The following is a 57,089-nucleotide window of genomic DNA, read 5'->3' as shown; positions in this document are numbered from 1 at the left end:
TGACTCGCAGCCCGGAGAAAGCCCGACAGCACTTCGGGACGCGCGTCGAGATCTGGAAGGGTCTTGAGGAGCGACGCTCCCTGGAAGGTATCGACGCGGTGATTAACCTGGCGGGCGAACCGATTGCAGACAAACGCTGGACTGATGCCCAAAAGCAACGATTGTGTGAAAGTCGGTGGCGCATCACGGAGAAACTGAGCGCGCTGATTCAGGCCAGTGAAACGCCGCCTGACGTATTGATTTCAGGCTCTGCGGCGGGTTATTACGGCGATCTCGGCGAAGTGGTCGTCACGGAAGAGGAGCCGCCACATAACGAATTTACCCACAAACTTTGCGCAAAGTGGGAACAGTTAGCCTGCACAGCGCAGAGCGATCGCACCCGCGTCTGCCTCCTGCGCACCGGTGTGGTACTGGCGCCTCAAGGCGGTATCCTGGGGAAAATGATCCCGCCGTTTAAACTGGGCCTCGGTGGGCCAATTGGCAACGGCAGGCAATATCTGGCCTGGATCCATATCGACGATATGGTTAACGGTATTCTCTGGTTGCTGGAAAAACCCCTGCGGGGGCCTTTTAATATGGTTTCCCCCTACCCCGTTCATAATGAGCAGTTTGCGCACGCGCTTGGCCATGCGCTGAAACGGCCGGCCATTCTTCGCGTACCCGCCACGGCCATCCGTCTGCTGATGGGTGAATCGTCGGTACTGGTTCTGGGTGGCCAACGCGCCCTGCCAAAGCGGCTGGAAGAGAGCGGCTTTGTCTTCCGCTGGTACGATCTCGATGGAGCGCTAGAGGATCTTTTAGCCTGAAGGAAGTGAGAGTGATGACATTGCCTGATGCGCGCAAGAGCCTGTAATCCCACACATTGAGGTGTTAAGGTAATCGCCTCTTTACCCGTTATGGCATTGAATATGATTACCCTCACCACGCCGCGTCTGCTGCTCTCATCCTTCAACGAATCTGACTGGCCCTTTTTCCTGCGACTCCGCCAGGATCCTCAGGTGATGCGTTACATGGGTGATGTTTTGAGTGAAGCGGCGCTGCGAACAGTTTTCGAGACACGCTGCACCGATAGTGGCGTTTTCGTTCTGCGTGACCTCAGCGGTGAGCCAATCGGTGATATTGGCCTGCGCATCAGCAGTAAAAACCCACACGAAGCAGACGTCGGCTACGCGCTGTTACCGGGGGCACAGGGGAAAGGCTATGCCCGCGAAGCCCTGAGCGCCATCTGCCAGTACGGGTTTACTGAACTCGGTGTGAATGCCATTAATGCCTGGGTGCTGGGCGATAATCACGGCTCTTCACGCCTGCTTGAGAAACAGGGCTTTGTCCGCATTCAGGTGCTGGAAAAGGCTTACCATCTTAATGGTGTCGACTATGACGACTGGGTCTATCGGCTGGAACGCCCACATGAATAGCCCGGCGGAGAGCCGGGCTGAAAAGATTACTTCAGAGAACCTTTAAGGAACTGCTGCAAGCGCGGGCTTTGCGGGTTATCAAAGATTTGCGCCGGGTGGCCCTCCTCCTCGATTTTCCCCTGATGCAGGAAAATGACGTGTGACGAGACGTGACGGGCAAAGCCCATTTCGTGCGTCACCACCACCATGGTTTTCCCCTCTTCTGCCAGTTGTTGCATGATGCGCAAGACTTCGCCCACCAGCTCAGGATCCAGTGCGGACGTTGGTTCATCAAACAGCAAAACTTCCGGCTCCATCGCCAGCGCACGGGCGATGGACACGCGCTGCTGCTGACCGCCGGAAAGATGTACCGGATATTTCGCCTGCTGGCGCGCGTCAATCCCCACCTTCGCCAGATATTTTTCCGCACGTTCGCGCGCTTCCTGCTTACTCAGGCCCAGCACCTGAATCGGTGCTTCCATCACGTTCTCCAGCACCGTCATATGGCTCCAGAGGTTAAAGTGCTGGAAGACCATCGTCAGGCGGGTACGCAGTAGCCGTAACTGGTTTTTATCAGCGACTTTAAGTTGGCCGTCTTTATCGCGCACCAGCCCAATATTCTGACCGCTGACGACAATCGTGCCCTCACTCGGTTTTTCCAGGAAGTTAATGCAACGCAAAAAAGTACTCTTCCCCGACCCGGACGAGCCAATAATGCTGATCACATCCCCGGCGTCAGCCTTCAGTGACACGCCTTTCAGCACCTCGTGTTCGCCGTAGTGCTTATGCAGATCGATTACGTTTAATTTATTCTCAGGCATCGTGTTCTCAGTGCGAAGAAGAAGGTTTTACATGCTGCAGCCAGCGTTTTTCCGCCTTGCGGAACAAAGAGATCAGCACATACGAGATAATCAAATACAGCACCGCCGCAATCCCGAACGCCGTGAAAGGCTGATAGGTGGCAGAGTTGATATCCCGGGCAATCTTCAATAGATCAGGCACGGTGGCAGTAAACGCCAGTGCCGTTGAGTGCAGCATCAGAATGACTTCATTGCTATAGGCAGGCAACGCAATGCGCAGCGCCGACGGCAAAATAATGCAGCGGTAAAGCTTAAAGGAGGAGAAACCGTAGGCGCGAGCAGCTTCAATCTCGCCTGCCGGCACCGCGCGGATCGCGCCCGCGAAAATCTCGGTAGTATAAGCGCAGGTGTTGAGCGTTAGCGCCAGCACCGTACAGTTCAGGCCGCTGCGGAAAAAGGCGTTCAGCAGTTCCGTTCCTTTCACAATTTCCAGCGTGTACATCCCGGAATAAAACACCAGCAATTGCACATACAGCGGTGTGCCACGAAAAATATAGGTAAACAGCCAGACCGGAAACTTAATGTATTTATTGCTGGAGACGCGCGCAATCGCCAAAAACAGCGCCAGTATGCCGCCCATCACCACAGAAGAGATCAGCAGCCAGAGCGTAATGGCGACGCCGGTAAAACGATAGCCATCCGTCCACAGCAAGGATTTCCAGTATTCCTGAATAATCTCGATCACAGGTCAGCCCTCTTCACACCCACGGAGTAGCGACGTTCGAGCAGGAACAGCACACCATTGGAAACGGTTGTAAAAACAAGATAAATCAGGCCACAAACGATGGCGAAGTAGAATGGCTCCCAGGTGCTTTTACCCGCGAGTTGCGTGGCTTTCACCACATCTTCCAGCCCAAGCAATGACACCAGCGCCGTTGATTTCAAAATGACCTGCCAGTTGTTGCCAATCCCCGGCAGCGCGTAGCGCATCATCGCCGGGAACAGAATGCGACGGAACGTCTGCCCGCCGGTAAAGCCAAAGGCCGTCGCCGCCTCAATATGCCCCTTCGGCACCGCCATAAATGCGCCGCGGAAGGTCTCGGTAAAATAGGCACCGTAGATAAACCCAAGCGTAATAATACCGGCGATCATCGGGTCGATGTCGAACTGGCTCAAACCGAGCGAATCGGTCAGCACGTTCAGCGCCATCTGCAACCCATAGAAAATCAACAGCATCAGCACGAGATCCGGCACCCCACGGATAAGCGTGGTGTAGCCTTCGAAAATCAGCGCCATTAAACGATTATTGGAGAGCTTTGCGCCAGCCCCAACCAGGCCGATAAGCACCGCCAGCACCACTGAGCTTAATGCCAGCTCAAGCGTCACCAGCGCGCCCTGAAAAATGACTTGTGAAAACCCGTAAAGCATTCAGCCTGTCCTGTCTTATTATCACCGTCGCCCCTACCGAGGCGGGGCGACGGGTGGTCAGCGAAGGTTATTCGCCGTATACGTTAAAATCGAAGTACTTTTTCGCCAGCTTGTCATACGTGCCGTCAGCACGCATTTCAGCAAACGCTTTATTCAGCGCTTCACGCAGTTCGTTGTCTTCTTTGCGCAGGCCCATACCGGTACCCACGCCAAACAGTTTTTCATCTTTGATGGACGGGCCACCAAATGCGTAATCTTTACCAATCGGCTGTTTCAGAAAACCTTCGCTTGCCGCAACTTCATCCTGGAAAGCAGCGTCAATGCGGCCTGCGGTCAGGTCGGAGTAGATGTTGTCCTGGCCCTGATAAGAGACAATCTCAACGCCTTTTGCCGCCCAGTGTTCATTGCCGTAGGTTTCCTGAGTGGTGCCCTGCAGCACGCCGACACGCTTGCCTTTCAGCGTGGCGAGTTCCGGCGTCACCGGAGAACCTTTTTTCACGACCAGACGAGAATCAGCCGCATACAGTTTGTCGGTAAACGCGATCTCCTGCTGACGTTTTTCAGTGATCGACAGGGACGACATAATGGCATCGATTTTCTTCGCTTTCAGCGACGGGATCAGTGCGTCCAGCGGGTTCTCAACGAAGGTACATTGTGTTTGAATGCGTTTACACAACTCTTTTGCCAGATCGATATCAAAACCAATCAATTCACCCTTCGCATTTTTCGATTCAAATGGTGCATAGGTTGGGTCAGTGCCAATTCGTACTTTTTGCGGAATTGCTGCGAAAACGGTTGAAGCGCCAGAAAGCGCCAATACCAGAGAAAAAGATAACGCCAGCTTTTTCATAATTATCCTCGACTGCCTTTGATTTCTGCGGTTTGTCCAAAAATTCCTGAGCAGTTATCGTGCCATTTTTCAGCCCGGAATGGCAAAGCATTCTGCCCTGTCTGCTGGCTTTTTTCTCACTTATAATGCGTATTTATGCATGATTGCACTTCTTTTGTGCACTCCGCGCACAGAAACATAGCATTGACAGCATCAATGCACCAGCCTGGTGCATTGATGCTTATCCGGGAAATTAGTCCCCGTAGACGTTAAAGTTAAAATACTTTTTCGCCATTTTATCGTAAGTACCATCCGCGCGGAGTTCCGCCAGCGCTTTATCAAACGCTTCTTTCAGCTCTGTATCATCTTTACGCAGGCCCACACCGGTACCGTCGCCAAAGAACTTTTTGTCCTTCACGGATGGCCCGGCGAAGTCAAAATCTTTCCCTGCCGGCTGCTTCAGGAAACCTTCGCTTGCTGCAACTTCATCCTGCAATGCAGCGTCCAGACGCCCTGCCGCCAAATCGGAGTAGATCAGATCCTGGTTCTGATAAGCCACGACATCAACGCCTTTGCTGCGCCAGTTTTGATTGGCATAAGCTTCCTGCGTAGATCCCTGTAGAACACCAACATGTTTGCCCTTCAGAGAGTCCAGAGTGGGCTGGATCGGCGAACCTTTCGCCGCGATCAGACGGGAATCAGCCGCATAGAGTTTGTTGGAAAACGCAATCTCCTGCTGACGTTTTTCGGTGATAGAGAGAGAAGAGATAATCGCATCGATTTTCTTCGCTTTCAGAGAGGGGATCAGGGCATCAAAATCACTGCCGACCCAGGAACACTTCACCTGCATGCGTTTGCACATTTCATTACCCAAATCGATATCAAAGCCGATGAAATCGCCTTTGGCATCTTTCGAGGAGAACGGTGCATAGGTGGTGTCGGTGCCGATGCGGATACTTTGCGGCAGCGCGGCAAACGCGCTGGAAACGCTGCCAAGACCGAGCAGTAAAGAGAGAGCCAGAACCGTCTTCTTCATACATACCCCTTTAAAAATCGTGATGCAGTGAGCTGCTATTTAATAGGTTGTGTTGTGTGTTGCAGACCAGTAGTGCAGCTTTTATGCCATCTTTATCGTCAACGCTAACTTTGACGTTAAATTTGTTAATAAAAAGATGCAATATGGTAACAGAATAGGAAGATAGCAGTTCAGACACATAATCCGCAGCAGTAAAACGCAAAATGCGTGATTAAATATCGAGGATTTGATCGGTGTTACAAAATCGCCCTGCAACAGGGCGAACAGAACAAACTGGCACCCTATTGGTGCGGCTCAGGAACCTTGCCAGCGAGTGAAGAGATCCTGTGGCAGGTCGATATTGAAGAGATCAAGAACGCGGTTAACCGTTTGATTTATAATATCGTCAATGGTCTGTGGGCGATGATAAAATGCCGGGACAGGCGGCATAATCACCGCACCAATCTCAGCCGCCTGGGTCATTAACCGCAGATGGCCAAGGTGCAACGGCGTTTCCCGTACACAGAGTACCAGCGGGCGACGCTCCTTCAGCACCACATCCGCCGCGCGGGTCAGCAGGCCATCGGTGTAGCTATTCACAATGCCGGAGAGGGTTTTCATCGAACACGGCAAAATCACCATGCCCATGGTTTTGAAAGAGCCCGATGAGATGCTGGCAGCAATATCGCGCGCATCATGAACGACATCCGCCAGTGCCTGAACATCACGCAGAGAGAGGGAGGTCTCCAGCGCCAGCGTTTGCCGCGCAGCCTGGCTCATCACCAGATGCGTTTCAATATCAGGCACTTCGCGTAAAACCTGAAGCAGGCGCACACCGTAAATTGCGCCGCTGGCACCGGATATTCCAATAATAAGTCGTTTCACTGTGACTGCCCTTTTTGCGGAATGCTACAACTTAGCAGGATTATAGCGTCCAGAGCCCGTTCAACGAAATTAAACCATTCCTCACACCGCTGTTTCGTCATACTCCATCTGCCGTAGAGCGGCCAGCGTCGCCTGCGCTTCGGCTTCATCAATAATGCTCATGGCAAACCCCACGTGCACCAGCACCCACTGCCCAACGAGGTCGGCGGTGTCGCCTTCGCAGATAAGCGCAATATTCACATCCCGCTTCACGCCGCACACTTCCACCTGCGCAAGCTGGTGAATATCCTCACCCACGGCCAGCACCTGGCCTGGTACGCCAATACACATAATTAACTCCGGTTATTCCACTTCAATACTTTTTACCCGCAATGAATCGCCCGTATCGACGCGCAAATTCGCCCCCTCGCACTGCGGGCAACGCGCGTCATGCTGGGTGATTGCAACCGCCTGGCTGCAATCCCAGCACCAGGCCTGCGCGGGGCGATAATCAATATGCAATTCGCAGCCCTGTGCGACGGTATTCTGACAGACGATATCAAAGCTGAAACGCACGGCGCTCTCTTCCACGCAGGAGAGCGCGCCGATCTCCAGCCATACGCCCGTCACGCGGTTGACACCGTGCTGCCGGGCCTGCTGCTGGATGATATCCACCGCGCTCTGACACAGCGAAAGCTCATGCATCCGCGACGCTCCGGCGACCAAACAGCAACGCGCGGCGGCTTGCCATATCCGGCGCATCCGGATTACTCACTGGCAGCGAAAGCAGCATTCGCGCACAGTCTTCCATCAGGCGAAGCCCCTCTTCCACCGAAAGCGCTTTAGGCAGCGGCGACAGCAGCGAGCATGACAGATATTGCGAAACCCCTTCCAGCTCGCCCACGGTGAAGGTCATGGTGCCGTAAGGCAATTGCAGCCCCAGTTTTTCACTGACGGTGCGATGCGGCCAGCGCTGATCCGGGCCGGGGAAAATAACCGCGCTCAGCATCCACGGGGTGATGACACAGCCCGTCCACTGCCCCTCAAATAGCGTGAAGCCCGATACGGAGACCGGCATTGTTGGGTGGAGAAACGCCAAATCATGCATCGAACGGCAAGCCACCTCTTCAAAAGCCGCCTGCACCAATAACTGCGGCGACGTTGAAAAACCGCTGATCTCTTCAGGCATGCGTTTCCTCCTGGGCAACCACTTCAACGCCCGATTCGCGCAGCGCCAGCAGCACCTGCTCCAGCGCTGGCGTAATCATCGCCTCTACGGTTGGCGTTAAACCGATATGGGGTTCCAGCGATTCAGGAATGACGCCTACCAGGGTGAGTTTTTTCGGAAACTCCCCCGTGAAGCGCAGGGCCGACAGAACGTCGGCCAGCCCAAGCTGATGCGGAGAGATTTTGTTGGTAAACAGCGCCGGAACTTCATCATCTCGCAGCACCATAATGGTGCCCGGCGCGTTTTTGCGCGAGACGATAGCGTCAGCGATAATCAGGTGATCGCGGTCAGCCATATCGCCCAGTAATTCCATGCCTGCCGTCCCACCGTCGAGTACCTCGACGTAATCAGGCAGGATATAGCGCTGCTCCAGGGCTTCCACAATACGCACACCGATAGCTTCATCGGTGAGCAAAATATTGCCGACGCCTAAGACTAAAATCCGCATCACAGCACCTTCACCGCGACAACATCGTTGCCGTCGGCGTCCACCACATGCACCGCGCAGGACATGCACGGGTCGAAGGAGTGAATAGTGCGCACCACTTCCAGCGGTTTTTCCGGATCGGCGACCGGTGTCCCCACCAGCGAACGCTCATACGGGCCGACTTCGTCATTGAAATTCCGCGGGCCTGAGTTCCAGGTGGAAGGCACAACCGCCTGATAGTTGCTGATAATCCCGTCTTTGATCACCATCCAGTGCGACAGCATACCGCGCGGCGCTTCGAGGAATCCGACGCCTTTAAACTCACCGGTTGCCGGGATATTCGGTTTCACAAAGGTGGTGTGATCGCCCTTGCCAATATTGGCGATCAGCGCGCTGTATTGATGCTGCAAAATAGTCTGTAATTCACAGCAATGGACGGTGCGCCCGATGATACGCCCGAGCGTGGAGTGCAGTTGCTCAACGCCCAGCGTTTTGCCCGTCAATTTGGTATAAATGGCGATGATTTCATTGAGCTTCGCGTGGGTTGCTTCGCGTTTTGCCGCCAGTTTGCACAGCATATTCGCCAGCGGCCCCACTTCAACGGTTTTGCCGTAGAAGGTCGGCGCTTTCACCCAGGAGTATTTACCGTCTTCTGACCAGCCGGTGTAGTTCGGCACGGTGGTGCCTTCCCACGGCGCCTGTGGCGATTCGTCTTTATACCAGGCGTGTTTTGCGCTCTCCTGAATCCCTTTGATCAGAAACTCATCAGACTGAGAACTGATTGGACGGTACGTCGACAGATCGCTGTTGGTGATATAGCCGCCCGGGAAGAGGAAACTGCCGTTTTTGCCATCGGTCGGAAATTCCGGCGTCGCCAGGTAGTTCACCGCCCCGCGACCACGCTCCAGCCACTCCGGATAAAACGCCGCAATGACCGCAGTATCGACTTTATAAACCTGCTCAACGAAATCGCTCAGTTTGTCGATAAAGGATTTGATATACATCAGGCGTTCAAGGTTCAGCACGCCCAGGCCATCAAGGTTGATAGGGTTCGCTACCCCGCCAACAGCAAGGTTCTGAATGTGCGGTGATTTACCGCCCAGCAGTGCCACCACGCGGTTCGCGTCGCGCTGGCACTCCAGCGCCTGTAAATAGTGCGCCACCGCAATCAGGTTCACTTCCGGCGGCAGTTTCATCGCCGGGTGCCCCCAGTAGCCGTTGGCAAAAATCCCCAACTGACCGCTGGCAACCAGATCTTTGATTTTATTCTGAACCCTGGTGAACTCTTCCGCGCTGTTCAGAGGCCAGCTTGACACGCCCGTCAGCATCGCCGAGGCTTTTGCCGGGTCGGCCTTCAGGGCGGAGGTAATATCCACCCAGTCGAGCGCGGAAAGCTGATAAAAATGAACGATGTGGTCATGGGTCGTATGCGCCGCCAGGATGATATTGCGGATGTATTGCGCATTCACCGGCACATCAATCTTCAGTGCGCTTTCTGCGGCACGCACGGATGCGATGGCATGCGTGGTGGTGCAAACACCGCAGATACGCTGCACAATCATCCACGCATCGCGCGGGTCGCGATTTTTAACAATCTCTTCCATCCCACGCCACATGGTGCCAGAGGCCCACGCTTTAGATACCACGCCATTTTCAATTTCGCAGTCGATGCGCAGGTGCCCTTCAATTCGGGTTACCGGGTCAATCGTAATTCTCTGGCTCATGCTTTGCTCGCCTCATGACGCTTGTTGTCGTTTTGTTTTAAAGGGGGAAGTATCGGCAACAGACGAATGAGCAGGATGTATGCACAAATCTCAATTGCCACAAAACCTATAGAAATCAGCAGCTCTTCCCAGGCCGGGAAGTAGTGGTAGCCGCCACCGGGGTTGAACGCCACCAGCGAGTAGGCGATACGCCAGGTCGCACAGCCCAACAGCGCGCTCAGTGCGGACAGGTAAAGCATGCGCGAATCATTGCGTAACGTTCCGACACGCAGTACCACCAGCGGGAAGATCATCAGCAGCGCTTCCAGCCAGAACAGGAAGGAGTAGAAATCCCCCGCAAAGGCATACGACAGTTTGTGGCGATAAACCAGCTCACCGACGCGCAGCACCAGGAACAGCGCAAGCAACACGCTGGCGGTATTCATCAGCTTCACAAACAGCGATTTCTCATCCGGCCCTCTTCCCCGTAGCCCGGTCTGCACCAGCGAACCTTCAAACACCACAATGGCGAAGCCCATGATGAAAGCGGTCAGAACCGAGAAGAGCGGCAGCATCTCGTAGCTTTGCCACAGCGGATGCACTTTATAGCCCGCCGAGATCATCAATGACCCCATGGAAGACTGGTGCATCGTCGGCAGCAATGCGCCGAGCGCAATGATGAAGAACATCAGTTTATTGAGGAACTTAAGCGGCACCTTCCAGCCCATCCGTTCCAGCAGCGCGGGGGCAAACTCCAGCGCCATTACGCCGATATAGATGGTCATACAGACGGCGGTTTCAAACAGCACCGAGTTAACGTTAAAGTGCCCCGGAATGTAAAAATACGGCAGGTTCCAGTAACGCCCAACGTCGATAGTGATCGACAGGCCGCCGAGCGAATAGCCAAAGAGGCTGGCCAGCAGCGCCGGGCGCACCAGCGGGTGATAGCGCCCTTTGTTGAAGACATACACCGCCCAGGCCAGCGCCCAACCGCCGCAGGCAAAGCCGGTGCCGATCAACAAATCGAAGGCGATCCAGATCCCCCACGGGTATCCACCGTTAAGATCGGAAACGGAGCCCAACCCCCAGATCAGACGTTTGACGATCATGATCAGACACAGCACAGCCAGCGGAGCAAAAATGATGATCGGCTTGCTGATGATTTTCCCGCCCAGCGGTTTAGGATCATGACTCATGATCGTCTCCTCCATCGTGAAGTTTGCCTTTTGTATTACGGCGAACCAGCACGGTTAATCCCGCGAGCAAAGCAAGCGGCAGCATCATGCCCTTATAAACGGTGTGTTGGACGTGTTCAGAACGCGCCCCGGTAGAGAGCTCATCCAGCTTCGGCAAGCCCAGATTCTCATAAGGCACACCGGTCAACACCAGCACCTGCGTTCCGCCGCCCTCTTTCTCACCGTATAGGTGTGGATGATAGTGCGGCACCGTATGCAGGTAGGTATCCCCTGTTTTCAGGGTCTGACGTGGGTAGAGGTATTCGCTTCCCGGTTTCAGAGCCAGACGTTTTTTCGCCTCAGCCATCAGATCTTCGCGGGTGCCAAAAATCACCGCACCTGCCGGACAAACGGAGACGCAGCCCGGCAACCCGCCTTTATCTAAACGTTCAACGCCCTTTTGGTTACAGAGTTCACATTTGTGAATGGCACCAAATGGGTTGTTGTAATCGTATTTCGGCACGTTATAGGGACAGGCGACCATGCAGTAACGGCAGCCGGTGCAGACATCTTTGTTGTAATGCACAATGCCGGTTTTCGGGTCTTTTCTCAGCGCCTGAACCGGGCACACGGAGACACAGTTCGGGTCTACACAGTGCATACACTGCTTTTTGATGTAGGCGTAACCGTTCTCTTCTTTATCTTTGTTAACGCCCGTTCCGCTACGCCACACCTGAATGATGTTATTGGTATAGGGCGACAGTTTGTCGTTGTTGGACCAGGTTTGTTCGCCCTGCGGGTTGCGCGCCGGGAAGTTGATATTCTGGCACTCGGTCACGCAGGCCTGGCAGCCGACGCAAAGTGTTGAGTCGTATAACATCCCCAACGAACCAGGAATCGGCGGACGGTTTTCCGCCGCATGAGCCACGGAAGGCGCAGCCCCCAGCAGCAGTGCGCCGCCCGAGGCGGCTTTGATAAAGTTTCTTCTGTTCACGGTTATTCTCCCCGTGAGTCAGTGTTATCTTTCTTCTGCTGACGCCCCAGCTCACGAACGGCCATCACGCTGACGCCCGCGACCAGGCCAACCACACCGCCCAGTAAACCCACGGCTCCAGTTGAAATCTCGCCGCCTTCTTTCAGGTTTACATCCGGTTTTTCCGCGCGCGGCGTCTGGTTTTCAACCGTCGCCAGTTGATGAATGCCTTTGTGAAAACCGACGCCCTCTTCGTTACAGCCATAGCACGGATGACCGATAGCAACCGGCCAGACGCCGCCGACTTCGCAGAATTGCAGCGTCGAACAGTTACCGTAAGTTTCCGGCCCTTTGCAGCCCAGGTGATACAGACACCACCCCTGACGATGGCCTTCATCACCGAACTCTTTCGCAAAGCGCCCGGCATCAAAGTGCGGACGACGTTCGCAGTGCTCGTGAATCAGACGACCATAGGCAAACGTCGGGCGGTTCTTAGCATCCAGCTTCGGCGGTTTACCAAAGGTGATGATATGAGCGACGGTCGCAAGGAAGTTGTGCGGGTTGGGCGGACAGCCAGGAATGTTGATGATCGTTTTGCCCGGCAAGGCTTCCTGAAGCCCTACCGCGCCGGTCGGGTTAACGCCCGCCGCCGCCACGCCGCCCCAGGCAGCGCAGGAGCCGATAGCAATAATCGCCGCAGCCCCTTCTGCCGCTTTGCGAATATGGTCGATAATCGGTTCACCGGCGACCATGCAGTAAATCCCATTATCTTTCAATGGGATTGAGCCATCGACCACCAGCACATACTGACCTTTGTATTTTTCCAGCGCGTTGTGCTTGTTCTCTTCAACCTGATGGCCAAAGGCGGCGGAAAGGACTTCGTGATACTCCAGAGAGATAGTCTCCAGCACGAGGTTTTCCACAGTGGGATGCGTTGCACGGAGCAGAGATTCCGTGCAGCCGGTACACTCCTGCGCGCCAATCCAGATAACCGGTGGACGCTGTGGGCGAGTGATAGATTCGGCCATCTCGGCGGCCGCTTTACTACTGAGCCCCATGGTGGCGGCCAGTGCTGCACAAAGCTTCATAAAATCACGGCGATTAACGCCATGAGAAGTGTTGAGGCTATTATTTCCAGTCATCTTATTGTTATTCCGTAGCGAAGACCTGGCTTTCCCTGCACCTTTCGCAACAATTATTCACGCCGCGACAGGCGCACCATATACCACACTTTTTACATGGTTATTGCGGCATGATACTCCGATGAACACTGAAGCAAAGCAGAGAAAAGGGTTTTGTAACCAATAAAAGCAAGATAATACTGTGCTGAGGCCGGTTACTGTCAGCAAGAAATAGAGCCATGTTTTTGCCCAAATATTCGTGCTGACAACGGATAGAAGCCATACCATCCATTACCCCTTCTCCCTGTATGGATTAGGGTGCTAGTGTAAGATTATTGCGCGATTAATTTGACCAGCTTGCTCACATTATTGAAAAGTGACCGGAGAAAAATCTGCGCCTAATCATTAACCAAAACGATACTCTACTCCCATCGAGCCCACCGGATATTCCCACTTTGAAAGAATCGATTCACCACACAAAACCCGGCAGGTTCCACATTCAAGGCAGCCTGCATAATCGAATAAAAACTGGCCTTTATCATCACGGCGATATAGCCCGGCCGGACACGCCATCATCAGTTGTTTAAAAAGATCGGGGTTGATCTTTTCGTTGAGAATAATATGCGGGTTGCCTTCATCGATATAAAATTTGTTCACCCCAAGTTTGATATCCACGTTCACATTATTCATAGCGATCGCGCTCCTTTAAGACCGTCTTTCAATAAGTTAAGCAACCCCGGTTTTTTAATATGTGGGAACAGTTTCTTACGCAGCGGCTGTTGGCTACCGGAAACGGTAAACACCGATTTCATCATATTGGCCATCATGTCGGGATATTCAGTAAAAAGTCGCGGATTATCCATTAAGTCCGGCATATTCCGGTAGAGTTTGAGATCGTTCATAACAAAACTACGATTCAGCAGATCGCTGTATAGCGCCAGCCCCTGACGGCTATAATTCCCCCGCTCTTTCGCGGCAATCACCGCCTTTGCCGCCGCTTCGCCTGACGCAATGGCCAGATCCATCCCGCGAACGGTGTAGCCAATATTCAGGCATAGCCCTGCCGCATCGCCGGTAATGAGCACGCCCTCACCCACCAGCTCAGAAACCATATTCAGCCCGCCTTCAGGCACCATATGCGCGGAATACTCCCGCAATTTTCCCCCCGCGACCAAAGGCGCGACAACCGGGTGATGTTTAAAATTCTCCAGCATTTGCGGCACGCTGTGGGTGAATTTACCCGCATTATGCAGCCCCATCACCAGGCCTAATGACACCGTGGTTTTGTTGGTGTAAAGGAAACCACCGCCCATATGGCCACAGGACGGCGCCCCCGCGAAGAGCCATGCGGTGCCCTGCGTTCCGACACAGCCGAAGCGGTCTTCCATCTGCGCGGGCGTTAATTCAATCAGTTCCTTTACCCCGACAGCCACCGTATGCGGGCTGATGTGCTGTTTGATCCCCGCTTTTTTCGCCAGCAATGAGTTCACGCCGTCGGCAAGGATCACCACCCGGGCTTCAATCTCATCGTCTCCCGCCTTCACGCCGCAAATTTTTCCCTCTTTTACGATAAGTTCGTCCACTCGGACGCCGGTGATAACCTGCGCGCCGACCTCTTCCGCTTTGCCCATCAGCCAGGGATCGAACGTCGCACGCAGCACCGTCCAGGAAGCCTCTTCCGCCAGAGAGTGCCCCGGATGCTGGTAATCCAGCGTGACGCCAGAATCCTCCGTCAGCATAGTGATTTTTTCCCTGACAACCTGCCGTTCAACCGGGGCTTCGCAGGCAAAGCCCGGCATGATGGCTTCAAGGCTGTGGGCGTATAAACGCCCACCGGTCATATTTTTGCTCCCCGCGAAGTTGCCTTTTTCAATTACCAGCACTTCACATCCCGCCTTTGCCAGCACGTAGGCGGCGGTGCCTCCTGCCACGCCGCCGCCGACAATAATGGCGTCAAACACATCGTCTGCCATGTTTTTACTCCGCCATTTTCTTGCTTAGTTCGGGAAGGATCTTGTACAGGTCGCCCACGATGCCATAATCGGCCACGCTGAATATCGGCGCGTTTTTATCTTTGTTGACGGCCACAATGGTCTTCACGCGATTGACGCCAACCATGTGCTGGATCTGCCCGGAGATCCCGGCGGCAATATAAACATCGGCACCCAACGCCACGCCGGAAACCCCAACGTAGCGCTCCTGCTCCATCCACCCCTCACCTTCGGCAATGGGTCGCGAACAGCCCACTTCTGCATGTAATACCGCGGCAAGCTGCTGAGCCAGCGCAAGATCCTCTTCTTTGGCAAAGCCTCGGCCAACCCCCACCACGCACTTCGCTTTGCCGAGATCAACCTGGCTTGCCGGTTTAAGCTTGCGTGACAGGAATTTAATCGCATGCGGCGGCGCGATAAAGGCGGCTGGTTCGACCGTTGCGGTGACACTGGCTGCCGCGCCGTCTGCCGTCTGCCCGGCCCCCAGCGTGATGACATTCCAGGCGGAACGAAGCTGAACCCGACCATGAGCGAGGCCACCGTACAGCGGGTGCGAAACCATCATCGCGCCCTCGGCGATTTCTACACTGGATGCATCATTGATTGCAGCGCACTCAAGACGCGCGGCGACACGAGCCGCGATGGCTTTACCGCGTTTGGACGCGGAGAAAACAACCAGGCCCTGGGAATTAGCGTCGCGAATCACCTGGCTGAAAGAGAGCGCGTAATCTTCAACGATAACGCCCTCTTGCGCGGAAAAATGGTGGATTACATCCGCCCCCAGGGACAGGCACTCCTGCGCCTGCGCGTCACTGCCGATGAAAAGCAAATGAACTCGCTGGCCCCATTGGCGGCCAAGCGCCACCAGTTCAGCCATCCGCTGGGTATTATCGGCATAGACAAATACAGAAGGTAATAGCGTTGCCATAGTAAACTTCCTTGCTCAAATGAATTAGTTAAGGGCCTGACGTAAGTATCCCGCCAGCGTCGCAATAGCCTCATCGGAATCGCCTTCGACGATAATGCCCAATCGCTCTGCCTGCTCTGGCGCCTGCGCCGAGACGCGCACAGCGGTGGTCTGCGCCAGAGCGCCGTCAACATCACTGAGCCCCCATTGAGTTACCGGTTTTTTATTCGCCGCCAGAATGGCTTTCATCGAGGGAAGTTTTGGAACGTTGATATCTGAGCTGACTGAAATGACGGCAGGCAACGATAGCTCAAGCTCCTCCACCGAATCCTCCAGGGTACGTTCAATAATTACGCTGGAACCATTAACGGTAATCTTGCTGACTGCGTTAATGCAGGGCAGATTTAAACGCTCGCCAATCTGCATGCCGGTTTGCTGGGCATATAAGTCCCCGGAACCCTCGCCGCAAATCAGCAGGTCAAAGCCTATTTTTTCCGCCGCGTTCGCCAGCAATGCCGCGGATTCCGTTGGATAAAGGACATCACAACCGTCATCCGCAATGACGGTCAGCGCATCGGCGCCACGGGATAAAATATCTTTGCGGATCTTCGAGTTTTCGAGCATGGCCTTGTTACCCAGGCTCAACACGGTAATCTGTGAGTCCGGATGCCCCTGCGCGATCTCGACGGCAGCTTCCAGGGCGTTCAGGTCGTAGAGGCTGATCTTCAAGCCTGCGTTTTCCGTTATCAGTTCGCGGCCAGGCCCCGTGGTAATATCCAGTTCATCGCGAACCACTTTGCAGCATGTGATTAATTTCATACGTTGATATCTCTTCCGTTATCTATCAAACCATCAGGCCAAAATATGCTTTGCAATCACCATGCGTTGGATCTCGCTGGTGCCTTCAAAGATTTCCGTTAGCTTGGCTTCACGCATCAGGCGCTCGACCGGATACGATTTGGTGTAGCCCATGCCGCCATGAAGCTGTACCGCTTTTTGCGTCACGTAGGTGGCGGTTTCGGCGGCGTAGAGCTTCGCCTGCGCTGACTCGAGGGTGTACGCTTCCCCGGCCATTTTTGCCGCCGCTGCACGATAGACCAGCATGCGGGCGCAATCGACACGCGTCGCCATCTCCACCAGCATCCACTGCACGCCCTGGTTGGCGGCAATCGGTTTACCAAACTGAATACGCTCTTTGGTGTAGGCGATGGTGGCGTCCAGCGCGCTTTGGGCAATGCCCAGCGCAATCGCCGAACAGCTCAGGCGGCCACCATCCAGCGTTGACATGGCAATATGGAACCCTTGCCCCTCTTCGCCCAGACGCGCGCTCACCGGAACCACGCAATCGCTAAAGCTGACGGAGCAGGTATCCGATCCGTTCATGCCCATTTTCTCTTCCGGGATGCCAATGCTGATGCCAGGATTGTCGCGTTCAACCAGAAACGCGGTGATGCCTTTGACGCCGCGACTTTTATCGGTCATGGCAAAGACGATATAAAACGCCCCCTGAGGCGCGGCGGTGATCCACAGCTTGGAACCGTTAATCACATACTCATCGCCACGGCGAACGGCAACCGTCTGCTGAGCCGCCGCGTCACATCCGGCACCGGGCTCAGAAAGGCAGAAGCAACCAATCTTTTCACCGCTCACCACGCCAGGCAGCAACCGCTGTTTGGTCTCTTCGTCGGCATATTCCTGAATAATTGGCCCGGTCAAAGAACACTGCGAGCCCATGATCATGGCGTGTGCGGCGCTTACCTTTGACATCTCCTCGGTGGCGAGGACATAGCTGATAATATCCGCCCCTGTCCCGCCGAACGCTTCATCGATGTTGAAACCAAACAGCCCGGTTTCCGCCATCGGCGCAACGCTTTCAGCCGGGAAACGGTGTTCACGATCGATTTCCGCCGCGATGGGTTTAACTTCCGTTTCGACAAACTCGCGCACCATGTCGCGAATTAAGATTTGCTCTTCCGTTAACTGGAAATTCATTGTTTATGTCTCCCTTAATCCATGTAAAAGATAAATGCTTAACCTAACGCCAGCAGCGAGGCGGGCAGGAACGCATACAGCAGCAGCATGAAGCACATCGCGACCAGGGGGATCGCCAGCGTCAGAACGCCAACCGGCCCGTAGCCCTCTTTATGGGTCACGCCGCAGACGCTCAGTACCGTCACAATCAGCCCGTTAAACGGCGGAGTAGTACTCATGCAGGACATTGTCGCCACACGGTGCAGCGCCCCCTGGTCAACCACGCTCGCCGGGAACATGCTGGCGATAAGCGGCATCGCGACGCTGAGCGCCCCGGAGCCTGAGCCGCTGATAAACACCAGCGCGCCGACGGAAATCGCCGTCACCATTAAGGGATTCAGCCCGGAATGGACAATCGCCTGGAAGGATTGCTGGAACGCAGGCAGCGTCATAACCAGCGCGCCGAAACCGACGATCACTGCCGTGTTGAACAACGACATCACCCCTTCCATCGTGCCGGCGGCCAGGTTGCTGATGATCTCTTTCCAGTTCAGATAGCGCAGGTAGACCACCAGCGCCGCGACGATCGCGGCGAACAGCGCGATGGCCGGATCCCACTTCAGTACGTTCAGCACAACCAACAGCACCAGCATCGGCAGCAGCGCCACCACCACATGCGGCAGCGTGCGCGCAGGCGCGCTGTTTCCGGCTTTGGCGCTCTTTTCATCTTCCTGCCAGCCCTCGCCATTTGCCCGCACACGCTTAAACAGCCAGCTCAGGTAGACGATAACCAGCGTCACCTGGAACAGTGCGGTGATCATGCCGGGTACCAGCCCCGCGGTGGCGGAGGTGCCGAGAAATTTCATCGGGATCAGGTTTTGAATTTGCGGTGAGCCGGGCATGATCATGACGAACGTGCCTGCCCCGGCAAAATAGACCGCCGGAATTAAGCGGCGCGGCAAATTCGCTTTCCGAAAGAGGCTGACCATCATGGAGTAGACGGTGAACAGCGCAACGAAAACGGAGACGCCGCCATAAGCCAGAATTGCGCAGGCAGCCACCAGTGAAGGGATAACCGCTTTTTCACCAAATTTGCCGATAATAAACGACGCCACGCTATCCGCCGCGCCGCTAATTGCCGTTAACTTGCCGAAAATAGCCCCGAGGACGAAGATAAAGAAAAAGTTACCAAAATAACTGCCTACGCCTCCGGTATATATTTTTAATATAATATCCAGCGGGTTTATTGTTCCTGCTGAGGTCATCCATGCTGTCACTGCCAGAAAAAGGCTGGTGACAAAAACGGAAATGAAAACGTGTATGCCTTTCATACACATCGCCATCAAAATAACGAGACCGATTACCAGACATAGTATGCCCATAAATCCTCGATAATATTTTATACAGAGCGTCAACCCTGGCGACAGATTCCGTCGCCAGGCTTAATCAAACAAAATGCAATGCCATTACTTCACTGACAAAACATCAGCGAATGTCTGCAATGCCGTTCTGGCCTGCTCATATGTTTTAGTTTGTTGGTCAATCTCGATAATGATTGAAGGGATCCCTTCTCTATCGAGATATTTTTTAATTACCGGCGCATCAAACTCTTCCGGGTCGCAGAATTTGGTCAGTAAATACACCACGCCGTCGGCATGATGCTCGCGCACCATCTCCGCCAGCACACTGCCACGGGTTTTCTTCACATCGAAAAGCAGGGAGCAACCTTTCAGTTCTGCAATCTGTCGCGCCATCGCTCGCCATGGGCAGCTATCCTCCGGCACATCCTGACGGAAGCGGCGGGATTCATGGGCCACTTCATCGGCAACAATCGCCATCTGGTTATCGGCAAAAATCTGCAGCAGCGCCGGGCTGTCGGCGATAATGCCGGTAATGACAACTTTATGCCCGTGCCAGGCTTCTAAAGGTTGCTGATTGGCGAGCGTCACAATATCCCAGACACGGCGAGTGTGTTCGACGACATCCATAAAGTAGCCGCTCTTAATTACCGCATTACGCAGCGCGGGGGTAAAAATATGGGGATATTTCGCCGCCGCCAGCGAAAAGGCACGTAGTGCCGCCCGATGCTGGTTGTAGCGTTCTATTGCCTCAGCGAGCCCTTCATCAGTAACGGGAATACCTGAAATGGCGGTCAACTGTTCGGCAATTTTTTTATACTGTGCGGTCAGGAAATCAATCCCGGCGGCGGTTTCGCGATTCTGCGGATGCACGAGCTGAATAAAGGGAACCTGAGGTACACCCGTTTTCCAGTTCTGCCCCAGACATTTCAACGTATCGCACAGCGAGGGGATAATGACCGCCGATAATTTATTGAGCACCGTATCAAGCCCCATCTCCAGTGAGGAAAGCGCCAGCGCACAATAAAAGGGCGGGAAATATTTCTTCGCTTCGGTGATTTCTCGCCCTTCCTGCCCCCAGATACCAAACGGCACGAGCCCGGCGGCATACACAATTTCATCCGGCGTATATTCCGGAAAACAGCCAACCACTTTCTTACCGCTTTTCACCAGATGATCGAGTTGTTGAGCGGGCGTATTTGCCACCGTCTGCAACTGATCCAGCATTTGCTTTAATGTGTCCATTAGCGATCGCCTCCCTGAGCCGCAGCTTTGTTCGCCGCCATAATTTCCGCCAGCGCTTCGATACGCGTCACATATTGCGCTTCAGAGAAGCCACGCGGATCGGCCTGATCGCCGTCAAAGGTGACGGTCGGGATCTGTAATTCACGGCGAAGCTTACGCTCGATCTCGGGCATAATGCCGCTCCACATCTTGCAGCTACGGTTAATATGAATAACCGCACCGTCGACGTTATTCTGCCGGCAAACATCAATACGCATATCCGCCGCACGCTCTACCGATACGCAGTTGGGAACGTATGAGTAGGCGCGCATCATCTCTGCGCTATTCTGGTAAATCACACCAAATGCCGTGGCATAGACCGTGGCGGTAACATTTATTCCCTGCTCCTTCAGCGGCGTGGAAGTAGCGCGCAAATAGGGCCAGCAGGCAATGCCTTCAAACAGAACCCGGAATTTCTCTTCGCCTTTATAGGTCGATTTATTTTCACGGATATTTTGTTCCATCTCTTCACACAGTAATTCAAAGGCTTCGGCTGCTTCCTGTTTTCCTCGGGCGCAGACCGCCACCGCCATATGGTTAAACAGATCAAAACCGTTCATTGGCGACGGCTGATACTGGCAATACTCAGCGGCTTTCAGCCATGCTCTGCCGGTGCGCTGTGATATTTCGCAAACCTCTTTAAATTTTTCCTGCGAGAAAGTTTTGCCGGTAATATTCTCCAGTTGGCGAATAGCATCATCGAATTGCCCCTGGATATAACGCACGGAAACATCATCAGTGTCATATTCATTCTTATAGGGGATATCGATGAGGATCATCGGGATCTGCAACTCATAGGCGATATTTTCATACCACTTAATCATGCAGTTACAGATATTATTACTGCACAGCACGAAGTCCGGCTGCGGCATATCCATCTCATCGCAGTGCTTCACATCCATAAATGAGAGGCTGATACGGGCATAAGCGCAGATATCGTTGGAATAGCCCAGGCTCTCGGCATGCTCGCACATTCGCAGGCCGCCGCCTTTGGCCGCAATCGCTGCCGCCTGGTTTTCCGGGTAGACGACGCATAGCCCCAGCGTTTCGGCAATTTCCTGCGGAAAGTTAGATGCGCACCAGCCGACCATTTCACCGTTAGCTTTGGCATCCCAGGCCCGCTGGTAAGCATCGGCGGCAATTTGTTGCAGCCTTTTCCTGGCTGGAATATATTCTGGCGTTGCGTTAATTACATCGCTCATAAAATTCTTCCTGTGATAATTGTTTCGTTATTCTTTGTCTGGCGATAGGATTCCCACGCATATATCGCCGCGCCGATGGCGCCATTAAATTGGGATAGCGGAGAGGTTGCGATTGGCGCATTAATTTCTTCGCTGACGCAGCGTACCACTTCGAAATTCCTCGATACGCCGCCGGTCATCACTACCGGAGCTTCAATACCGACGCGCTTGGCAAGACCCGCAATACGGCTGGACACGGATTGATGAATGCCATTAATAATGTCCGGGATCGTTTCGCTGTTCGCTAAATGTGAAATCACCTCGGTTTCGGAAAAGACCGTACAGGTTGAACTGATGGTGACGCGCTTTTGTGAAAGCGCCCCCTGCGCGGCCAGTTCGCCAATATCAGTTTCCAGAACCCGTGACATGACATCGAGAAAACGCCCGGTACCCGCCGCGCATTTATCGTTCATCACAAAATTGAGCAACCGCCCCTGACCATCCATATGCAGCGCTTTAACATCCTGACCGCCAATATCAATGACCGTTTTCACGCCGGGAAAGAGATAGTTCGCCCCTTTGGCGTGACAGCTCAATTCGCTGACCTCTTTATTGGCCGCCTTTAGTGAGTTACGGCCATAACCCGTGGCGCATATCCAGTGAATATCCGTGAGGCTGCCGCCATACTGCTGCAAAACGTCGGCAATCGCTTTTTCCGGGCCGGATGTGCCAGCGCCCACCGGCGCCAGCGATTTCGCCACGATGTCACTGCCGTTACGCATAATGACGCATTTGGATGCCGACGAACCGATATCGACGCCCAGGGTGATTATGTCGTGCATCATCGTCACTCCTTTACGCTGTCAATCACGCCAGACGGAGATATCTTTATTGCTTTCAAGGCCCGCGATGTCCTCTTCGCTATAGCCAAGCTCGCGCAGAATAGCCGGTGAGTCTTCGCCCAGCAGGGGCGCGCGACGATATTCCGGCAGACCGCATTCGCGCATGGAGATAGGCGAACGCACCAGCGCTTTTTCGCTGCCGTTGTCATATTTCATGGAATAGAAAACATCAATCGCCCAGGCCTGCTCGTCCTGTAACACCTCTTCCCAGGTTTGCGCCACGCTGAAGGGGATATCGTTTTCAATAAAGATTTGCCGCCACTCTTGCGCGGTTTTCTGCTCAATTTGCGCCCAGACGATGTCATACACCTCAGGGGAGCGTTTGTGTTTCGCCACTTCCTGCAAACGGGTATAGCGCTCATCTTCCGCCAGGTCAGGGCGACCAATACAGCTCATAAACTTCGCGTAATAGGCGTCATAAACCGGCATACACACCTGCACAAAACGCTCATCGCGGGTTTTGTAGGCCAGTACGAACGGGCTGGTGGTGGTACGGCGATCGATTGGGTAAGGCTGGCCGTAGTCCGGATACTGCGCCGCCTGAACCATAATCGCCTGAGTATAAATAGAGGTATGTAACAGGTTGGTTGAGACATACTCGCCAAGCCCGGTATTCATTGCCCGGATGTAGGCAGCCAGTACGCCGGAAACCAGCCCCATCGCGCACTGGTGATCGCCCAGCCCTGGGATGACATTCATCGGTACCGTGCCTTTCTGGTACAGAGAGCCGAGGATCCCCGCACGGGCAAAAAATGCCGTGTAATCAAAACCGGGCAGATCCTGATCCGGGCCGCTCTCGCCATAACCGGTCACGCTGGCATAAACCAGCTTCGGAAACTTCGCTTTCAGCGATTCATAACTTAACCCGGCGCGTTCACGCGCCTTAGGGCGCCAGTTAGTGAGAAAGATGTCCGCTTTTTCCAGCAGTTGAAAAAGTATTTTCCGCCCGGCTTCCGTTTTGGTGTTAATCGCAATGCCACGCTTATTGGCATTTTCTAAATCAAACGTGGTGTTTTCATACTGATTCAGAGGGCGACCTTCCGTTGGCGCGGTATAACGCAAATTATCGCCGTCAAGGGACTCTATTTTAATGACTGTCGCCCCCATATCCGCCAACATACGTCCGGCTGCAGGTACGGCGATAAATGTCGCCAGTTCAACAACAGTTACACCTTCCAGTGCTTTATTACTCATTTTCGTTCCTCTCACAGAGATTGCATCCAGCACCCTGAAAATCAGGGCTCCGATAATTTATTCAGCAGGCGGTAACGTCATTAATGTATTTATTGAGCGACGAATAGACTGTTTATCTGTTTTTCCGCAGGCCGTTAGTGGAAACGTTGAGAAAAAGTAGAGGTGGGCCGGTACTTTATATCTCGCAATACGTTCCCGTAGAAAATTCAGTAGTAATTGTTCGCTGACAGGTCGCTCATGCTGGGGACAAACCGCGGCGACCACCTCTTCACCCATGCTTTCTGAACTCACACCGAAGACATAAACCGCATCGATACCAGGACATTCCAGAATGGCTTCTTCGATTTCGCGCGGGCTAATATTCTCTCCCCCGCGGACGATGAGTTCTTTTTTTCGCCAGGCATAATGAAAATTCCCTTCCTGGTCGATAAACCCGATATCACCGCTATGAAACCAGCCCTGTTCATCAATCACCTGATGAGTCAGTTCAGGATCGCCGTCATAGCCCATCATCAGGTGATAACCGCGCGTACAGAGTTCACCCTTGACGCCCGGGGCGCACTGCTGTTTTGTTTTGCCGTCTATCACTTTCATTTCGACAAACGGCAGCGGCCTGCCGATAGACACGCTTTTTACAGCCAAACTCTCTTCTGGCAGCGTTTGCGTACAACAAGGCGAGGTTTCTGTCTGCCCCCAGGAGACGGCGATACCCGGCATCGCTAAGCGAGTGGCGATATCGCAGACCAGTTTGGGTGAGCAATACGCCCCGGCGACCACGCCTTTTTCAAGTGTCGAAATGTCGTAGTCTGACAACCGCGGGTGCTGGATCAGACGGCTGAAAATCGTGGGAACACCATGCAGCACGCTACAGCGATAGCGCTGCACCGCGTTGAGGATCTCGTCGGTGCTGTAGTTATCGAGAATGACCAGGCTGCAACCGGACATCACCGCGAAGTAAAGTCCGTACACCAGCCCAAAGCAGTGAAAAAATGGAATGGGGAGGCAGAGAGAGTCAGTTGGCGTGACGCCAAGACGAGAAGCGCCGAAGAAGGCATTATTGAGAAGGTTGTAGTGGCTTAATAGCACCCGTTTTGGCTGCGCCATGCTACCGGATGTAAGTTGAATGGCCACCGCATCATGGCAAGAGACCGCAACCTGTGCGGCAGAGTATTGCTCTTCGCCAACGCCTTGCCCCAGCGCGACCAGCCCAGACCAGCCCTGGACGGTTTCCGCATGCTGTTCACCATAACCAATCACTATCTCCGGCACCACATCCGCGGGAAGCGCCGCCAACATGCGATTAAAGTTATTGTCGCGAAAACCATCGTTGAAACAGAGCGCTCGCAGATTGAGCCCCCGCAGCACATTTTCCAGCTCTTTCTCTTTGAAGTGGATATTAATCCCCACGACTATCACGCCGATTTTCGCCGCGGCCAGAAAACAGATAACCCACTCCAGGCTGTTGGGCGCCCATATCCCGAGGCGATCCCCTTTTCTTAATCCTTTTGCTAACAGGCCCTTCGCAATATCATCAACCGCACAAGAGAGCGATCTCCAGGTCATTGCCTTACCGCTACGGCCCTCAATAATGGCCGTCGTAGAAGCGTGTTTTTCAACACAGGCATCCAGCCCTTCACCTGTCGTGATCGATAAGAGACCCATAATGAACTCCTTGTGCAAACAGGGAGATTCTGGAGCGAGTTCAGCGGGGAGACTTGGTAAATAACGAACTAATTTTCGTCATTTTGCTGCGGAGTAATAAAAATGCAGGATGAGTTCACACAATCCCGGAAGCTGGAATATTACGTTGCGTAAACTGTTAATTTTATGTTTTTTAAATGGGAGTACAGAATTAACCTGTTGTTAATCTGGCGAAATGTAATTTTCTATATTCTGAAGGCGTCACCAGATTCTCGGCCTTAAACCGACGACTAAGATTTGAAATATCATTAAAGCCGCAGTCATAGGCAATCTGGGTAATATTTTTGGTGGTTAACAGAGGATTAACCAGCGCTTGTTTATATTTTTCCATTCTTTGCTGTTGGATCCACTTACTGACCGTGGTTCCCTGCTCCTGAAAAAGCTTTTGCAGATAGCGAGGTGAAATACCGCATTTCTGCGCACACTCCTGCAGGCTTAACTCCGGATTGGCAAGATGGGTATTAATATATTCCTGAGCCGTATAAAAGAGCGTGGAATGGCTATTGGGCTGTGCAGGTACCGCCACGCTGAGTTCGCTGAGCGCGGAGATAATGAGATCAAGTAAAATATCAGACAGTTGCGAGGCGTGCTGTGGCGAAATGGTATCAAGGAATGGGATGTACTTCATCGCAAAACTGTAGACCAGCGAGCCGGAAACGCTGTTACCGCGCACCGCTTTGGCGGTGAAATTTTGCGTACAGCCCAGCTTTTTGGCGAATTTCTCTCTGGGGATCATAATCTTGTAGAGAGAGTAATCATTTTCAAATGACCAGGAAACCGGCCTGGACATATCACAAAAGCAAAAATCGCCCTGCCGCAGGAATGCGGTTCTGCCGTCCTGCGTCAGCCGCCCGCTTCCCGAACGCTGTAATTCAATATAGAAATCGCCATTGTGCCCGCTGCCGGAGGGAACAGGCTTACTGGCGGCTGAATGGCTGTTCGATTCCAGCAGCAGAAACTGGAGATCAACCACCCGGTGCTGAATGATGTTGGCGTAGAAACGAGAAGATGCCGTATTTGACATTGCAAGATCGCACTCATACGACGAGAGAAAACGCGCCCTGACAATATCCTGGAAAACAGAAAATCGCTCCTGGCAGGGGATGTCCTGGGTGGTAAAAATGTCTCTCATCATGCACCTGCCGCGAGGATTTATAAGGATGAGTCTGGTATATCCGCATCAACTGCCAGGCGCAAGAGGCAGGTTGTAAAAACAGAATAACCATCGCAATTGTGTGGTTTTAGGACTGCAAAACAGAACTGTTTTTCAGGGAGGAGAGTACGCCAGGGTTGCCCCTGGCGGTGGGAAGTTTACCCTTCGTTATGCATCTCTAAGTTTTCCACTTCGTTCTGCAACTGCACCGCTTTGGCGTCGTCGTTACGCAGGGAATCGAGATAATCGAGGTATTGCTGGTCAACATCTTTGGTGACGTAGACGCCGTTGAACACGGAGCATTCAAACTGCTGAATATCCGGGTTTTCTGCGCGTACTGCGTCGATCAGATCGTTAAGATCCTGGAAGATGAGACCATCTGCGCCAATAATCTGGCGGATTTCATCCACTTCACGCCCGTGGGCAATCAGCTCGGTGGCGGTTGGCATGTCGATACCATACACGTTCGGGAAGCGAATTTCCGGTGCGGCTGACGCCAGATACACTTTCTTCGCTCCTGCTTCGCGCGCCATCTCGATAATCTGCTCTGAGGTGGTACCACGCACAATAGAGTCATCCACCAGCAGGACGTTTTTATCGCGGAACTCGGCGCGGTTGGCGTTCAGCTTGCGGCGCACGGATTTACGACGCAACTGCTGACCCGGCATGATAAAAGTACGACCCACATAGCGGTTTTTCACAAAGCCCTGGCGATACGGCTTATCCAGAATCCGGGCGATTTCCAGCGCGATATCGCAGGACGTTTCCGGAATCGGGATCACCACATCGATATCCAGATCTTCCCACTCGCGGGCAATTTTTTCGCCGAGTTTGGTGCCCATATTCACACGCGCGCTGTAGACGGAAATCTTGTCGATAAAGGAGTCCGGACGCGCGAAATAGACGTACTCGAACAGGCACGGGTTGCTGACCGGATTCTCTGCACACTGGCGGGTAAAGAGCTGACCCTTCTCGGTGATATATACCGCTTCGCCCGGCGCAACATCGCGCAGGAACTCAAAGCCCAGCGTATCCAGTGCCACGCTTTCGGAAGCAACCATATACTCGGTACGGCCATCGCCAACATCGCGCTTACCCAGCACCAGCGGGCGAATACCGTTCGGGTCGCGGAAGGCGACCATGCCATGGCCGATGATCATCGCCACGCACGCATAAGCGCCACGGATCTGGCGGTTAGTGGCCGCAATCGCGGCGAAGATGTTGTCGGCTTCCAGCGGATAATGGCGGAAGTTGTCGAGTTCACTGGCGAAGATATTCAGCAGGATCTCAGAATCAGAGGTGGTGTTGATGTGGCGGCGCTTCTCTTCGAACAGTTTCTCACGCAGTTCGTGCGCGTTGGTCAGATTACCATTATGCGCGAGCGTGATGCCATACGGGGAGTTAACGTAGAAAGGTTGCGCCTCGGACGCGCTGGAGCTGCCAGCGGTTGGGTAGCGCACATGACCAATCCCCATATTGCCCTGCATACGCTGCATATGGCGAGCTTCAAAGACATCGCTGACCAGCCCGTTTGCCTTACGTAACCGGAAGCAGTTGTTCGCATCAATGGTAATGATGCCCGCGGCATCCTGTCCACGATGCTGCAGCACCGTTAACGCATCATAAATCGACTGGTTGACCGGCATAACACCGGCGATACCGACAATACCGCACATACGTCTTTTCCTCGTTAAGCCACATCTCAGGACTTATGTCCTGGGCAAGAAACTTGACGAGCTTTGCAGATAGTCAAAGAACCATCTGATGATGAAACTGAACTGCGGGATAAGCTGCGATTTATGCCAGTCTTCGCTTTTCGCAACGCCCGTAAAGGTATCGAGGAAGAACAGAATAGCGGCGACGATTAACACCCCGCGCAGCGCACCAAAGCAGATGCCCAACACTCTGTCCGTTCCCGACAAACCGGTTTTTTCCACCAGTTGACCGATAACGTAGTTAACGATAGCGCCGACGATAAGCGTCGCGATAAACAGTACCGCGATAGCAATCCCGTTGCGAACCAGTTCATCATCAAAGCCCGTGAACCAGACGGACAGGTAAGTGTAGTAATGACTGGCGACAAAGAAGGCACAGCCCCATGTCACCAGCGATAACGCTTCACGAACAAAGCCACGGATAAGGCTAACCAGACAGGAAAAACCTATTACCGCGATAATGGCGTAATCAATCCAGACCATATGTGTCCCACGATGCTACGCCCTGTCATCCGGTTCGGGGCGCATTCTAACAGAAAAAGAAAACGTTTGCGTAGGGATTTCCTTTCCCTGCGAAAATAAAAATGGCGCTGAAAAAATGTTCAACGCCATCACTTCTGGAGGGGGTAAAACCCCCTCACCCTATCCCTCTCCCCATAGGGGAGAGGGGATCGCCCGAGCACGATGCTAAGTTCGGCGCTGGTTTTCCCCTCTCCCCTATGGGGAGAGGGTCGGGGTGAGGGGTCAGGCCACCTTTAATTCGGCGTATACCCCATCACCACCCCGCTCAGCCCGGAGAGTTGCTTAAGCTCACCAAGAGAACCTTTCAGCTTATCTTTCGACGCATCAGGCCCCACCAGAATGCGGGTAATTTTACCCTGAACTGGCGTGGAAGGCGACGTATAGACGCGATAGCCCGCACCGCGAAGCGACGCGACAATCTCGTTAACTTTATCGGCATTTTTCAACGCGCCAAGCTGTACCACATACGCCTTTCCTTCCGGCGCCGGTTTTTCAGCAGGCGCAGGTTTTGCCGGCGGCGCTTCGGTCGCGGCGGCGATTTGCTCGCTGGCGACATCGCGCGTTGGCTGCGGTTTAGGTTTTGGCTGTTCAACAGGCTTTGGTTTCGGTTTTGGTTGTTCAACCGGCGCAGGCGCAGGATCAATACCATTATTATTCGCCGCGGCAAAACGGCCAGGATCAAGCGATGGTGCCGCTGCGTCGCCCGCCCTCACCTCTTCCGCCGCGCCTTCCGGCGGCTGCGCAGGCAGCGCCTGCGTTGCCGTCGGCAACATATCCGGCTCATCGCGGTCGCCCGGTTTTGGCACCAGTGGGATCGCGGCAAACTCATCCTGGTAATGCTTTTTCTGCCCGTCGAGCAACCCTGGCAGCACGATAACCCCCAGCGCTACCAGCACAATCGTCCCGACTAAGCGGTTCTGAAACTTACTTGCCACCGGTTCTCCCCGCGTCTAACTCTTCCATTACATGCGCTACCGTGTGGAAGGAACCACACACCAGCACCGTATCATCCGGCCCGGCATCGGCCATTGCCGCATGCCACGCCTGTGCCACACTGGCGTAGACTGTCCCTGCGCGTAGATGTTCCACAAGCTGTTCAGCCGTGGCTCCGCGAGGCCCTTCTAAAGGCGCACAATACCAGCTATCGACAACGCCTTCCAGACACGCCAGCGTGCCGGCAATATCCTTATCATGCAGCATACCAATAACCGCCAGAACGCGCCCGGTTAGCGGCTCAGATTTGAGACGCCCGGCGAGATATGCGGCCGCATGCGGGTTATGTGCGACATCGAGGATCACGCGCGGCGAGGCCTGAATCGTCTGGAAGCGCCCGGGCAGAATCGCGCTGGCGATGCCTTCACGAATGGCCTGTTCGCTAACCTTCAGGCCGCTGGCGCGCAGCGCAGCCAGTGCGGTAGCGGCGTTTGGTTGCGGCACCTGCGGCAACGGCAGCGTGTCCAGGCGGCCTGTCGCATCGCTAAACCACCAGCTTTGCGCATCGACGCCATACTGCCAGGCTACGTCCCGCTGTAACAACTGTGCGCCCTTTTCACGAGCAACATCAGCGATAGTCGCTGGCATATCAGGCTCCCCCACCACCGCCGGACGCCCGGCGCGGAAAATCCCGGCTTTTTCGCGACCAATACTTTCGCGGTCTGGCCCCAGCCAGTCGGTGTGATCCAGCGCGATACTGGTAATGACCGCCACATCCGGGTCTACCAGATTCGTCGCATCCAGTCGCCCGCCGAGCCCAACTTCGAGAATAACCACATCCAGCCCCGCCTGCTTAAACAGCCACAGCGCAGAGAGGGTGCCATATTCAAAATAGCTCAGGGAGATATCGCCTCGCGCCTGTTCAATAGCCGCGAAAGAAGCCGTATGCGCGCTTTCTGCAAGCTCTGCGCCCTGTACGCGCACACGCTCCGTATAGCGCACCAGATGAGGAGAGCTGTAAACACCCACCTTATAGCCTGCCGCCATCAGCATCGCTTCCAGCGTCCGACAGGTCGTGCCTTTGCCGTTGGTTCCGGCCACGGTGAAGACGAAGGGCGCCGGTTTCTGCACATTGAGCCGGGCTGCCACCTCGCCCACGCGTTCCAGACCCAGGTCGATGGTTTTGGTGTGGAGATGTTCCAGATAGGAAAGCCACGTAGCCAGGGGCGACGTGGCCTGAGGAATAAGTTTATTGTCCATGATGCCCGCAATTTCTTTAACGGTGATGAGAAGCAAAAAGGGCAGCGCCGTCTGGCCCTGCCCTTTGCATTATCAGGCCTCTGGTTCCTGATCCGGTACCGGCGGTACCACCACACTTTCGTGGGCTTCATCCGGGTTTGGCGCCGGAAGATTCATGAGCTTCGCCAGAATGCTCGCCAGTTTCAGGCGCATTTCCGGGCGACGAACAATCATATCGATTGCCCCTTTCTCAATCAGGAACTCACTGCGCTGGAATCCCGGCGGCAGTTTCTCACGAACGGTTTGTTCGATAACGCGCGGGCCGGCAAAGCCGATCAGCGCTTTCGGCTCAGCAATGTTCAGGTCGCCCAACATCGCGAAGCTCGCCGATACGCCGCCCATGGTAGGGTCGGTCAGTACGGAGATATAAGGCAGGCCACGTTCCTGCATTTTCGCCAGCGCCGCAGAGGTTTTCGCCATCTGCATCAGCGACATCAGCGCTTCCTGCATACGTGCGCCGCCGGATGCGGAGAAGCAAATCAGCGGGCAGTTATCTTCCAGCGCCTGCTCAACCGCACGGACAAAACGCGCGCCAACCACGGAACCCATCGAACCGCCCATAAAGGAGAACTCGAATGCCGCAGCCACGACAGGCATCTCGTGAAGAGTGCCTTTCATCACCACCAGCGCATCTTTTTCGCCCGTTTCTTTTTGAGCGGATGCCAGACGGTCTTTGTATTTTTTGGAGTCACGGAACTTCAGCACGTCTTTGGGCTCAAGCTCGCTTCCCAGTTCCACCAGTGTGCCTTCATCCAACAGGCTATGCAGGCGATTACGCGCAGACATTCGCATGTGGTGGTCACACTTAGGGCAAACCTCCAGGTTACGCTCCAGCTCGGCGCGGTATAAAACCTGCCCACAACTGTCGCACTTGGTCCATACACCCTCAGGAATGCTCGCTTTGCGTGTAGGGGTGATGTTGCTTTTAATTCGTTCAATCCAGCTCATTGATAACCTTTCTGCCTGAACCTGGTCGATGCCAGTTTTGTCATAAGGGGCGCATAATGCCATTTTTGCCCCTTACAGACCATGAATGTTGCACATTAAAACATAACAGCCCGAAACTTTGGACAAAAAAGTGGTCGAACCGCGAATTTGCGCTTACTTCACTTGTTTTGCCGCCGCGCGACGATGGCGTACAATCTCGATAATTCCCGGCAAAATTGAGACCACAATAATGCCGACAATCAATAACTTAAGATTATCCTGAATCATCGGAATTGTGCCAAAGAAGTAGCCCGCATAGGTAAACAAAAGAACCCATAAGAATGCGCCAATCACGTTATAAGCCGCAAAATGGCGATAGGACATGTGACCCATACCCGCGACAAACGGTGCAAAGGTACGCACGATCGGGACAAAGCGCGCCAGAATAATCGTCTTTCCGCCATGTTTTTCGTAGAACTGGTGTGTTTTATCCAGATAACTACGACGGAAAATTTTCGAGTTCGGGTTGCTGAACAATTTTTCGCCAAACAGCCGCCCAATAGTGTAGTTCACCGCATCGCCCACAATCGCCGCAATCAACATCAGCACCACCATCAGATGGACGTTAATGTCATTGGTTTCCAGCGAGGCCAGCGCCCCGGCGACGAACAGCAGGGAGTCTCCCGGCAAAAAGGGCGTGACAACCAGGCCTGTTTCACAGAAGAGAATTAAAAACAGAATGGCATAAACCCAGACGCCATATTGCGCGACGAGTTCGGCCAGATGCACATCAATATGTAGAATAAAATCAATCAGAAAGTGAATCAGATCCATAATTGTCTTTAGCCTTTGTGAACTGCTTTCAGTCCGCTAAAAATAGCGGCCCCATGGGTACGCACGGCAGGTCAAAACGTTCCGGGTAATCTACAGCCACCAGATACAAACCTTCCGCTTTAGCCGTTGCTGCCGCCAGCGTTCTGTCTTTTGCGGCTAACAACTCAGCAATCCAGCTCTCTGGCTGGTTTTGGGCGCCGACTTCCATCAGGCTGCCGACAATATTCCTTACCATATGATGTACAAAGGCATTTGCTTTGATATCAACCACCACATACGCGCCATAGCGAGCAACGTTAATATGCATAATATTGCGCCATGGCGTGCGCGACTGACACTGCACAGCCCGGAACGAGGTGAAATCATTCTCGCCCAGCAAACACTGCGCCGCACGGTGCATTCGCGCTTCATCCAGCGGTTGGTGATAGTGGGTAACTCCCTGGCTCATCACCGCCGGTCGCAACCGATGATTGTAGATGATGTAGCGGTAACGGCGAGCCGTCGCGCTAAATCGAGCATGAAAATCATCGGGTACATGTTTCACCCAACGCACGGCGATGTCACCAGGTAAATTCGCATTTACTCCGAGCGTCCACGCCGCGTCTTTACGGTCGGCAGTCGTTTCAAAATGCACCACCTGCCCTGTACCATGTACACCAGAATCGGTGCGCCCGGCGCAGAACACGGTAATCGGTTCATTGGCGACCTGGGTCAGCGCTTTTTCCAGCTTCTCCTGCACGCTGCGTACTTCATTCTGACGCTGCCAGCCATAATATTTGCTGCCGTCATACTCAATGCCGAGCGCAATTTTATAGACCGGCTGTTGCTGCACTTCCGACATTAGTACATATACTCCTGCACTAATTTTTCTGCGATTTTCACCGCCATCAGCGCGCCGCCGAAGCGAACGTTATCGGCAACCGACCAGAATTGCACCTGTTCCGGCATGCCGTAGTCATTGCGCACGCAGCCAACAGAAAGATGCGCGCTGCCAGAGGCATCGCTCACCTGAGTCGGAAATTCGTTCTCTTCAGAGAGCACAATGTCTTCGCCGCGGGTAAAAGCGTCACGGGCTTCATCAGCCGCCAGTGGACGCATAGCTTCAAAGCCGACCATCTGCGCGTGGCCATAAAAGACCGGGGACTGGACGCAATTGACGGAGATCATCAGTGCATCGTCCTGCAAAATTTTGCGAGTCTGATCGACAATACGCTGCTCTTCACCCACGATACCTTCACGATTAGGCAGGATCGGCAACATATTGAACGCCAGTTGGCGACCAAAGAAATCATCTTCATCAATAGGAATGCCGTTGAGCAGTTTCGCGCTCTGTCCCGCTAACGCATCCACCGCTTTTTTACCGTGGGATGATGCGGAAAGCAGACAGGTCACATTGATACGTGACAGGCCGCCTTCATCGATCAGCGGTTTCAGCGCCGCCAGCAACTGGCTGGTCTGGCTGTCCGGCACGGCAACCAGGTTACGGTTACGATAATCGGCCAGCACAAACGGGTTCACTTCCGGAACCACCAGCGGCACGTCTGGCTCGAGAGCGTAAACGCCGCTCAGGTCGATAACCAGGCAGCCAGAGTTTGTTGCCTCTTCGGCATACGTTGTCGAGGCTTCTGCGCCTGCGGCAAAGAACGCCAACTGAACCTGCGTCCAGTCAAACTCCGCCGCGTCCTGTACGCGCACCGTTTTCCCGCCAAAGCGCAGATTTTCCCCGGCGCTTTCGCTACGCGCCAGCGCATAGAGTTCACCTACCGGGAATGCGCGCTCCGCCAGTGTTTCAAGCAGGGCTTCCCCAACAGCGCCCGTAGCGCCCAGTACGGCAATATTCCAGCCTTCAGACATGGTGATTTACTCCAGAAATAACGACGTGCCCTGCCGACAGGCAAGGCACAAAAGAAATAACGTTAACGAATCGGGTGGTGGACGGCGTTAAACCCGAGCTTCTTCAGAAGCGCTGCCGCTTCTGCGTCATCACACTGTACGTAGAGTGAAGACCATTCACGTCGCTCGAGGTAATTTTTACGCAGCTTGTCGAACTCACCCGGAATGCCCGCCACTTTTCGCAGCGGCGCATCATCGCGGCGCACATCATACACCAAATGTACCAGCCTTTTTAGCGTTGGCTGGTCAAGAGTGCCGTGCAGGGTGATGCGGCCAAATTCCGGCGCGGGCAGCAGCGTGTCGAGCGCGACCTGCTGCGCGTGACCAATAAACTGGCTATAAGCCTCAAACACCTGGGTAGTTCCGCGCGCTTTACCTTCGAGGGTGTAACCGGCAATGTGTGAGGTTCCGATATCCACTTTATCGAGCAGCGCGAGATTGAGATCCGGTTCCGGCTCCCAGACATCCAGCACCACACTAAGCTCCTGCCCCGCATTCAGGCACTTCAGCAGCGCGTTATTATCGACGACCGGGCCGCGGCAGGCGTTAATCAGGATGGCCCCCGGCTTCAGACTGCTTATCAGCGCTTCGTCAGCCAGATGCAACGATTTATAAGGGCCATCTTTAAACAGTGGGGTATGGAAAGTCAGAATGTCAGCTTCCTGAGCCAGTTCATCCAGACTAAGGAAATCCCCTTCGTCACCGTTGTCGGCCCGTGGCGGATCGCACAGCAGTGTGCGCACGCCTAACGCTTCCAGGCGTTTTTGCAGGCGTCCCCCAACGTTGCCAACGCCAACAATCCCAACCGTGCGGTCGGTCAGCGTAAAGCCATCTCGCTCAGCGAGATAAAGCAGCGATGAGAAAACATATTCCACCACGGCGATAGCATTGCAGCCAGGCGCGGCGGAAAAACCAATGCCAGCCTGTTCAAGCCAGGCCTGATCGACATGATCCGTGCCCGCAGTCGCCGTACCAACAAATTTAATCGACTGGTTCGCCAGCAGTGACTCGTTCACCTTCGTCACGGATCGCACCATCAGTGCGTCGGCCCCCGTCAGTTCCGCCAGCGGAATGGGGCGACCTGGAACAGCCTTCACCTCACCCAGACGGCTGAAGAGCTCGCGGGCATAGGGCATATTTTCATCAACGAGGATTTTCACGTTACGGTACCTGTCTGAGAACGAGAGTTAACCGGGGAAGTGTGCCATAATCTGGCCGCCAGGCATACTCGACTGTCTGGTTTAGTAAAGCAATAAGGTTAAGGATAAATCATGACGCAACCCATTTCAGGTATGCCCTTGCGCCCTCCCGGGGAAGGTTCTGGCAACGCTTCCGCCGCAGGAGAACAACCGCTCTCTACTCAGCAGAGAACGGTACTTGAACGTTTAATCACCCGTCTCGTGGCGCTGACATCTCAAACAAGCGCCCAAGTGTGGGCTGGCGTTCGTCACGATTTAGGCTTGAAAAACGACTCGCCGCTACTGTCCCGAAATTTTCCTGCCGCCGAGCAGAATCTGAACCAGCGCCTGCAAACGGCGCAGCAGAATCACAGTACCCGGCAAACCCTGTCACAACTGACGGAACTGTTGAGTCAGGGCAACAACCGTCAAGCCGTCAGTGATTTCATCCGCCAGCAGTTTGGCCAAACAGCGCTGAGCCAGCTTACGCCCGAACAACTGAAAGTGGTGCTGCAGTTACTGCAAAATAACCAGCTCTCTATTCCGCAGCCACAGCAGCGACCATCAACCGATCGCCCGTTACAACCTGCGGAACACAACACGCTGAATCAACTGGTGACTAAGCTCGCCGCCGCGACGGGCGAGTCAAGCAAGATTATCTGGCAATCGATGCTGGAGCTTTCCGGCGTGAAAACCGGCGAACTGATTCCGGCGAAGCATTTTACCGCTCTGGCAACCTGGCTGCAGGCGCGCCAGACGCTCAGCACCCAGACCGCCCCGACGCTCAATTCGTTACAGGCGGCGCTGAAACAGCCAATGGAGCCGCACGAATGGCAGGCGTTGCGCGAGTACGGTCAGCAGAACTGGAATATTACGCCGCAAACGGTGTTAACCATGACCCAGGTGCAAACGCTGCTCAACCAGTTGGTTCTCAAGCGCGTCGAGCGCTCGCAGGACACGCTGGATATCCGTGATGTGCAGCCCATCTTCAGCCCGTTCGCGCCAGTTATCGACGCATACAAAGCCGCGTCGGCACGACCAGGGCTGATGCTTATCATGGCGATCCTGATAGTGACGCTGTTGTGGATTGTGATTTAAGCAATGAGCCCGGGCGCACCGGGCTTTAAGAAGAGATGTTACTCACGGCGGCGAAAGGCGATGAGCGTCACCACGATGCCCAGTAGCGCAGAGATGGCCCCGGCCAGGAATACGGACGGATATCCCGCCATCGTGGCCAGCATTCCCGCCAGTGGGCCGGAAACACCCAGCGCGATATCCTGAAATGCCGCATAGCCGCCTAACGCCGTACCACGCACCTGCGGCGGCACACGTTTCACCACCTCCACGCCCAGCGCCGGGAAAATAAGCGAACAGCCCGCGCCGGTCAGCGCCGCACCGGCAAGCGCTATCCAGGCATCCGGCGCCTGCCACAACAGTATCAGGCCAATGGTTTCAACCAGCAGTGACCCCACTGCCACCTTCACGCCGCCAAAACGGTCGGGCATCCAGCCAAACAGAATGCGCACCAGCACAAACGCACCGCCGAACGCCGTTAAGGTGAAGCCAGCCATCGCCCAGCCATTGCTGGCAAAGTAGAGAGAAACAAAGGTGCCGATAACGGCAAATCCTACCCCCTGTAACGCCAGCCCCAGACCCGGCTGCCAGATAAGGCCTATCACACTCCACAGAGAAGGCCGTTCACCCGCACTGGCGGGCACCTTGCGCACAGTACCGTTAAACGCCCACGCCAGAACAGGAAGGAGTATCGTTACCACGGCGAGCGTCGCAAAACTGTAGTGGCTGTTGAGGAAGAGCCCCAGCGGTGCACCGACGGCCAGCGCGCCAAAAATCGCCATCCCGTTCCACGACATGACTTTCCCGGAACGTTTTGGGCCGACCAGCCCCATTCCCCAGGTTAACGTTCCCGTCAGCAACTGGCTTTCACCAAATCCGAGGATCAGGCGACCAACAATTAACAGGCCAAATTTGACCATCGCATCGACGGGTAAGAGTGCCGCCGCCAGCCACGCTGCTCCGGCCAGCGCACAGGCGGCCATCCCCTGAAGCGCGGAACGCTTCGCGCCGTACTGATCGGCCAGACGTCCGGCATAGCCGCGCGTCAAAACGGTCGCAAGAAACTGAATACCCACGGCGATACCCACCATCGTATTGCCATACCCCAGCTCCTGATGCACAAACAACGGGATAACGGGCAGTGGAATACCGACGGTCAGATAGGTGAGAAAAACGGCAAATGCGATACGGAACAGCGATCCGTTACCGGAAGATGCTGGAACAGATTGAGATACTTCAGACATGCTTTACTCCAGAATGCAGAGTAAGGCGGGGAATAGACCACGCCTCCTCCACCTGATAATCAGGGTGTCGGCGCGTTGATTGACGTTAAACGCTTACGCACTCATGTAAGAGTGTTGAGGGCAGATTTTGCCTTTTTTAACAGCAAGATGTCAACGCACAAAAAAGGAGCCTTTCGGCTCCTTTTCATTACGTTAAGCGCATTACGCTTTCAGCTTACGCATCACCAGCGTGGCGTTGGTGCCGCCGAAACCGAAGCTGTTGGACATAACGGTAGTCAGTTCACGCTCAGTCGGTTCGGTAACGATGTTCAGGCCAGCAGCCTGCTCATCAAGCTCTTCAATGTTGATGCTTGGGGCGATAAAGCCATGTTCCAGCATCAGCAGAGAATAGATAGCTTCCTGCACGCCCGCCGCACCCAGAGAGTGGCCGGTCATGGCTTTGGTCGCAGAGATAGCCGGGCTATTGCTGCCGAACACTTCCTGAATTGCGCCCAGTTCTTTCACGTCGCCAACCGGCGTAGAAGTACCGTGGGAGTTCAGGTAGTCGATTGGGGTATCAACGCCGTTCATCGCCATCTTCATGCAACGAACTGCGCCTTCGCCAGACGGAGCAACCATGTCTGCGCCATCAGATGTTGCACCATAACCTACGATTTCTGCGTAGATGTGCGCGCCACGAGCCAGAGCGTGCTCCAGCTCTTCCACCACAACCATACCGCCGCCGCCAGCGATGATAAAGCCGTCGCGGTGTGCGTCATAGGTACGGGATGCTTTTTCCGGGGTGTCGTTGAATTTCGTGGACAGTGCGCCCATTGCGTCGAACTCGCAGGCCATTTCCCAGCCCAGCTCCTCGCCGCCGCCAGCAAACACGATATCCTGTTTGCCCAACTGAATCTGCTCTACCGCGTTACCGATACAGTGTGCTGAGGTCGCACATGCAGAACTGATGGAGTAGTTCACGCCGTGAATTTTAAAAGGGGTCGCCAGGCACGCGGAAACCGCCGAGCCCATCGCTTTAGTCACGACATAAGGGCCAACCGCTTTCAGACCACGCGGGCTACGCATCGCGTCAGCGCCGAATACCTGCGCTTTGGAGGAGCCGCCGGAACCGGCAATCAGGCCCACGCGCGGGTTGTTCTGATAATCTTCTGCTTTCAGGCCAGAGTCTTCAACGGCTTGCTGCATTGAGAGGTAAGCGTAAATAGAGGCATCGTTCATGAAACGGACCACTTTGCGGTCGATAAGACCGGTGGTGTCCAGTTTGACGTTACCCCATACGTGGCTACGCATACCAGAATCTTTGAACTCTTGAGAGAAAGTGATCCCCGAGCGTCCTTCACGCAGAGATGCCAGGACTTCCTGCTGGTTGCTACCGATGCTGGAAACGATGCCCAGGCCAGTAATCACTGCACGTTTCATTCATTACCTCTGTAAGTCATCACTATTTTAAGTTTCGAGAGGCAAGATAGCGTACACTTGTACGCCGAACAAGTCCGATCAGCCATTTTATACATAAATTTGCGCCTTCCGGCACGCATCGCTAAGATCGGCAGACGCCTTGCCGCACGAGTAACTTACGTGAAACAAAACGCCATACAATCTGCCAACCTCGATTTCAACAGTGAGGGTACACCTGTTTCCCGAGATTTCGACGACGTCTATTTCTCCAATGACAACGGTCTGGAAGAAACGCGCTACGTCTTTCTTGGCGGTAACCAGTTAGAGGCACGCTTCCCCACCCATCCGCATCCTCTGTTCGTGGTAGCCGAAAGCGGGTTCGGAACCGGGCTCAACTTCCTGACGCTCTGGCAAGCCTTCGAAACATTTCGTCTTGCCCACCCGCAGGCGACGCTGCAGCGATTACATTTCATCAGCTTTGAAAAATTCCCGCTAACCGCAAGCGATTTACGCTTAGCGCATCAGCACTGGCCTGAACTGGCGCCGTGGGCGAAGCAGCTTCAGGCGCAATGGCCCCTGCCGCTGGCGGGCTGCCACCGACTGCTGCTCGACGGCGGTCGTGTGACGCTTGATTTATGGTTTGGCGATATCAATGAACTCACGGATCAACTGGACGATTCGCTTAATCAGCAGGTGGATGCCTGGTTCCTGGATGGCTTCGCGCCGGCGAAAAACCCGGATATGTGGACGCCGCAGCTCTTCTCCGCCATGGCGCGACTGGCACGGCCCGGCGGTACGCTCGCTACCTTTACCTCGGCGGGATTTGTCCGTCGCGGGTTACAGGAAGCTGGTTTCACGATGCATAAAACCAAAGGTTTTGGCCGCAAGCGCGAAATGCTCGTTGGTGAAATGACGCAGTCAAACGCTCGACCGGCGCGGACACCATGGTTTGCCCGCACGGGCGCCACAACCCGCGAAACCAGCCTTATCGGCGGTGGAATTGCCAGCGCGCTGCTCTCCCTCGCCTTACTCAGACGCGGCTGGAAAGTGACGCTTTACTGTGCGGACGATGCCCCGGCACAAGGGGCGTCCGGCAATCGACAAGGCGCGCTTTATCCGCTGTTAAGCGCCCATGACGCAGCGCTCGAAACCTTCTTCCCGGCGGCGTTCACCTTCGCACGTCGCCTGTATGATTCGCTGCCTGTGACATTTGATCACCAGTGGTGCGGCGTAACCCAACTCGGCTGGGATGAAAAGAGTCAGAAGAAAATCGAACAAATGCTGCTGTTGGGGCTGCCTGAAGAGATCGCGCACGCGGTAAGTGCGCAGGACGTTGCCACCACCACTGGCGTGGAAACGGATTGCGGAGGTATTCAGTATCCGTCTGGCGGCTGGCTCTCTCCGGCACAGCTAACGGCCAGTGCCTTTGAACTGGCCCAACAGCAAGGATTAGTGATCCACTGGAACAAGACGCTCACTACGCTTGAAGAACAGAACGATGGCTGGTTGTTGCAGTTTACTGACGGTGAGCATGCCAGCGCCGCGAGCGTGGTACTGGCGACCGGGCATAACATTAACCAGCTTCCACAAACAGACGCACTGCCGGTTTACGCCGTCGGCGGCCAGGTGAGCCATATACCCACCAGCCCGGCACTGTCGCAGCTTCGCCAGGTACTGTGCTATGACGGCTATCTGACGCCGCAGAATCCGATGAATCAACATCACTGTATTGGCGCAAGCTACCATCGCGGTGAACGTGAGATGGCGTTTAACGAAGAGGATCAGCAGCACAATCGCCAGCGGTTGGTCGACTGCTTCCCGGCAGCCGGATGGGTGCAGGAAGTGGACGTCAGCGCAAATGAGGCGCGTGTTGGCGTGCGTTGCGCCACGCGTGACCATCTGCCGATGCTGGGCAATGTACCGAAATATGACGCTACGCTGGCGCAATATTCACATCTGTTTGATGAGCAGGACACCGCAGCCACGGCTCCGGTTTACCCGAATCTGTTCATGCTCGGCGGGCTGGGTTCTCGCGGATTATGTACCGCGCCCCTGTCGGCGGAAGTGCTGGCATCACAAATGAGCCAGGAGCCGCTGCCGCTGGATGCCCGGACGCTATCAGCGTTGAATCCGAACAGGTTGTGGGTAAGGAAGTTATTGAAGGGGAAAAAGGTTAAGTAGGTAGTCCCCTCTCCCGCAGGGAGAGGGGACTGAGAGTGCATAACGACTGGTTTTCTCCCTCTCCCTGCGGGAGAGGGCCGGGGTGAGAGCCCTACTGCTGCGCCTTCTGGAACAGCGTCTCCCACATTCCCAGCACCAGAGCCTGATCGCGTGGTGACAGTTCACCCGCCTGAATCGCTTTCTCCAGGCTGCGGGTCACGTTATGCGACACTGCTACAGCCGAGTGATCGTCGCCCTCTTCCAGCTCGGCAACCGCAAGCGTCAGATGACCACGCAGATAACCGCTGGCAAACAGTTCATCGTCGCTGGCGTGCTCCACCATGTCATCAATTAGCGCCAGAATGCGTGATTCAAACTCGGCGATCATCTTCTTTCCTCTTTTTGAACGTGGCGTTAGTTAAGATCTTCCGGCCACGGAAATTGTTCTGCCGCGAACGGCGGCGTCTGATAATAGTTTTGCAATGCCTTGATAAATCTGGCCGGGCGTTCAGGGATCCCCTTCTCCAGATATTCCATCACCTGCGCATGCACGCGGCGCTGGAAGACAATTCTGTCTGGCTCAAAGTCGCCTTCGAGGTTGTCGCAACTGACGTTAAACGGGTATCCCGCCGCGACACAGAACAACCAGTCGAATGCCTGCGGTTTGACTTCCACATCTTCAAACTGCCCTTGGGTTTTGGCATCACGCCCATCCGGGCAATACCAGTATCCAAAATCGACCAGTTCACGGCGCGCCTTCCCGGCAATACACCAGTGCGAAATCTCATGCAGCGCACTGGCATAAAAGCCGTGAGCGAAGACGATGCGGTGATAAGACACCTCATCATCAGCAGGAAGATAGATCGGTTCGTCGTCGCCTTTAATCAGACGGGTATTAAAATCATCAGCAAAACAGCCATCGAAAATGTCGATTAACTGCTGTGCGTTATGTGTTGCGTTCATTAATTCATCCCTAACCACTGAAGGATTTCCTGTCCATGGCTGTCATACAGAAGTTTGGCGCTCATCACCGCCGAGACGATAACAATCATCGGGCGGATAAGTGATTGTCCTTTGCTGAGAACCAGCCGTGACCCCATTCGAGCGCCGAAGAACTGGCCGACCATCATCACGAAACCGGTCGCCCAGATAACTTTGCCGCCCAAAATAAACAGTAGCAGCCCGCCCACATTTGATGTGGCGTTCAGTACTTTGGCATGGGCGGTCGATTTGGCCAGGTTAAAACCTGCCAGCGTGACGAACGCCAGCGCATAGAATGAGCCCGCCCCGGGGCCAAAGAAGCCGTCATAGAACCCGACGCAGCCGCCCGCGACCAGCGCAAACGGCAAACCGTGCAGACGACGCGCGCGGTCGCCCTCGCCGATTTTTGGCATCAGAAGAAAGTACAGGCCAATACCGATGACCAACAGCGGTAAAATCTGGCGCAGTATATCTGCTTTCACATGCTGCACCAGCAGCGCACCAGCCATTGATCCGATAAAAGTCATCAGGATATTGAGCTTCTGGTCAGCCAGGTTAACTACCTTTTGGCGGACAAAATAGAGCGATGCAGAAAGCGAGCCACCGCAGGCCTGAAGCTTGTTGGTTGCCAGCGCCTGCGCAGGCGACATACCTGCTGCCATCAGCGCGGGAACCGTGAGTAAACCGCCGCCGCCGGCTAAGGAATCGATAAACCCGGCCAGGGCGGCGATAAAAAATAGCGCCGCCAGCATGACGGGTGACACCATGAATATCTCAACAAAACTGTCCATCAGAGTACATGCTCATCCAGTAACGCCTGACAGGAAGGCGGTAATGGCGGCGGCGTCGTCTTCACAGGTTTAGTTGCGCCCGGTTTAGGCGGTTCGAACCAGCTTTGCAACTCCGCACCGCAACCGTCACCTGCTGGCGGCAAAGCTTGATCTTCACATTCAAGGCTGTTCGCCGGGCAGCGCAGACGCACATGCATATGCGCACGATGCTGGAACCACGGACGAACTTTACGTAGCCAGTCGCGATCGCTTCCCGCTTCAAGGCAAAGTTGCTGTTTGATAGCGGGGTTAACGAAGATACGCGTGACTTCACTGTCCTGTGCAGCGAGCTTAATCAGATTGCCAATTTCAGGCTGCCATACGCGCGGATTTACCCGTTTACCATCTGCGGCGACCAGATCCAGCGCCTGCGGTTTCAGCAGTTGCGCGGACGTCCAGCGGGTTTTCGGCAGTTGCAGAAATATATCGACATCCAGCCCGCTCTGGTGACTGGCATGCCCGCCGTTAAAACGCCCACCGGCTGGCATGCCCATATCGCCAATCAGTACCGTTCCCATGCCGTTATTTTGCACCTGCTGGCTGAGACGCTGAATAAAACGAACCAGATCCGGATGACCAAAGTAACGACGCTGATCGGTGCGCATCACCTGATAGCTGGTCGATTGAAGCGGCAACGCTTCGGCCCCCACGATACAGCCGTTAGCAAACGCGCCGATTGACTGCGCGCTTCCGGGAACAGGCTGAACCACTTTTTGCCACGGCGTCGCCGCCAGGCTTGCGGTGCTGGCCGCCAGAGCCAGCAGTGCGAGAACGGTTTTTTTCATGATTACCAGCGTGGAATAGTGGTCGTCACATCGGCATTTTGCGCACGTTGACGCATAAAGTGATCCATCAGAACGATGGCCAGCATCGCTTCGGCGATAGGCACCGCACGAATACCGACGCAGGGATCGTGACGCCCTTTGGTGATCATCTCCACTTCTTCACCGAAGCGGTCGATGGTTTTGCCAGGCACGGTAATGCTGGATGTCGGTTTCAGCGCAATATTAGCGACAATTTGCTGACCGCTGCTGATCCCGCCCAGAATGCCCCCTGCATGATTACTCTGGAAACCCGCTTTGGTGATCTCGTCGCGGTTTTCACTGCCGCGCAGTTTTACCACTTCGAAGCCATCGCCAATTTCCACGCCTTTCACGGCATTAATGCTCATCAGCGCGTGGGCGATATCGGCGTCGAGTCGGTCAAATACCGGCTCGCCCAGCCCCGCCGGCACGCCGTCAGCAACGACGGTGACTTTTGCTCCGATGGAGTCGCCCTCTTTTTTGAGGCCGCGCATCAGTTCATCCAGCGCCTCTATTTTGTCCGGATCCGGGCAGAAGAATGGGTTCTGTTCAACCTGTTCCCAGTCTTTAATCGCCAGCGGAATATCGCCCATCTGGGTCAGACAACCGCGAATTTGAATGCCGAATTTAGCCGCGAGGAATTTCTTGGCGATCGCGCCTGCCGCCACGCGCATTGCGGTTTCACGCGCGGAAGAGCGGCCACCGCCGCGATAGTCACGCAGGCCATATTTTTGCTCGTAGGTGTAATCGGCATGCCCCGGGCGGAACACATCTTTAATCGCGCCGTAATCCTGAGAGCGCTGGTCAGTGTTTTCAATCAGCAGGCCAATACTGGTGCCCGTTGTGACGCCTTCAAACACGCCAGAGAGGATTTTCACCTGATCCGGCTCACGGCGCTGGGTGGTGTAGCGCGAGGTGCCCGGGCGACGACGGTCGAGGTCGTGCTGCAAGTCGGCTTCCGTCAACGGAATGCCCGGCGGTACGCCATCGACGATGCAGCCGAGGGCAAGGCCATGCGACTCACCAAAGGTGGTTACGCGAAAAAGTTGTCCAATTGTATTTCCTGCCATCACGGCTCCGCTTTCGTTGTTGTGTTGTTGCGTGCTGGATTAATCTTTGTAAATCGCGAAATGTTCGCGGGCAGCCATCAGTTGCGCTTTGGTCAGCATGAAGACGCCGTCGCCGCCGTTATCAAACTCAAGCCAGGTAAATGGAACATCCGGATACTGCTCCATGAGATGTACCATGCTGTTGCCGACTTCACAAATCAGCACGCCGTCGTCCGCAAGGTAATCTGGCGCACAGGCCAGAATGCGGCGTGTCAGCTTCAGCCCATCGGTGCCGGATGCAAGGCCCAGCTCTGGCTCAAAACGATATTCGCTCGGCAGGTCAGACATATCTTCCGCATCGACATACGGCGGGTTAGTGACGATTAAATCGTACTGCAACTGCGGCAGGTTACGGAAGAGGTCAGAGCGAATCGGCGTGACGTTGTGGATCATGCCGTGTTCTTCAATATTTTGTTCGGCGACGGCCAGGGCATCCAGAGAAATATCCACGGCATCCACTTCCGCTTCCGGGAAAGCGTATGCGCTGGCAATGGCGATACAGCCGCTGCCGGTACACATATCAAGAATATGCTGCGGTTGGCGATTAATAAGACCGGCGAATTTATTGTTGATCAATTCGCCAATCGGCGAGCGCGGCACCAGCACGCGTTCGTCGACGTAAAATTCATGGCCGCAGAACCAGGCTTTATTGATCAGGTAGGCAACCGGAATACGTTCGTTAACGCGGCGAATCACACGTTCCACGATGCGGTGCTTTTCGCTGGAGGTCAGGCGCGCCGAACGCATATCTTCCGGGATATCCAGAGGCAGATAGAGAGAAGGCAGCACCAGTTGTACGGCTTCATCCCACGGGTTATCGGTGCCGTGGCCGTACCAGATATTCGCCGCGCTAAAACGGCTTACCGCCCAGCGCAGCATGTCCTGAATGGTTTGCAGCTCATTCACTGCTTCATCGACAAAAATCTTATCCACATTATTCTCCAGGGCATGCTTCGGGGTAAATTCGGCGGCTAGTTTGCCACGAAGACGGCGATAAATCAGCATTCTTGCGTAGGCTGCGGGGGAAAAACCGTTTTCACTGCCAACCACCGCATTCAGAAGGTAAACTAACGGAAATGCCAGATGAGAAGATTCCATGAAAAAGAAAACATCGCTTAGCGAGGAGGATCAGGCGCTGTTTCAGCAACTGATGGCGGGCACGCGCAAAATTAAGCAGGACACTATCGTCCATCCCCCGTTACGCAAGAAAGTGAGTGAAGTGCCGGTGAAACGGTTGATACAGGAGCAGGTGGATAACAGCCACTACTTTTCCGATGAGTTTCAGCCGCTGCTGAATACCGAAGGGCCGGTGAAATATGTGCGTGAAGGCGTGAGCCATTTCGAACTGAAAAAACTGCGCCGCGGTGATTACTCCCCGGAGCTGTTTCTTGATTTGCACGGTTTGACCCAACAGCAGGCCAAGCAGGAACTGGGCGCGCTGATCGCCGCCTGTCGCCGCGAACATGTGTTCTGCGCCTGCGTGATGCACGGCCACGGAAAACACATCCTTAAACAGCAAACGCCGCTATGGCTGGCGCAACATCCGCACGTCATGGCGTTTCATCAGGCATCGAAAGAATATGGCGGAGACGCCGCACTGCTGGTGCTGATTGAAGTGGAAGAGTGGTTGCCGCCGGAGTTGCCGTAGTGGCTCAAATTGCCGGATAGCGGCGTGGCTTTATTCAGCGAATACCCACGCATCAATACCTGTTGGCCGGATAAACGCAAGCGCCATCCGGCACAACACGAAGCAAGGGTTTATATCGCTTTCGCCATTTTCAGATTGCAGGGGCTCATTTGCCAGTTGAACACGCCCATGCCGTCAGCTTCCAGCGTGACGCAGGCAATCGCGGAGGTGGTGAACATTGGCGGCGTTTCGCCAGGGCAGAGTTCAGAGACCAGGTAGCCAACGAGTGGCAGGTGGGATATCACCAGCACGGACGCGACATTTTCGTTCGCCAGCGCCTGCAGATACGCGCTAACGAGGCCGATATCACCGCAAGGGGTCAGTTCAGGCAGCACTTCGACATCTTCAGGCAGGTTCATACACTCCCCTACCACATCAAGAGTCTGCTCCGCACGCAGGAACGGGCTTACCAGAACACGTTCAATATCCACTTTTTGGCCTTTCAGCCAGGTTGCCATCTGACGGGACTCATCACAACCACACCCCGTAAGAGGACGAACCGAGTCACTGGCTGCTTCAAGAGCAGCGTCGCCGTGACGCATAATAAAAACTTGCATATTGCACCGCTTTTGTTAAACAGAAGCACCGATCAAAATCGCAGGCAACGAGACCTGCGAAATTTCGGTAGCCGGGCATTGTGCCTGATCCATCCAATGAATGAAACGCTGTCTTTTACCTTAATGGCGTAAGTATAGTCAATCTTTGTTTACAAAATAACCAGAACAGCGCCACTCTCCAACAGATATACCTTTGACCTCAAGCCTGTAACGCAGTTTCCACCGGGGGCCAAAAAACGTCTCCCCGCTCAGCCATTGCCACTAATGCCTCGCAAGGCGTAAAGCGTGGGCCATGCTGCGCCGCAAGGCGTTGCAGTCTGGCAACCACTTCACCCGCGCCCAGTGAATCCATATAACGGAACGGGCCACCTAAGAACGGTGGAAAACCTATGCCAAATACGGCGCCAATGTCGCCATCGCGCGCGCTGCGAATCACGCCCTCATCGAAGCAACGCGCCGCTTCGTTGAGCATCAGCAACACGCAGCGTTCAGCTATCTGCAACGATGTCAGTTGGCTGTTCCGCGACGCCATTCCTGGCAGCGAATAAATTGCGCTATCCGGCTGTTTCTTGCTTTTACGCCCTTTTGCACCATAAAGATAGAATCCACGACCGTTTTTTCTGCCTTTGCGATCGTCGTTCAAAATCGCTGAAATAAGCGTTGCAGGTGCGCTAAAACGCTCGCCATACGCCGCTTCCAGCACGGGCATAATTTTAGTGCCGGTATCAATCCCCACCTCATCTAAAAGCTGGATGGGGCCGACCGGGAAACCGAATTTAACCAGAGCATTATCAATATCTTCGATGCGCTCGCCGTCGGTAAGCATGCGCATGGCTTCGTTAATGTAAGGCGCTAAAATGCGGTTTACATAGAACCCGGCGCGGTCTGCCACCACAATGGGCATTTTCCCCTGTTTTTTAGCAAGCTTCACCGTCGTGGCGATCGTCTGCTCCGAGGTGGCCGCATGCGGGATCACCTCCACCAGCGGCATTTTCTCCACCGGGCTGAAAAAGTGCAGGCCAATCACCTGCTCCGGGCGCTGCGCCAGCGCTGCAATGTCACCAATAGGCAGTGACGACGTATTAGAAGCAAAGATGGTGTGCGGGGCACAATGCTGCTCCACTTCACCAACCATTTTCTGCTTCAACGCCAGGTCTTCAAACACTGCTTCAATCACCAGGTCGCGATGCGCGAAGCCACGGTAATCCGTTGAACCGGAAATCAGCGCCAGTTGGCTGTCGCGTTCATTGGCTTTGATATGGCGGCGACGCACTTTGTTATCAAGCAATTCCCAACTGTACTTCAGAGCGTGGTTGATGCCCTTCGTATTGATGTCCTTGATACGTACCGGGATCTTGCCTTTGGTCGCCGTCACGAACGCAATTCCCCCGCCCATCAGGCCACCGCCCAGGATCCCCACCGCACGTAGCGGCCCGGCCGCAACGCTTGCCCCCGGATCTTTTTTGATCTCAGTACTGGCAAAGAAAATATGCCGCAACGCTTTCGACTGGGTGGTCATCGCCAGTTCGCCGAAGGCGCGAGCTTCCGCGTCATAACCGCTGCTGGTGCCCTGCGCCAGCCCGGTTTCAATCACCTGAAGGATCTTTTTGGTCGCCGGATAATTACCGTGTGTTTTCTGCTCTGTCTGCTTACCTGCAATATTAAAGAGAATATTGCGCCCCAGCGGGCCCGCCAGAATACGCTCTTTTACCGGCAGATGGCGTGAACGCGACGGCTCCTGTTTGGCCATTTTCACCGCGGCTTCCAGCAAAATGCTCTGCGGCACGACATCATCCACCAGCCCCGCTTTCAATGCCTGCCGCGCACGAAGTTGTTTACCCGTCAGAATCATATCCAGCGCCGTACTGACGCCAATCAGACGTGGCAGCCGCTGAGTGCCGCCAGAGCCCGGTAGCAGGCCAAGCTGAACTTCCGGCAGCCCCAGCACGGTTTTGCCATCATCAGAACAAATGCGCCCATGGCAGGCCAGCGCCAGTTCCAGCCCGCCACCAAGGCATGCGCCGTGAATCGCGGCAATCACCGGAATCGGCAGGCTATTCAGCTCGGCCATAATCTGCTGCCCCTGCCGCGCCAGCCCTTCGGCCTCCTGGGCGCTGGCGCAGTTGCCTATCATGTTGATGTCAGCGCCAGCGATAAAGTTGTCTGCTTTAGCGGAGATAATCACCACGCCCTGCAACGCTTTGTTCTCGCGTACCTGCCTGAGGATCGCCCGCACCTGAGTGCCAAATTCGGCCTTCAGAGTATTCATTTTTTCATCCGGTACATCGATGGTAATTATGGCGACGTTATCCGGGCGAACGGTGAGAGAAAATGCGGATATTGTCGTCATTATTCAGCCTCCAGTACCATTGCAGCGCCTAATCCACCCGCCGCACAGGCGGTGACAAGGCCAAACCCGCCTCCCCGACGGCGCAACTCATTAAGCGTTTGCGTGATCATGCGCGCACCGGTCGCGGCAAACGGATGCCCGTAGGCAATCGAGCCGCCCAGTACGTTAAATTGACTTTCATCGACCTCACCGGTCGCCTGCGAGCGCCCCAGTACGTCGCGGGCAAAACGATCGCTCGCCAGACACTGAATATTGGCCAGGGTTTGCGCGGCAAACGCTTCGTGCATATCAAAAAGGGTTAAATCAGCAAGCGTTAACCCCGCGCGATCAAGGGCCAGCGGCGTGGCCCAGGCGGGCCCCAGCAGCATATCCTGCTGCACTTCGATTGCGGTAAAGGCATAACTGCGCAGATAACCCAGCGGCGTTAACCCCAGTTCCCTGGCGCGCGATTCGGTCATTAAAATCACCGCCGCTGCGCCATCGGTCAACGGCGTGCTGTTCGCCGCCGTGACCGATCCATGTTTACGGTCGAAGGCCGGGCGCAGTTTCGCGTAATCGGCAAGCGTAGAACTGCCGCGAATGTTGTTGTCCTGCTCCAGCGGGCCACGGAACGGCGGCGCGTAGGCCGTCATCACTTCATCCCCCAGTTTACCTTCCGCCCACGCCTGCGCCGCCAGTTGGTGCGAGCGATGCGCCAGCGCATCCTGCTGTTCCCGGGTGATGTGATACGTTTTTGCCATCTGCTCGGCCGTGTCACCCATACGCAGGCCAGTGGAGTACTCCGCCACCGCTGGCGGAACCGGGAGTAAATCGCGAAGTTTAAGGCGTGAGAAGAGCTTTAATCGCTGACCCAGGGTACGCGCTTTATTGGCGTCAACCAGCACACGAGCCAGTTTTTTGCTCACGCCAATGGGAAGCACGGAAGAGGAATCTGCCCCACCCGCAATGCCCGCACGAATGGTGCCCGCCATCAGGCTTTCAGCAACATTCGCCACCGCCTGGAAACTGGTGGCGCACGCCCGGCTGACGCTATAGGCATCCGTGTGCACGTTCATGCCCGTCCCCAGCACGATTTCGCGCGCGATATTGGGAGCTTCCGGCATCTGAACCACCTGCCCAAATACCAGTTGTTCGATAATTTCCGGGGGAATTTCGCTACGCGCCAGCATCTCGCCCACCACCATTTTGCCCAAATCTATCGCCGGTACACCGTGAAAAGCGGTCGCCTGGCGGGCAAATGGGGTACGTAAACCACTGACAATGGCAATGCGATCGCCCTGACGGGTGATAAGCGGTAATGCCTGACTCATAAAACTCCCCTGTTAAAAAATAAAACCAAAGTGGTCTGACCTGATAACAGTCTTAACTAATTTTTTACATTAAGCCAATCGGAGAGAGAGAAAAATGGGAGCTAAAACACACTGGAGGGGAAAAGAAAACGCCCCTGCATTGCAGAGGCGTTTGAGAAGGATTAACGCAGACCCAGTTGGAAGATCAGCGTTTCAGCTTCGCAGGCGAAAACAAAATCGATATCCATCTGTACACCACCCTCAACCTCTTTGAAAACCGGGGTGATGACGCACGGATCGGATTCTACGCCACGCGCGCGTTCAGTCAGCGCCGCGAGGGTTTCTTCAGCTTCAGCGCGAGTCGCGAAAACGCGGCTATAGGAGGCTGTGCAATCGGAGTTGTCCATGATGGTGCCAACATCCATACAGCAGCAAACCGGGGTTTCATCAGCACTGCATTTACTCATTGTAGATTTCCTCTGTATATGCACACGAAGGTGCCAGATAAACGATGCTGTTATTTTACGCTCCCCGGAAAGCGCCCTCCAGTTGTTAATTATGCGAAATGAGATAAGTGACCGAAATCACACTTAAAAATGATCTAAAACAAAAATCACCCAAACAGATGAAGCACGACCCCGGCAATTTTGCTAACCAGATCTCGTTTCGGTGATCATCTAAGTAAAATTCAAGAAACAATATTGCAACATACCATCTGGTCAGACCTATACTCTCGTCACTGGTCTGATTTCTCTGACGTAGTCCAGCCCCTACACTTCGCGCTTCTGTTACTACATGTAACATTTTTTGAATAAAAATAACTCAATGAGGTTATGGTCATGAGCCAGAAAACCCGGTTTACAAAGTCTGCTCTCGCAGTCGCAGTGGCACTCGTTTCAACCCAGGCCTGGTCTGCAGGCTTCCAGCTTAATGAGTTTTCTTCCTCTGGTCTGGGCCGCGCCTATTCCGGTGAAGGCGCCATTGCAGACGATGCAGGCAACGCCAGCCGTAACCCCGCGCTGATTATGATGTTTGATCGCCCAACGTTTTCTGCTGGTGCGGTTTATATTGATCCGGATGTGAACGTATCAGGCCGTTCGCCAACGGGTAAAAGTCTGGATGCGGACAATATCGCCCCAACCGCATGGGTGCCTAATGTCCACTTCGTCATGCCAATCAACGATCAGTTTGGTTGGGGAGCTTCTGTAACCTCCAACTACGGTCTGGCAACCGAGTTTAATGATACCTACGCCGCAGGCGCCTATGGCGGTACTACCGATCTGCAAACCGTGAACCTGAATCTGAGCGGCGCTTACCGTCTGAACAGTCAGTGGAGCTTCGGGGCGGGTGTTAACGCCGTTTATGCACGTGCGAAAATCGACCGCTATGCGGGTGATTTAGGCCAGATCGTGGCCGGTTCCGGCATGCTGCCGCCAGCACAGGCGGCCGTTGTGGGTCAGATCCCTGCTAACACTAAAATTGCCCACCTGAAGGGCGATGAGTGGGGCTTTGGCTGGAACGCCGGTATTCTGTATGAGCTGGATAAGAATAACCGCTATGGCTTTACCTATCGTTCTGAAGTGAAAATCGACTTTGATGGCGATTATAAGAGCGATCTTCCGTCGGCCTATAACCAAATCCTCGGTAACTTCGGCCTTCCGGCTGGCACCAACGGCAGCACCACCAACGGTTCTCTGACGCTGAATCTGCCGGAAATGTGGGAAGTTTCGGGTTATAACCGCGTTGCACCGCAGTGGGCTATCCACTATAGCGCAACCTATACAAGCTGGAGCCAGTTCGAAGAGCTGAAGGCCACCAACAGCAGCGGTACCCTGTTCCAGAAAGACGAGAACTTTAAAGACGCCTGGCGTCTGGCGTTGGGTACCACCTATTACTACGACGATAACTGGACGTTCCGTACCGGTATCGCCTTCGATGATAGCCCGGTTCCGTCCAACTACCGTTCCATCTCTATTCCGGATCAAGACCGCCTGTGGCTGAGCGCCGGTACCACTTATGCGTTTAACGAAGATGCGTCCGTCGATGTGGGTGTGTCCTACATGCACGGCCAGAGCGTTAAATTCAAGGAAGGCCCATATACCTTTGAATCAGAAGGTAAAGCCTGGCTGTTCGGTACCAACTTTAACTACAGCTTCTAAGTTTTGCCCCAATAAAAAAGGTGAGCCTCAGTGCTCACCTTTTCTTTATCTATACTCTGCGATTTATTCAGAATCGATATCTTTCAAATCGTCCTGAATCGCTTGTGCGTTCGGGTTCTCTTCCGGTTTCAGCTTACCGCCGTTAGCGATAAAGTCGTGACGCTGGAAGTAAGCTTCACGCACCAGAATATACGGGTCGGAGGATTGACGCAGCAGGCCATCGGAGTCAAGCAACTGGGCGCGCGTTTCTACGCCTTCCACCATCCATTTACCGATGGACATAGGCCAGGTGAGCCAGGAGAGTACCGGGTAGAGACCATCGGCCATATCGCCGCCCTCGTCGCGCAGGGTGAAGCTTCCGTAGAACGGCAGTTGCATATACGGGCCATAACCGACGCCATAGTGACCCAGCGTACTGCCGAAGCGATGTGGCTCTACACGCTGCAGTTTCGGGTTTGCCATGCCAGCGACATCAATAAAGCCGCCCATCCCCAGAATCGTGTTCAGGAAGAAACGGGTAAAGTGCACCATCCCCTGATAGGGGTCGCCTTGCAGGAAGTAGTTCGCCATCACTGCTGGCTCTTCCAGGTTGCTGGTGAAATTGCCAAGGCCGGTACGCGCCGGTTGTGGAACGTAGTCGCGCCATGCTACAGCGACCGGACGCACCACATAAGGATCCAGCACGTTAAAGTTGAAATTGTACATTGAGCGGTTAAACCCTTCTAACGGGTCTGACCGCCCTTGCTGTTCAGTGCCGGAACTTGCACACCCCACGAGCAGTGTCGTTCCCAGCGCAACCGCCGACAGGCGAAGCTTCATAAGTGTCTCCCTGTTAATTATGGCTATCGCTGATGGCCATCCATGACGGAACTCATAGGTATCCGCCTGTTTAGTTGTGAGCGATTGTAACAGCACGTTTAACGATGTCTATAACCCGGCATCGCTGATTTGATTTTAGCCTGGTAATACTCACACCGCGGTACTTCTATTCTAGCGAAGCGGCTGAAAACAAACGTTACTATTCTTGCCCTTTCGGAATAACACCCGCCCACAGAGAAGCAAATACCGCTACGCTTTTAAAGGATGTATGTGCAAAAAAGGATATTCACGTATGGGTAATCTCGAAGACGACAAAATTGATAGTCACAGTGACGGTCTGGAAGTGGAAAGCGAGGAAAAGCAGAGCGGAAAAAAGATAGAGGTAGACGAAGACCAGCTTCCCTCCCGGGCGATGGCGATTCATGAGCATATTCGTCAGGACGGAGAAAAGGAGCTTGAGCGCGATGCCATGGCGCTGCTGTGGTCGGCCATCGCCGCCGGGCTCTCTATGGGCGCATCCCTGCTGGCGAAAGGTATTTTTCACGTCCAGCTAGAGGGCATTCCCGGCAGTTTTTTACTGGAAAATCTTGGCTACACCTTCGGCTTTATTATCGTCATCATGGCGCGCCAGCAACTGTTCACTGAAAACACCGTTACCGCGGTGCTGCCCGTCATGCAAAAACCCACGCCCGGCAATTTTGGCCTGCTAATGCGGCTGTGGGGGGTTGTGCTGCTGGGTAACGTCGTGGGCACCGGTATTGCCGCGTGGGCATTTGAATATATGCCAATTTTTGATGAAGAGACGCGCGATGCGTTTGTCAAAATTGGTATGGAAGTCATGAAAAATAGCCCCACGGAGATGTTTGCCAACGCGATTATTTCCGGCTGGCTGATAGCGACGATGGTGTGGATGTTCCCCGCCGCCGGTGCGGCCAAAATTGTGGTGATCATTCTGATGACCTGGTTAATTGCGCTCGGCGACACCACCCACATCGTGGTGGGCTCTGTCGAAATTCTCTACCTGGTGTTCAACGGCACGCTGCACTGGAGCGAATTTTTCTGGCCTTTCGCGCTTCCCACCCTTGCCGGGAATATCTGCGGCGGCACCTTTATCTTCGCGCTGATGAGCCATGCGCAAATTCGCAACGACATGAGCAATAAACGTAAGGAAGAGGCGAAACGGCAAAAAACCGCGAAAAAACAGCGCTAAATGGCGATGCTTTGAGCAGTTAAGCGGCGCGAGACTTACCCGTCAGGGCAAAAAACGCTATACTCGTGCCGCTTCGTCCCCTTAGTTAAATGGATATAACGAGCCCCTCCTAAGGGCTAGTTGCAGGTTCGATTCCTGCAGGGGACACCACATCAACGTTACCTGCCATTCCCCCACATAACCAAATCCCTTGCTATCTCTGTCTCATAATCATTTCGACGTTACCGCACATTACCAAACATGCATTGACTCCACCGAACTTTTGCGGGCATAGCTAAAAATCACCCTGGAATTATGCCCACATGCTGGCTGTTAAGCAGATAGACGCAGCTAAACCAACGGAAAAATCATACCGCCTCGCTGATGCCGGAGGTTTGTTCCTCTTTGTGCCGCCATCAGGAAAAAAGGTGTGGCGATTGCGATACCGGTTCGACGGCAAGGAAAAAACTCTCGTTATTGGGCCATATCCTGAGATATCACTTGTTGAGGCCAGAGCTAAACAATCAGAAGCAAAGATGAAGCTGTTGAGTGGTGTTAATCCATCCGAACAAAAGCAGGCTATTAAGAAGCAGATAAAAGAAGAAAACGTTGACTCGTTCAGTGTAATTTTCCATGAGTGGCATTCTCACAAATCCAAGGTGTGGTCGAAAGGATACGCTGATGAGATGAAGAGCATGTTTGAAGACGACATACTTCCCATAATAGGTCATATGAAGATGGAAGAAGTCGAACCAATGGTTCTTCTTCAGGTGATAAGAAGATTTGAGGACAGGGGCGCAATGGAATGCGCTGATAAGCGCCAGGAGAAGATGTGGGGAAGTGTTCAGCGATGCGGTAGTAACTGGCAGGGCTAAGTAAAATCCCGCACCTGATTTATCAGGAGCCATGAAGGGATACAGGAAGAGTAACTACCCTTTCCTTCCAATGCACCGAATCCATGAGTTCCAGCATGCAATGAATGCTTACGGCGGTTGGGTTGTTGTAAAGATTGCCGCTCAGATTCTTCATTGCACAGCGATGAGAACGATTGAGCTTCGTTCGCTGGCATGGACAGGAATCGACTATGAAAACAGGCTTATCACTGTGACCCGTCAGTGATGAGGTAAGTGCTATCTGGCGTCGGCTTCATTCTCTTCTCTATCACAGCAAATCCATGCGATGTTTCAATCACCAGACTGTTAGCGGTAACGCCGCATAGAGCCTCTATGGTTAGCCTGCGCTCAATGTAGTCTTTGGCTGGACTTGGGAACCCCATAATGACCTCCGATGGATGCTGTATATACACACAGCATTACCGACCGGCGTTGTCGATCAAGTTGTCTGTTGGTGCTAAACTTCAGTCTTCTCAGAATTGACTGATTTTTCTAATGTTAAAACTTTTTGCTAAGTACACATCGATTGGCGTACTCAACACGCTCATTCACTGGGTTGTGTTTGGTGTTTGCGTGTATGGACTATCCACAAACCAGGCATTAGCGAACTTTGCCGGATTCGTGGTAGCCGTCAGCTTCAGTTTCTT

At 54.3% G+C, this 57,089-nt stretch carries 57 protein-coding genes and 1 tRNA gene (1 of these 58 running past the window's edge); 10 read left to right on the top strand and 48 right to left on the bottom strand.

Annotated features, from left to right (window positions below):
- Positions 1-806, top strand: the 3' portion of a protein-coding gene (locus tag VSR74_RS14205; protein ID WP_347795310.1) for a TIGR01777 family oxidoreductase. 88 nt of this gene lie to the left of the window's left edge; 806 of the gene's 894 nt are visible here — the last part of the coding sequence; the start codon falls outside the window, past its left edge; it ends in the stop codon at positions 804-806.
- Between the two features lie 102 nt (positions 807-908).
- Positions 909-1,415, top strand: coding sequence for a GNAT family N-acetyltransferase (locus VSR74_RS14200; protein ID WP_347795309.1), 507 nt, complete (start codon positions 909-911; stop codon positions 1,413-1,415).
- 26 nt (positions 1,416-1,441) lie between these two features.
- On the opposite strand, the gene hisP is transcribed toward VSR74_RS14200, so the two are convergent.
- The 35 genes from hisP to pdxB all read right to left on the bottom strand — a co-directional run bounded on the left by hisP (position 1,442) and on the right by pdxB (position 35,882).
- A complete protein-coding gene (gene hisP, locus VSR74_RS14195) occupies positions 1,442-2,215 on the bottom strand; it encodes a histidine ABC transporter ATP-binding protein HisP (RefSeq protein WP_347795308.1) in 774 nt (257 codons plus the stop codon).
- A gap of 7 nt (positions 2,216-2,222) precedes the next feature.
- Entirely contained in the window at positions 2,223-2,939 is a 717-nt protein-coding gene (locus VSR74_RS14190) for an ABC transporter permease (RefSeq protein ID WP_347795307.1), read from the bottom strand.
- The gene (locus VSR74_RS14185; protein WP_347795306.1) at positions 2,936-3,622 is read right to left on the bottom strand and encodes a histidine ABC transporter permease HisQ; all 687 of its coding nucleotides are present in this window, start codon (positions 3,620-3,622) and stop codon (positions 2,936-2,938) included. The genes VSR74_RS14190 and VSR74_RS14185 overlap by 4 nt, the downstream gene beginning before the upstream one ends.
- Positions 3,623-3,689: 67 nt before the next feature.
- Positions 3,690-4,472, bottom strand: coding sequence for a histidine ABC transporter substrate-binding protein HisJ (gene hisJ / locus VSR74_RS14180; protein WP_347795305.1), 783 nt, complete (start codon positions 4,470-4,472; stop codon positions 3,690-3,692).
- Positions 4,473-4,704: 232 nt separating this feature from the next.
- Entirely contained in the window at positions 4,705-5,487 is a 783-nt protein-coding gene (gene argT, locus VSR74_RS14175) for a lysine/arginine/ornithine ABC transporter substrate-binding protein ArgT (RefSeq protein WP_347795304.1), read from the bottom strand.
- A 294-nt stretch (positions 5,488-5,781) separates the two neighbouring features.
- Positions 5,782-6,351: a UbiX family flavin prenyltransferase gene (locus VSR74_RS14170; protein ID WP_347795303.1), complete on the bottom strand. Its 570-nt coding sequence runs from the start codon at positions 6,349-6,351 to the stop codon at positions 5,782-5,784.
- Positions 6,352-6,432: 81 nt separating this feature from the next.
- A complete protein-coding gene (gene hybG, locus VSR74_RS14165; protein ID WP_347795302.1) occupies positions 6,433-6,681 on the bottom strand; it encodes a hydrogenase maturation factor HybG in 249 nt (82 codons plus the stop codon).
- 12 nt (positions 6,682-6,693) lie between these two features.
- Positions 6,694-7,035 carry a hydrogenase maturation nickel metallochaperone HypA gene (hypA, locus tag VSR74_RS14160; protein ID WP_347795301.1) on the bottom strand — a complete coding sequence of 114 codons (342 nt, stop codon included), beginning with the start codon at positions 7,033-7,035 and terminating at the stop codon, positions 6,694-6,696.
- Positions 7,028-7,519: a hydrogenase-2 assembly chaperone gene (hybE, locus tag VSR74_RS14155; protein WP_347795300.1), complete on the bottom strand. Its 492-nt coding sequence runs from the start codon at positions 7,517-7,519 to the stop codon at positions 7,028-7,030. The genes hypA and hybE overlap by 8 nt, the downstream gene beginning before the upstream one ends.
- Positions 7,512-8,006 (bottom strand): HyaD/HybD family hydrogenase maturation endopeptidase, encoded by a 495-nt coding sequence (locus VSR74_RS14150; RefSeq protein ID WP_347795299.1) that lies wholly within the window; start codon positions 8,004-8,006, stop codon positions 7,512-7,514. Before VSR74_RS14150 ends, hybE begins: the two co-directional genes overlap by 8 nt.
- Positions 8,006-9,709: a hydrogenase 2 large subunit gene (gene hybC, locus VSR74_RS14145; RefSeq protein ID WP_347795298.1), complete on the bottom strand. Its 1,704-nt coding sequence runs from the start codon at positions 9,707-9,709 to the stop codon at positions 8,006-8,008. Before hybC ends, VSR74_RS14150 begins: the two co-directional genes overlap by 1 nt.
- Positions 9,706-10,884, bottom strand: coding sequence for a Ni/Fe-hydrogenase cytochrome b subunit (gene hybB, locus VSR74_RS14140; protein WP_347795297.1), 1,179 nt, complete (start codon positions 10,882-10,884; stop codon positions 9,706-9,708). Before hybB ends, hybC begins: the two co-directional genes overlap by 4 nt.
- On the bottom strand, positions 10,874-11,857 hold the full coding sequence (gene hybA, locus VSR74_RS14135; RefSeq protein WP_347795296.1) for a hydrogenase 2 operon protein HybA: 984 nt from the start codon (positions 11,855-11,857) through the stop codon (positions 10,874-10,876). Before hybA ends, hybB begins: the two co-directional genes overlap by 11 nt.
- 2 nt (positions 11,858-11,859) lie before the next feature.
- Positions 11,860-12,978: a hydrogenase 2 small subunit gene (hybO, locus tag VSR74_RS14130; protein ID WP_347795295.1), complete on the bottom strand. Its 1,119-nt coding sequence runs from the start codon at positions 12,976-12,978 to the stop codon at positions 11,860-11,862.
- 384 nt (positions 12,979-13,362) lie between these two features.
- Entirely contained in the window at positions 13,363-13,647 is a 285-nt protein-coding gene (locus tag VSR74_RS14125) for a ferredoxin family protein (protein ID WP_347795294.1), read from the bottom strand.
- Positions 13,644-14,930 (bottom strand): FAD-dependent oxidoreductase, encoded by a 1,287-nt coding sequence (locus VSR74_RS14120; RefSeq protein WP_347795293.1) that lies wholly within the window; start codon positions 14,928-14,930, stop codon positions 13,644-13,646. The genes VSR74_RS14125 and VSR74_RS14120 overlap by 4 nt, the downstream gene beginning before the upstream one ends.
- Positions 14,931-14,934: 4 nt before the next feature.
- A complete protein-coding gene (locus VSR74_RS14115; protein WP_347795292.1) occupies positions 14,935-15,876 on the bottom strand; it encodes an FAD-binding protein in 942 nt (313 codons plus the stop codon).
- Between the two features lie 24 nt (positions 15,877-15,900).
- A complete protein-coding gene (gene fixA, locus VSR74_RS14110) occupies positions 15,901-16,674 on the bottom strand; it encodes a putative electron transfer flavoprotein FixA (protein WP_347795291.1) in 774 nt (257 codons plus the stop codon).
- 33 nt (positions 16,675-16,707) lie between these two features.
- Positions 16,708-17,847, bottom strand: coding sequence for an acyl-CoA dehydrogenase family protein (locus VSR74_RS14105; protein ID WP_347795290.1), 1,140 nt, complete (start codon positions 17,845-17,847; stop codon positions 16,708-16,710).
- 38 nt (positions 17,848-17,885) lie between these two features.
- Positions 17,886-19,208, bottom strand: coding sequence for a GntP family permease (locus VSR74_RS14100; protein ID WP_347795289.1), 1,323 nt, complete (start codon positions 19,206-19,208; stop codon positions 17,886-17,888).
- An 84-nt stretch (positions 19,209-19,292) separates the two neighbouring features.
- On the bottom strand, positions 19,293-20,429 hold the full coding sequence (locus VSR74_RS14095) for a 2-hydroxyacyl-CoA dehydratase subunit D (protein WP_347795288.1): 1,137 nt from the start codon (positions 20,427-20,429) through the stop codon (positions 19,293-19,295).
- Entirely contained in the window at positions 20,429-21,670 is a 1,242-nt protein-coding gene (locus VSR74_RS14090; protein WP_347795287.1) for a 2-hydroxyacyl-CoA dehydratase subunit D, read from the bottom strand. Before VSR74_RS14090 ends, VSR74_RS14095 begins: the two co-directional genes overlap by 1 nt.
- Entirely contained in the window at positions 21,667-22,494 is an 828-nt protein-coding gene (locus VSR74_RS14085; protein WP_347795286.1) for an acyl-CoA dehydratase activase, read from the bottom strand. The genes VSR74_RS14090 and VSR74_RS14085 overlap by 4 nt, the downstream gene beginning before the upstream one ends.
- Before the next feature lie 18 nt (positions 22,495-22,512).
- Complete coding sequence (locus VSR74_RS14080) at positions 22,513-23,745, bottom strand: CaiB/BaiF CoA transferase family protein (protein ID WP_347795285.1); 1,233 nt, start codon at positions 23,743-23,745, stop codon at positions 22,513-22,515.
- A 57-nt stretch (positions 23,746-23,802) separates the two neighbouring features.
- Positions 23,803-25,407, bottom strand: coding sequence for an AMP-binding protein (locus VSR74_RS14075; RefSeq protein WP_347795284.1), 1,605 nt, complete (start codon positions 25,405-25,407; stop codon positions 23,803-23,805).
- A 190-nt stretch (positions 25,408-25,597) separates the two neighbouring features.
- Complete coding sequence (locus VSR74_RS14070) at positions 25,598-26,581, bottom strand: helix-turn-helix domain-containing protein (RefSeq protein WP_347795283.1); 984 nt, start codon at positions 26,579-26,581, stop codon at positions 25,598-25,600.
- Between the two features lie 176 nt (positions 26,582-26,757).
- A complete protein-coding gene (gene purF / locus VSR74_RS14065) occupies positions 26,758-28,275 on the bottom strand; it encodes an amidophosphoribosyltransferase (RefSeq protein ID WP_347795282.1) in 1,518 nt (505 codons plus the stop codon).
- Positions 28,276-28,308: 33 nt separating this feature from the next.
- Positions 28,309-28,797 (bottom strand): colicin V production protein, encoded by a 489-nt coding sequence (cvpA, locus tag VSR74_RS14060; RefSeq protein ID WP_015963619.1) that lies wholly within the window; start codon positions 28,795-28,797, stop codon positions 28,309-28,311.
- A 272-nt stretch (positions 28,798-29,069) separates the two neighbouring features.
- Complete coding sequence (gene dedD / locus VSR74_RS14055; protein WP_347795281.1) at positions 29,070-29,771, bottom strand: cell division protein DedD; 702 nt, start codon at positions 29,769-29,771, stop codon at positions 29,070-29,072.
- Positions 29,761-31,029, bottom strand: coding sequence for a bifunctional tetrahydrofolate synthase/dihydrofolate synthase (folC, locus tag VSR74_RS14050; RefSeq protein ID WP_347795280.1), 1,269 nt, complete (start codon positions 31,027-31,029; stop codon positions 29,761-29,763). The genes dedD and folC overlap by 11 nt, the downstream gene beginning before the upstream one ends.
- Before the next feature lie 72 nt (positions 31,030-31,101).
- Entirely contained in the window at positions 31,102-32,016 is a 915-nt protein-coding gene (gene accD / locus VSR74_RS14045; RefSeq protein ID WP_347795610.1) for an acetyl-CoA carboxylase, carboxyltransferase subunit beta, read from the bottom strand.
- 153 nt (positions 32,017-32,169) lie between these two features.
- Complete coding sequence (locus VSR74_RS14040) at positions 32,170-32,829, bottom strand: DedA family protein (RefSeq protein ID WP_347795279.1); 660 nt, start codon at positions 32,827-32,829, stop codon at positions 32,170-32,172.
- Between the two features lie 28 nt (positions 32,830-32,857).
- Complete coding sequence (gene truA, locus VSR74_RS14035) at positions 32,858-33,670, bottom strand: tRNA pseudouridine(38-40) synthase TruA (protein ID WP_347795278.1); 813 nt, start codon at positions 33,668-33,670, stop codon at positions 32,858-32,860.
- Positions 33,670-34,683: an aspartate-semialdehyde dehydrogenase gene (locus VSR74_RS14030; RefSeq protein WP_347795277.1), complete on the bottom strand. Its 1,014-nt coding sequence runs from the start codon at positions 34,681-34,683 to the stop codon at positions 33,670-33,672. The genes truA and VSR74_RS14030 overlap by 1 nt, the downstream gene beginning before the upstream one ends.
- A gap of 62 nt (positions 34,684-34,745) precedes the next feature.
- Positions 34,746-35,882, bottom strand: a complete 1,137-nt coding sequence (gene pdxB / locus VSR74_RS14025; RefSeq protein WP_347795276.1) for a 4-phosphoerythronate dehydrogenase PdxB — start codon at positions 35,880-35,882, stop codon at positions 34,746-34,748.
- Positions 35,883-35,993: 111 nt separating this feature from the next.
- On the opposite strand from pdxB, the gene flk reads away from it, so the two are divergent.
- A complete protein-coding gene (gene flk / locus VSR74_RS14020) occupies positions 35,994-36,998 on the top strand; it encodes a flagella biosynthesis regulator Flk (protein ID WP_347795275.1) in 1,005 nt (334 codons plus the stop codon).
- A gap of 38 nt (positions 36,999-37,036) precedes the next feature.
- Here the strand turns inward: flk and VSR74_RS14015 are convergent, their stop codons facing one another.
- Positions 37,037-38,218: an MFS transporter gene (locus VSR74_RS14015; protein WP_347795274.1), complete on the bottom strand. Its 1,182-nt coding sequence runs from the start codon at positions 38,216-38,218 to the stop codon at positions 37,037-37,039.
- 201 nt (positions 38,219-38,419) lie between these two features.
- Entirely contained in the window at positions 38,420-39,637 is a 1,218-nt protein-coding gene (gene fabB, locus VSR74_RS14010) for a beta-ketoacyl-ACP synthase I (protein ID WP_108473555.1), read from the bottom strand.
- Positions 39,638-39,796: 159 nt separating this feature from the next.
- Here fabB and mnmC point away from each other — a divergent pair, with 159 nt between their 5' ends.
- Positions 39,797-41,797 carry a bifunctional tRNA (5-methylaminomethyl-2-thiouridine)(34)-methyltransferase MnmD/FAD-dependent 5-carboxymethylaminomethyl-2-thiouridine(34) oxidoreductase MnmC gene (gene mnmC, locus VSR74_RS14005; RefSeq protein ID WP_347795273.1) on the top strand — a complete coding sequence of 667 codons (2,001 nt, stop codon included), beginning with the start codon at positions 39,797-39,799 and terminating at the stop codon, positions 41,795-41,797.
- A 91-nt stretch (positions 41,798-41,888) separates the two neighbouring features.
- On the opposite strand, the gene VSR74_RS14000 is transcribed toward mnmC, so the two are convergent.
- Genes VSR74_RS14000 through prmB form a run of 6 tightly spaced genes read right to left on the bottom strand, consistent with a single transcriptional unit; the run spans position 41,889 to position 46,432 of the window.
- Complete coding sequence (locus VSR74_RS14000) at positions 41,889-42,164, bottom strand: YfcL family protein (protein ID WP_347795272.1); 276 nt, start codon at positions 42,162-42,164, stop codon at positions 41,889-41,891.
- 26 nt (positions 42,165-42,190) lie between these two features.
- Entirely contained in the window at positions 42,191-42,739 is a 549-nt protein-coding gene (locus VSR74_RS13995) for an elongation factor P hydroxylase (protein ID WP_347795271.1), read from the bottom strand.
- Positions 42,739-43,548 carry a sulfite exporter TauE/SafE family protein gene (locus VSR74_RS13990; RefSeq protein WP_347795270.1) on the bottom strand — a complete coding sequence of 270 codons (810 nt, stop codon included), beginning with the start codon at positions 43,546-43,548 and terminating at the stop codon, positions 42,739-42,741. Before VSR74_RS13990 ends, VSR74_RS13995 begins: the two co-directional genes overlap by 1 nt.
- Complete coding sequence (gene mepA, locus VSR74_RS13985) at positions 43,548-44,372, bottom strand: penicillin-insensitive murein endopeptidase (RefSeq protein WP_347795269.1); 825 nt, start codon at positions 44,370-44,372, stop codon at positions 43,548-43,550. Before mepA ends, VSR74_RS13990 begins: the two co-directional genes overlap by 1 nt.
- A 2-nt stretch (positions 44,373-44,374) precedes the next feature.
- Positions 44,375-45,460, bottom strand: a complete 1,086-nt coding sequence (gene aroC / locus VSR74_RS13980; protein ID WP_347795268.1) for a chorismate synthase — start codon at positions 45,458-45,460, stop codon at positions 44,375-44,377.
- Positions 45,461-45,499: 39 nt separating this feature from the next.
- On the bottom strand, positions 45,500-46,432 hold the full coding sequence (prmB, locus tag VSR74_RS13975) for a 50S ribosomal protein L3 N(5)-glutamine methyltransferase (protein WP_347795609.1): 933 nt from the start codon (positions 46,430-46,432) through the stop codon (positions 45,500-45,502).
- Positions 46,433-46,595: 163 nt separating this feature from the next.
- Between prmB and smrB the strand changes: the two genes are divergently transcribed.
- The gene (smrB, locus tag VSR74_RS13970) at positions 46,596-47,147 is read left to right on the top strand and encodes an endonuclease SmrB (protein ID WP_347795267.1); all 552 of its coding nucleotides are present in this window, start codon (positions 46,596-46,598) and stop codon (positions 47,145-47,147) included.
- 110 nt (positions 47,148-47,257) lie between these two features.
- Here smrB and sixA read toward each other — a convergent pair whose 3' ends face one another.
- The 4 genes from sixA to VSR74_RS13950 form a co-directional block, all read right to left on the bottom strand.
- Positions 47,258-47,743, bottom strand: a complete 486-nt coding sequence (sixA, locus tag VSR74_RS13965; protein ID WP_347795266.1) for a phosphohistidine phosphatase SixA — start codon at positions 47,741-47,743, stop codon at positions 47,258-47,260.
- 199 nt (positions 47,744-47,942) lie between these two features.
- On the bottom strand, positions 47,943-50,093 hold the full coding sequence (gene fadJ, locus VSR74_RS13960; RefSeq protein ID WP_347795265.1) for a fatty acid oxidation complex subunit alpha FadJ: 2,151 nt from the start codon (positions 50,091-50,093) through the stop codon (positions 47,943-47,945).
- Positions 50,093-51,403, bottom strand: coding sequence for an acetyl-CoA C-acyltransferase FadI (gene fadI, locus VSR74_RS13955; protein WP_347795264.1), 1,311 nt, complete (start codon positions 51,401-51,403; stop codon positions 50,093-50,095). Before fadI ends, fadJ begins: the two co-directional genes overlap by 1 nt.
- Before the next feature lie 161 nt (positions 51,404-51,564).
- Entirely contained in the window at positions 51,565-51,849 is a 285-nt protein-coding gene (locus VSR74_RS13950; protein ID WP_347795263.1) for a YfcZ/YiiS family protein, read from the bottom strand.
- 372 nt (positions 51,850-52,221) lie between these two features.
- Here VSR74_RS13950 and fadL point away from each other — a divergent pair, with 372 nt between their 5' ends.
- The gene (gene fadL, locus VSR74_RS13945; protein ID WP_347795262.1) at positions 52,222-53,541 is read left to right on the top strand and encodes a long-chain fatty acid transporter FadL; all 1,320 of its coding nucleotides are present in this window, start codon (positions 52,222-52,224) and stop codon (positions 53,539-53,541) included.
- A gap of 63 nt (positions 53,542-53,604) precedes the next feature.
- Here the strand turns inward: fadL and mlaA are convergent, their stop codons facing one another.
- The gene (gene mlaA / locus VSR74_RS13940; RefSeq protein ID WP_347795261.1) at positions 53,605-54,360 is read right to left on the bottom strand and encodes a phospholipid-binding lipoprotein MlaA; all 756 of its coding nucleotides are present in this window, start codon (positions 54,358-54,360) and stop codon (positions 53,605-53,607) included.
- 292 nt (positions 54,361-54,652) lie between these two features.
- Between mlaA and VSR74_RS13935 the strand changes: the two genes are divergently transcribed.
- The 4 genes from VSR74_RS13935 to VSR74_RS13920 all read left to right on the top strand — a co-directional run.
- The gene (locus VSR74_RS13935) at positions 54,653-55,570 is read left to right on the top strand and encodes a formate/nitrite transporter family protein (RefSeq protein WP_347795260.1); all 918 of its coding nucleotides are present in this window, start codon (positions 54,653-54,655) and stop codon (positions 55,568-55,570) included.
- Between the two features lie 75 nt (positions 55,571-55,645).
- A tRNA-Arg gene (locus VSR74_RS13930) sits at positions 55,646-55,720 on the top strand.
- Between the two features lie 152 nt (positions 55,721-55,872).
- Positions 55,873-56,424: a tyrosine-type recombinase/integrase gene (locus VSR74_RS13925; RefSeq protein ID WP_347795259.1), complete on the top strand. Its 552-nt coding sequence runs from the start codon at positions 55,873-55,875 to the stop codon at positions 56,422-56,424.
- Positions 56,425-56,937: 513 nt separating this feature from the next.
- A partial coding sequence (locus VSR74_RS13920) for a GtrA family protein (protein WP_347794320.1) occupies positions 56,938-57,089 on the top strand: 152 nt, incomplete at its 3' end.

The organism is Pseudocitrobacter cyperus, assembly GCF_039889165.1.
GTDB classification, from domain to species: Bacteria; Pseudomonadota; Gammaproteobacteria; order Enterobacterales; family Enterobacteriaceae; genus Pseudocitrobacter; species Pseudocitrobacter cyperus.
This window is presented reverse-complemented; position numbering and strand designations above follow the sequence as displayed.

What these genes read in the sequence shown, in the direction of transcription:
- VSR74_RS14200 (WP_347795309.1), top strand. Translation starts at nt 909, where the DNA reads ATGATTACCCTCACCACGCCGCGTCTGCTGCTCTCATCCTTCAACGAA.
- hisP (WP_347795308.1), bottom strand. Translation starts at nt 2,215, where the DNA reads ATGCCTGAGAATAAATTAAACGTAATCGATCTGCATAAGCACTACGGC.
- VSR74_RS14185 (WP_347795306.1), bottom strand. Translation starts at nt 3,622, where the DNA reads ATGCTTTACGGGTTTTCACAAGTCATTTTTCAGGGCGCGCTGGTGACG.
- hisJ (WP_347795305.1), bottom strand. Translation starts at nt 4,472, where the DNA reads ATGAAAAAGCTGGCGTTATCTTTTTCTCTGGTATTGGCGCTTTCTGGC.
- argT (WP_347795304.1), bottom strand. Translation starts at nt 5,487, where the DNA reads ATGAAGAAGACGGTTCTGGCTCTCTCTTTACTGCTCGGTCTTGGCAGC.
- hybG (WP_347795302.1), bottom strand. Translation starts at nt 6,681, where the DNA reads ATGTGTATTGGCGTACCAGGCCAGGTGCTGGCCGTGGGTGAGGATATT.
- hypA (WP_347795301.1), bottom strand. Translation starts at nt 7,035, where the DNA reads ATGCATGAGCTTTCGCTGTGTCAGAGCGCGGTGGATATCATCCAGCAG.
- hybE (WP_347795300.1), bottom strand. Translation starts at nt 7,519, where the DNA reads ATGCCTGAAGAGATCAGCGGTTTTTCAACGTCGCCGCAGTTATTGGTG.
- VSR74_RS14150 (WP_347795299.1), bottom strand. Translation starts at nt 8,006, where the DNA reads ATGCGGATTTTAGTCTTAGGCGTCGGCAATATTTTGCTCACCGATGAA.
- hybC (WP_347795298.1), bottom strand. Translation starts at nt 9,709, where the DNA reads ATGAGCCAGAGAATTACGATTGACCCGGTAACCCGAATTGAAGGGCAC.
- hybB (WP_347795297.1), bottom strand. Translation starts at nt 10,884, where the DNA reads ATGAGTCATGATCCTAAACCGCTGGGCGGGAAAATCATCAGCAAGCCG.
- hybO (WP_347795295.1), bottom strand. Translation starts at nt 12,978, where the DNA reads ATGACTGGAAATAATAGCCTCAACACTTCTCATGGCGTTAATCGCCGT.
- VSR74_RS14125 (WP_347795294.1), bottom strand. Translation starts at nt 13,647, where the DNA reads ATGAATAATGTGAACGTGGATATCAAACTTGGGGTGAACAAATTTTAT.
- VSR74_RS14120 (WP_347795293.1), bottom strand. Translation starts at nt 14,930, where the DNA reads ATGGCAGACGATGTGTTTGACGCCATTATTGTCGGCGGCGGCGTGGCA.
- VSR74_RS14115 (WP_347795292.1), bottom strand. Translation starts at nt 15,876, where the DNA reads ATGGCAACGCTATTACCTTCTGTATTTGTCTATGCCGATAATACCCAG.
- fixA (WP_347795291.1), bottom strand. Translation starts at nt 16,674, where the DNA reads ATGAAATTAATCACATGCTGCAAAGTGGTTCGCGATGAACTGGATATT.
- VSR74_RS14105 (WP_347795290.1), bottom strand. Translation starts at nt 17,847, where the DNA reads ATGAATTTCCAGTTAACGGAAGAGCAAATCTTAATTCGCGACATGGTG.
- VSR74_RS14100 (WP_347795289.1), bottom strand. Translation starts at nt 19,208, where the DNA reads ATGGGCATACTATGTCTGGTAATCGGTCTCGTTATTTTGATGGCGATG.
- VSR74_RS14095 (WP_347795288.1), bottom strand. Translation starts at nt 20,429, where the DNA reads ATGGACACATTAAAGCAAATGCTGGATCAGTTGCAGACGGTGGCAAAT.
- VSR74_RS14090 (WP_347795287.1), bottom strand. Translation starts at nt 21,670, where the DNA reads ATGAGCGATGTAATTAACGCAACGCCAGAATATATTCCAGCCAGGAAA.
- VSR74_RS14085 (WP_347795286.1), bottom strand. Translation starts at nt 22,494, where the DNA reads ATGATGCACGACATAATCACCCTGGGCGTCGATATCGGTTCGTCGGCA.
- VSR74_RS14080 (WP_347795285.1), bottom strand. Translation starts at nt 23,745, where the DNA reads ATGAGTAATAAAGCACTGGAAGGTGTAACTGTTGTTGAACTGGCGACA.
- VSR74_RS14075 (WP_347795284.1), bottom strand. Translation starts at nt 25,407, where the DNA reads ATGGGTCTCTTATCGATCACGACAGGTGAAGGGCTGGATGCCTGTGTT.
- VSR74_RS14070 (WP_347795283.1), bottom strand. Translation starts at nt 26,581, where the DNA reads ATGATGAGAGACATTTTTACCACCCAGGACATCCCCTGCCAGGAGCGA.
- purF (WP_347795282.1), bottom strand. Translation starts at nt 28,275, where the DNA reads ATGTGCGGTATTGTCGGTATCGCCGGTGTTATGCCGGTCAACCAGTCG.
- cvpA (WP_015963619.1), bottom strand. Translation starts at nt 28,797, where the DNA reads ATGGTCTGGATTGATTACGCCATTATCGCGGTAATAGGTTTTTCCTGT.
- folC (WP_347795280.1), bottom strand. Translation starts at nt 31,029, where the DNA reads ATGGACAATAAACTTATTCCTCAGGCCACGTCGCCCCTGGCTACGTGG.
- accD (WP_347795610.1), bottom strand. Translation starts at nt 32,016, where the DNA reads ATGAGCTGGATTGAACGAATTAAAAGCAACATCACCCCTACACGCAAA.
- VSR74_RS14040 (WP_347795279.1), bottom strand. Translation starts at nt 32,829, where the DNA reads ATGGATCTGATTCACTTTCTGATTGATTTTATTCTACATATTGATGTG.
- truA (WP_347795278.1), bottom strand. Translation starts at nt 33,670, where the DNA reads ATGTCGGAAGTGCAGCAACAGCCGGTCTATAAAATTGCGCTCGGCATT.
- VSR74_RS14030 (WP_347795277.1), bottom strand. Translation starts at nt 34,683, where the DNA reads ATGTCTGAAGGCTGGAATATTGCCGTACTGGGCGCTACGGGCGCTGTT.
- flk (WP_347795275.1), top strand. Translation starts at nt 35,994, where the DNA reads ATGACGCAACCCATTTCAGGTATGCCCTTGCGCCCTCCCGGGGAAGGT.
- VSR74_RS14015 (WP_347795274.1), bottom strand. Translation starts at nt 38,218, where the DNA reads ATGTCTGAAGTATCTCAATCTGTTCCAGCATCTTCCGGTAACGGATCG.
- fabB (WP_108473555.1), bottom strand. Translation starts at nt 39,637, where the DNA reads ATGAAACGTGCAGTGATTACTGGCCTGGGCATCGTTTCCAGCATCGGT.
- VSR74_RS14000 (WP_347795272.1), bottom strand. Translation starts at nt 42,164, where the DNA reads ATGATCGCCGAGTTTGAATCACGCATTCTGGCGCTAATTGATGACATG.
- VSR74_RS13995 (WP_347795271.1), bottom strand. Translation starts at nt 42,739, where the DNA reads ATGAACGCAACACATAACGCACAGCAGTTAATCGACATTTTCGATGGC.
- VSR74_RS13990 (WP_347795270.1), bottom strand. Translation starts at nt 43,548, where the DNA reads ATGGACAGTTTTGTTGAGATATTCATGGTGTCACCCGTCATGCTGGCG.
- mepA (WP_347795269.1), bottom strand. Translation starts at nt 44,372, where the DNA reads ATGAAAAAAACCGTTCTCGCACTGCTGGCTCTGGCGGCCAGCACCGCA.
- aroC (WP_347795268.1), bottom strand. Translation starts at nt 45,460, where the DNA reads ATGGCAGGAAATACAATTGGACAACTTTTTCGCGTAACCACCTTTGGT.
- smrB (WP_347795267.1), top strand. Translation starts at nt 46,596, where the DNA reads ATGAAAAAGAAAACATCGCTTAGCGAGGAGGATCAGGCGCTGTTTCAG.
- sixA (WP_347795266.1), bottom strand. Translation starts at nt 47,743, where the DNA reads ATGCAAGTTTTTATTATGCGTCACGGCGACGCTGCTCTTGAAGCAGCC.
- fadJ (WP_347795265.1), bottom strand. Translation starts at nt 50,093, where the DNA reads ATGACGACAATATCCGCATTTTCTCTCACCGTTCGCCCGGATAACGTC.
- fadI (WP_347795264.1), bottom strand. Translation starts at nt 51,403, where the DNA reads ATGAGTCAGGCATTACCGCTTATCACCCGTCAGGGCGATCGCATTGCC.
- VSR74_RS13950 (WP_347795263.1), bottom strand. Translation starts at nt 51,849, where the DNA reads ATGAGTAAATGCAGTGCTGATGAAACCCCGGTTTGCTGCTGTATGGAT.
- fadL (WP_347795262.1), top strand. Translation starts at nt 52,222, where the DNA reads ATGAGCCAGAAAACCCGGTTTACAAAGTCTGCTCTCGCAGTCGCAGTG.
- mlaA (WP_347795261.1), bottom strand. Translation starts at nt 54,360, where the DNA reads ATGAAGCTTCGCCTGTCGGCGGTTGCGCTGGGAACGACACTGCTCGTG.
- VSR74_RS13935 (WP_347795260.1), top strand. Translation starts at nt 54,653, where the DNA reads ATGGGTAATCTCGAAGACGACAAAATTGATAGTCACAGTGACGGTCTG.
- VSR74_RS13925 (WP_347795259.1), top strand. Translation starts at nt 55,873, where the DNA reads ATGCTGGCTGTTAAGCAGATAGACGCAGCTAAACCAACGGAAAAATCA.